This is a genomic window from Mesorhizobium sp. BH1-1-5 (genome assembly GCF_020165615.1).
Lineage (GTDB): Bacteria > Pseudomonadota > Alphaproteobacteria > Rhizobiales > Rhizobiaceae > Mesorhizobium.
The window spans coordinates 1-49,862 of the sequence record NZ_JAIUIM010000037.1 but is presented as its reverse complement, the minus strand read 5'-3'; the positions used below and the strand labels follow the sequence as shown (position 1 = coordinate 49,862).

The window sequence follows — 49,862 nt, the reverse complement described above, 5'->3', positions numbered from 1 at the left end:
GTCGCGCCGGTTGCTCCTGTCGCCCCGGGGGCGCCGGTCGCACCCGTTGCTCCAGTGTCACCAGTCGCGCCAGGATCCCCCGTTGCGCCTGTGGCTCCCGTATCGCCGGTCGCGCCCGTGGCCCCGGTATCGCCAGTCGCGCCGGTTGCTCCTGTCGCCCCGGTGGCGCCGGTCGCACCAGTCGCACCCGCGGCACCGGTTGCTCCGGTTACGCCAGTTGCTCCCGTAGCGCCAGTCGCGCCGCTCTGACCTGTCGCGCCCGTAGCACCTGTGGCTCCCGCATTACTGGCGGACGAAACACCCGTTAGCCTGAAGACGCCATTGGAATTGCTAGTGTCCGGAGTTCCCGGCACGATTGACCCGGCGCCCGAAACTACGACAGAGAGTGTTCCCGCATCTACGATGTTGTAGCCTGAATTATTGTCATCACTACTTGTTGGTACAAGCGCAACTATATTATAGATACCAGCCAACGGCACATCGACTATCATCTGCACCGAAGAAAAAGTGCTGTTCGATACAGCTCTTGATGGAAGAGTGAAGCTGTCGACGATAACACCAGAAGAATTCGTTACGTAATACTGAATGGGATATACGTTAGATACTCCCATGGAGGTATCAAGAGCGCCTGTAAGCGTTGCCTCGAGGCTTAGGACAGCCGCAAACCTTGCGGCTCCCGCTTCGGTCATCGGCGGGAGAACCTGCTCGCCTCCCGGTGCGAGATTCCACGTTCCATTCAGTGCTTTGGCACCGACAAGCCCCGTAGCAGCCCTCACCTCCGCTCCGGTCGCATCGCCCAAAGCCTCGATGAACGCTTCTCCTGCCAGCCCCTTGCCCGCCTCGCAACTCCACAGCCTGAAATCACCATTGGCGTTCAGCGCCCTGCCGATTGCGGCAAGGTCGCCGGCTGCACTTTCGAGAGAGCCGAGAGACCATGCCTCCGAACTGAAATGCACCCGTCCTGGCGAGCCGTGCGCGACGACATGCACCGCGTCCAATCCGGTGCGCCCTTCGAGCGCGCCGGCGATCTGGCGCGCCGCCGGCCGAAGGTTATCCAGCATGATCGCCTGGACTTCCGGTCGCAGGTTACCCAGGATCGTCCCGAGATCGGGCGCGGAGGAATCGACAAAGAGAATTTCGGAAACGCTGGCCATGGCAAGGTCCTTTTGACTCGAAGTCAGCTCACGGAAGAGACAAGGCCGGCACGGCCGGCACGGCGAAGGAATGAGGTGGGGCTATCTGCAATCATCTGCCGGAAGGCCCCAATGAACCGGCCGGCTTGGTCGGGGCATCCACGCTCAGAATGCTGGAGCGCTGGAAGTTGCCAGCACCATCGAATGTACCGATGGCAAGCGAGGCTGTTGCGTCCGGTACCTTGACCGCCATGGATACGGGCGTTGCTTTCGGCATGGCACCGGGCAACATGACTTGGCCGACAATGGCCTTCTGGTCTGTGTCGACGATGTAGTAGGTGATCGGTCCGGCCATATTTCCCACGGGCAAGGTCCCGGTGACCATCACTTCGGCGATCAGAATTCCTGCGTAGATTCCCATGCCCACCTCCGTCAGCGGCGGCTGCGCCTCGGCGCCTTCCGTCCGCAGGTTCAGTTCCCAAAATCCGCCACGCGCTCGCGCACCGACGTCGTGCGATGCTGCCGCGACCGGCCTGCCGGCCGCCCGCGACAGCGAAACGATGAAATCAGTTCCCTCTGGACCGCCCCCCGCCCGACAGCTCCACAACTGGAGAGTGCCCTGCCTATTGATCGAGCGGCCGATCATGGCGAGGTCACTGGCCTCATCGGCCAGTGTCTCGGACGACCATTCGCCGGCGGCAAACCCGATACGGCCAGGCGCACCATGCGCGATTACGTGGACAGCGTTCAGCTCGGAATGACCTTCGAGCGCAAAAGCCATCTGGCGGGCTGCCGGCCGCAGGCCATCGAGCACGATCGCCCCGACCTCAGGTCTCAGGTGATTCAAAATCGCACCGAGATCGGATGCCGCCGGATCAACGAACAGAATCTCGGAGGCCCCTTGGACAGCGAAGCAATCCGGGACGGCATTCACTTCAGCCCCAGCCGAAGCCGAACCCGTCGCGGTCCGGCGGACCTGACGCCCACACGCCGAAGCATTTAAGAGGTCAGTGTCCGACCGCTTCGCACCCCAACACTTGTCGAAGTCGACGGATGCAGTCCCCAACCTATCGTTTGATCTCCGATACAAAATCCACCCCCACGCCAGCGTCGTGAAGACGCCAGCGACAACTTGCGAGGGGCTCGACTAAACACGAGGACAACACGAGGACACCTGCTCGAACAGGCGCAGCTCTATAGCCGATGAAAATCACTTCACGCGATGACGCACAAAGCAATCTTGTTTCGAATACTGTCCAAACTTTTTTAGATTCCCACAGACTCAGCAATTTTATCGATCTGTGGCCACCTTCCCCACGGAAATATTATTAGGTTAGAAATAATCGAGTTGTAAATGGATGACTCTGCAATTGCACAATCACCGATGGTAGGCTGCGGTGGTCTGAAAATCCAATGAAAATCTGATACTTAGATGGCGCGCCCGATGACACCGTGAGTTTGACTACCTCTATTGTTTAGTCTCGCGCGATTTCTGGCAAATAAACTCATCCAAAAAGCGTACCCTCGTACGCCGACGCTATTGTTGGCTATCGCGGCCGAGCCCGGCATTTTCAAAGGCAGGCAGCTCTCCCTTACCTTGAGCTGATGCGCCGTCCGTTCCTGAATTTCGAGGTACGAGACGATTCTAACCTGGTTGGGGGATTGGTATGAGCACCATTGGCCTGTGCATGATCGTCAAAAACGAGGCGAAGGTCATCCTAAGATGCCTCGCCAGCGTACTCTCCCTCATCGACTATGTTCTTGTCGTGGACACCGGATCTGACGACGGGACACAGGAACTCATTCGCGGCTACCTTGCCGATCACAACCTCAAGGGCACAGTCATCGACGAGCCGTGGCGGAACTTCGCGTACAACCGCACCTTCGCACTTGAGCGGCTGCGCGAGTTGGAACCGGTAGACTACGCAATGATGATAGACGCGGACGATGTCCTTATCCCAGACCGCAACTTCGACGCAGCCGCGTTCAAGGCGCAGATGGATCAGGATCTATTCGACGTTGAGCTCGCACAAGGCGGCATTTCATATTACCGCCCGCAGATCTGCCGCAATCAACTGCCGTTCCGCTTCAAGGGCGTTCTGCACGAGTATCTCGAGTTCCCTCCCGGCCCGATCACGCGCCAGACTGCACAAGGGTTTCGTGTAGTGTCAGGACGCGAAGGGGCAAGGAGCCAAAATCCCCGAAAGTATCAGGACGATGCCGCGGTCCTGGAGAACGCGTTGGTGACTGAAACCGACCCGTTCCTGATATCGCGTTACACTTTCTACCTTGCCCAGAGCTACAAGGACTGCGGCGAACGTGACAAGGCGCTGGAGCATTATCTAAGACGATCCGAGCAGGGGTTTTGGGCCGAAGAGGTCTATGTATCCCTTTTCGAGGCGGGAAATCTGATGGCGGACCTTGACCGAGCGTTCGAAGAGGTCGTCGCCGTCTACGAACGCGCGACCCAATCGGTGCCCACGCGCGCAGAGGCGCTGCATGCCGCGAGCCGCTACTGTCGCAACCTCGGTCGATACGCTCAGGGGCAGGAATATGCGCGCCGTGGCTTGGGCATCAACAAGCCTGTGGGGCTTTTCGTTCAGCCTTGGGTCTATGACTACGGGCTGCTCGACGAGTTTTCGGTCAATGCATATTGGGCGGGCGCATATCAGGAGTCGCTCGATGCCTGCATGAAGTTGCTGGCGGTCGAGGGCCTGTCAGAAAATACAGTGAAGCGCGTGGCATCCAATGCGCAATTCGCCGTCGACAAGCTTCGGGTGCAAGATCGCCCCACATCGGGAAGCCCGATCGCCGAGAAAGCGCTCCAACGATACGGGCTAGGGCACCTCGCGAAAGTGAACTCGGACGAACGGAGTTCTATTTCGAACATAACCCCGTTGGTGCAGCCATTGTCTTCATGGACGCCTCCAGGACCGGCGGCGGGCACAGAGTTGATGATCAAGGGCCTTGAGGACCGCATCCCTGATGTGCTCGCACGAGTTCAGCTTCAGGTAAACTTGTTCCCAGACAACCCGTCGCGGGAAAAGCCGCTGGTTATGTGGATGCACCATGATTCAAACCAGAATGCCGTGCAGTGGTGCAGGAACCCCGCGCTTGTCGACCGGGTGACATGCTTCGTGTTTGTATCGCACTGGCAGCGTGAACGTTACCAGGCTGAGTTTGACATTGCTCCAAGCAAATGCGTCGTTTTGCGCAACGCGACAACGCTCTCTCGGCAACAGCGAAACTGGATGAAAACCGACCCACTGCGGTTCGCATATACCAGCATGCCATTCCGAGGTCTTTCTGTCCTGCTCGACGCATGGGAGCAATTGGACCTGGGCAATGCCGAACTTCACATTTGGTCCTCGATGAGGCTCTACGATCAAGACGATATGAAATATCAACCGTTATATGCCCGTGCTCAAGCATTAAATCGGGTAATCTATCATGGCATTTCTCCCAATTCGGAACTAAAAATTGCACTCCGTGATATTCACTTCTTAGCCTACCCTAGTACCTTTGCAGAAACGTCCTGCCTTGCCGTGATTGATGCAATGGCAGCGGGATGTCGTGTGATTGTGCCTGCCCGAGGCGCCCTGCCGGAGACGACATCGGGCTTCGCCCACGTTTACCCATGGAGCGCCGACCCGATCGAGCATGCCGCGCTGTTCGGTTCAGCGGTGGCCAAGGAAGTCGAATATCCCTGGTTCGACACTCCAGAGATGTCTCTGACACAGCAGAGCTACTGCGAGCAATTTTATGACTGGAACCAGCGCGTCAAGGAGTGGAAACGTCTTATCGAACGTTTGACCGAAGATGCGCCCAAGCGGCACTCTCCATACAACGAACAGATCCCAGCCTAGCTTCCTCGTGCCAATCCTAAGGGACTGCGTAGCGAAGATCGACTGATTTCAATGCGTCAGTCCTCCGCGACGTGCGCGTAGTCGAAGGGCGCGCAAGCGCGAGTCTGCGGCGATCACTAGGAATCGAAGTGCTGCGACGAGACTTTGTGAAGAATTTTATCGGTCTGACAGCCACAGTCCAAACCTTTTCAGCTACTGCGCGTTGGGTTGGTTTGGAGCGGACCCAGACCAACATGCCGAAGACACTGGCGACATATGCCTCACGTGCCGCGCTTTTATCCGTCCCGATTGAACTTGCCGGTGACTGGGGCCGCATGCTTCCTCGATCGGTAAAAAATGTGCTCGAGCGCATGCGGCTTGCATGTTTGGACCACTGCCGGCTTGTCTCTGACCGCCAACCGAGACGCCTGCGCATCGAGGAACATACCTCCGGCCCACCGGCTATTTGGCTGCATCCGGACAAGAGCGACATGGCATGGATCATCGTCGACATCGGCGAACGCGACTGGTCGAAGCTTGCCTATCAATTTGGCCATGAGCTCGGCCATGTGCTTGCCAACAGTTGGCAGGCCGCCGCCAAGCCAGCAGCACCTTGCCAATGGCTCGAGGAGTCCATGGTCGAAGCATTCTCGTTGCGCGGCCTTCAGCGCCTTGCGGCCGGTTGGAAGAAGAGCCCGCCCTTCGCCGGCGACAGCGCTTTCGGCGACGCTATTGCCGAATATCGCCAAAACATCATTCACCGCTACGCGGCCCTTGCCAACGGCCAGGGGCTTAACGGCGACGTCACTGCGTGGTTTGCCGACCAGCGCCGTGAAATCGAAATGCCCGGTCTCAACCCATTCGCGCAAGCGATGTGCCTGACAATCCTCGCTGAATACAATCAGGTTCCAGATTGCATCGAGGCGCTTGGCGCTCTCAACCGCTGGCCTGGCCGCAGCGGAATTCCTATCGGCGAATATCTAGAGAGGTGGAAAGAGAGCTGCGCCGAATTGCAAGCCTCTCAGCACTTGCCGCTCCGCCTAGGCGAACTTCTGGGGGTCGTTCCGCGTGGCAGGTGACACCGGCCTAAGATGACGTCCGCCAGTTTGTTGCCAACAGTGCGGCCTAAAGGTCGGCCGGGTCTTTTTCAAGTCGGGAGTAGCCACGCGCCAATCATGCTGCCTCCCCTACTCCTCGGTCATACGTTTGGATGAATTTTTGTTATATAATCAATGGCATATATCTCTACGTCACCGGCGCGCAGAATTAGAGGATCCTGCCGGTCAGGCCCGGCGCCGTTAGCCCCAACCCGACAGGCGCCGGGCCGCGCGCCCACTCCAGTAGGAAAGCCTGCGCAAGCGGCCCGACAGCCCTTTGAGGTACAATTAATCCGACCGTCGGGCCTGACCGGCCCCGTGGGTGGCGTTGCCGGCCGGAGCCGTTGGTAATATTAGCACATTTGAATTAAAAGCTGCTGGAGCTGTTTTCCCCGGCTTTGTGCCTCGGCGGTGAACTGCCTGTTCCGCAGCTGGCGATCACACGCAGTGCGGTCGATCGTCGTCCCCGGTAACGCAAAGTTCAGCAGGTTTGCCCATCGCTAATGTCGCCGCGCCATTCAAGCAAATCGAATTCACCCGCCGAAGTCACAGAAGTCCGAACCGATAGAGCGCGCTGACCGCCTTGGGTCGAAAGATCGCGCCGTAGCCAAGGCTCAGGGATTCGCCCCACTGGCGCTTGTACTCGCTCCCGCCACCCAGATCGAACCAGCGCAGGCCGACACTGGCAGACCACTGGATCGCCGAATCCATTGAACGTACGCCAACAGCGCAATGGTCGTATTCGGGGTCGCGGACAATGCACTGGCCGAGCACGACGCCGTCCTGACACATCAGAACGTTGCCGGCCGTGCGCCGATCGCCATCGAGCAGCTGCAAGGTGTGGAATTGGATCGGGCTGCCGGCGGTCTGCCACCTTATGAAGGCGCGCCAGAACCGCAGGCGATCCTCGGCGGCGACTGTTTCGTTGGCGTCGTTGCTTTCCCACATGCGGCCCCACTGGGCGCAGCTCCATTCCAGGTCGCCCTCGTCGTCGATGCGAAGCCGCATGAACTCGTCGCAGCGCTTGCGGGCCCGACGCACATTGTTGCGGTGTTTGCTGGTCCACACGGCTTCATAGTCGGACTGAAGATCGACTTGCCAGCGTTCTTGCGACCACAAGGTGCGCGGGCGAAGATCAGCCACGCCGGCTTTCAGTGCGCCTTCGATCCGGACCTCGACGCCCAAGGCGTGCAAGGCCCGGCCAAGGGCTGCGGGAGAGGACGCCGGGGCGATCACTCCCGGAAGCGCCTGATAGGCAACAGGTTCCCAGTAGCGGCGGCGGCGGCGCAGGGAGATGAGCGCGGTCGGCCGGCCGTTCTCCGTCGCCAGGGCGTGGCGCTTTTGGACGCTCGTGGGCTGGGTGAGCTCGCGATAAAGGTCGCGGGCGCAGCCGGGAATGGCCGGCAGGGCGTTCAGGGCCTCGTCCAGGGTCGAGTTCCAGGCGTCGAACCAGGCGATGTGGACGCCCCGTGTCGTCAAGCGTGTGGCGATGCGGGCAGCGGAGATCACGGCGGGCGCGGCGACCTGACCCAGCGCACGCTTGAGATCCGAGCCGGCAGCATTCGCGCCGGCGGAATCCATGCCATCAGAGTGACCCATCACCGATTCCCCTGCTATCTCTGCTTGCCGGCCATTCAGGCGATCGTTCGAAGAGGCGGCCGGTCCGCGCTTTGACCAAAAACCAGGCAGACCGCACGCCACGCCGACGGACCGCACTATTGATTTCCCTGTCTGCTTGGCTCGGCGCAGGTGCCTGTCTCTGCCCAGCGTCCTCGTCCAGGAAGCGGCGGATGAGGGCAAAGGGGCCGTGCAGGCGCGCAGGCGCCAGAGACTGGGCCCTACCAAGCAGATAGGCCAATTCAGCGGCGAAGGGATGACGGGTCCAGCCCATGGCCAGGAACCAGAAGACTGCGCCAAGTCCGCCGCCCAGGACCGCCTGCAAGGCCGATATGTTCATGTCGAGGCCGTTTAGCCCGATGACGACGAGCGGGCCTAGCGCCGTGGCGAAGGTGGCAACGGCGCTGGGAACCAGCGCGCGCAGATATTCACTGACGCTCAATTTCAGCCGGCGCATCAGGAACCAGAGGCCAACGCCCACTTGGATCGGCGTGGTGGCAAAGATCGAGAGCGCCAGGGCGAAGGGACCGTACTGAGCCGCCAGGATCATGATCAGGCTGGTGATCGGCAGGGAGATGATCCAGGCCTTGGCAGTGTCACGGATCCCGCCGGCGGCTACCAGGGCCGGGAACATCAGGGGGACGGGGAAGTAGAGCATGGTGGCAGCCGCCATCACCTGCACCAGCGGGATGGACGTGTCCCATTGCGATCCCAGTATGATGTGCACAAGCGGATGGGCGAAGAGGATGACCATCGCCAGGCCCGGCCAGTGAAACGCGGTCAGGCTGGCGGCGGCTTTGAGATATGGATCCTTGAGGGGACGCCCCGTGCGCGCATGGGCGGCGAACCCTGGCAGCGCCACCGCTGCGATGGCCGATACGACCAAGCGGCTGGGCATCTGTGTGACTTGTTGGGCTCGGCTATAGAGACCGACATCGGTGCTGCCGTTGGCCCGGCCTAGCACGAAGGTCGGGATGACGTCGCCGAGGGTGGTCAGAAGGCCGGTCGCGGTGTTGAAACCGCCGAAGGCCAGAATCTCGCGCCATTTGGTGAACTCGATCCGAAAGATGGAGAGGTCCGGCCGCATGAGGATGGCGAAGACGAAGGTGGAGAGCGGATAGCTCAGCGAGCCCCAAGCGAAGCTCATATAGCCGAAGCCCAGCATGACCAGGCCAGTGGTGGTGACGTTGCCGACCAGAGCCGAGCCCAGGTTGATGGCCGCGATGTTCCAGAACTTCAGGTCGCGGCGCAGCAGTGCCACGATCGGCGAACCGATGCTGGAGAACAGATAACCGAACGCGACGGTGCGGACAAAGTTCTCCAGACGCGGTTCGTGGGTGAAATCGGCGTAGAGGCCCGCCGTCGCGACGAAGGCGGTCGTAAGGACGATGGCGACCGCCAGCATCATAGTGAAGGAAGTGCGTATTTCTTGCTTCGAGAGCTTTTCGGCGTTGACGATGTAGTTGGTGACGCCGAAGTCCCGCATACCCTCGGCGAGCGCGACAAGGCTGGCGCCAAGGAAGGCAGCGCCGATTTCGCTAGGCGTCAAAAGCCGTGACGAAACGTATAGCGTCGCCAAATTGAGGATAAGGGTGGCGTACTTCTCGAAATAGACCGCGACCACCGCGCGCCGGACGCTCGCCATTCCTATCGCTCACTTTCGAACAGACCGGCCCCGATGCGGAACCGCCATCATATCTCGCCTGAACTCCAGAATTGGAGCCATGGGCTGTGGATTTAAAACCCGTGTGGCCTTGATCAGGGTCGAGGCGACCATCTGTTGATCCTCCTCAGTCATCTGGGGATAGAGGGGAAGAACGATGGCATGATCCTGGGCTGCCTCCGACTCTGGCAGGGACATACGCAGGGGCTGGGAGGCATAGACGTCCTCACGGTGGGCGCACATGATACCGCGGCGGGTGGCGATACTGGCATCCAGCATAGCCTGCATGACGGTACGCTGGTCGGCGGAGTCCGGCAGGCGGACGCAGAAGCTCTGCCAGTTGGTGCGCGCGTAGGACGGTTCGCGCACCAGGCCCAGCCATTGCGCCTCGCCGAGCAATTCGGCATAGCGGGCGGCCAGCGCGCGGCGGCGGGCCACGATGCCCGGCAAGCGCTTGAGTTGCTCGCGGCCGACGGCGGCCTGGATGTCGGTCATACGATAGTTGTAGCCGAGCACTGGGTGGGTCTCGAAAATCACTTGGGCCGAGCCGTGGCGTACAGTATCGGGCACGCTCATGCCATGCTGGCGCAACAGCTTGAATTTTGCGGCCCAGTCAGGGTGCTTGGTCGTCAGCATACCGCCGTCGCCGGTGCTCATGATCTTGCGCGGGTGGAAAGAGAAGCACGCCACGTCGCCGTGCACCTTGCCGACCTTCTCCCACCGGCCGTCCCAGAGGATCTCGCTGCCGCTGGCGCAGGCTGCGTCCTCGATCACAGGCAAGCCCTTAGCCTTGGCGACGTTGACCACCGCCGCCATGTCGCAGGGCAAGCCCATTTGATGGACGACCAGGATCGCACTGGTCTTGGCCGAAAGCGCGCACTCGATCAGGGCGGGGTTGATGTTGTAGGTGGCCGGATCGATGTCGACAAAGACCGGAACCGCGCCGCAATAGGCCACTGAATTGGCCGTGGCGATGTAGGAGTGGCTGACCGTAACCACCTCGTCGCCGGGCTTCACCCCGGCCGCCAGCAGGGCCAGGTGCAGGGCCGTGGTGCAGTTCGAGACCGCCGCTGCGTGCGGCGCGCCCGTGAAGGCGGAGAACTCCGCCTCGAAGGCTGCGACCTCGGGACCTTGCGTGACCCAGCCGGACAGTATGACGCGGCGCGCAGCCTCGGCCTCGGCCCCATCCATCGTGGGCTTGATGATCGGAATCATGTCGGAACCCCAGCCGAACGAAATTCATCTCTGCACGAGAAGCTGCATCGTCGTACCACGATAAGGCCGGGCGCTCACCTTCTCCTATTGTGGGATGTCGGCAACGACGACCGGCGCGCCGGTCGCGTTCAGACTAGGGGTGGCCGATAGTAAGGATACCGCTTTCGGTCAGCGGGCGGGTCGCCGAATCCTGTGTCAAGCAAGGTGCGGCCCGACACTTCGGCGGGGAATGCCAAGATGGGGCGAGCCTACCGGTAAGGTAGCTCTGTGTATGGCCAAAGAACCGGCCTTCCGAGAGTATCCGTTAACGCCAATATTACGGAATTTAGCAAGAGGGACCAGCTATGGGAGCCGGTCTATAGGACTCTGGCACCGATCCTGCATCCACCGAATTGATATGGCAACAAATTGAGGATCGTGCAAATGCGTCTAAACACTCAGCCAAGCCGAAGGGTAGGCATGTCTAAATGCATATTTAGTGCGCCGATTCAGGCCGGGAATGTGCAAATCAACGAAAATGGAGAAGTCACCATCTCCATAACGGCCGATGACATCTATACGAAGAACTCAAAGCAACGCTACGAGATAATCCTGACCGGTGAAGAAATCAGTATTCTTAGCGCCGCCTCTTAGTAAACCTTCGCCTGGAAGAGGCAAGTAACGTCCTATGAACTGGCCGCAAGAATGATCGAAATCAATCAGCGTTGTAAACACTCCAGAAGTGATCTCTAGCAAGCGTTGACTCAACGGTTAGTGGCAGGAAGAGTGGCGACTCCGACCTGGGTTGGGATAGTTGCCTGAGTGTCGGAGCCGCCCGCGGCCAATGCGGCACAAACCGCGCTGTTCCATTGTGAGACGGCGCGATCTACAATTACTTAAGTCTAATATGATGCATGACCGCCACGCAGCGGGCGCTCCGCGCCAGTTTAGCGTGCTCTAATTTGATCCTATCAATCGGACAAGACGCGCGCCGACGATCGCTCGCTGCAGAAGGACTCGCCACATCGAGTGGACCGTTCGGCGGCTGCCTAAAGAAGATTTTTCAGAATCTCGATCTGGCGTGACGCAGGCATGGATGGTCGCCCCCGGAGGCTACGCCTTCTGGTCGAATTGATGGGAGAGAGGGTTGGGCGCTTATAATCCAGAAAGCCTGACCGCCTTGGGGGTGGTCTCGGTTCCGGAGCATCGGCTCGAGTATTGATCTATGACTGCGATCGATCAGCGTGCGATTTTCGCCGTCCGACCGGCCCGGGCCGTCGGCCGGCCGGTGGAAGACCGTATCGCCGGCTTCGACGGCGTGCGGGCGATCGCCGTTCTGATGGTCTTCATCAGCCACAAGACGACATTGCCGCACCACGATTCCTATGGCTCCGTCGGCGTCTGGCTTTTTCTCGTGCTCAGCGGCATGCTCATCTCATCAATCCTCTCGGAGATGCGCGGAAAGGTCGAAGCCGGTACCCAGTCGAGTTGGCGGTCGATGGGTGACTTCTATCTGCGCCGCAGCCTGCGCATCTTCCCGCTTTATTACGCCTGTCTCGGCGTTTTCGCGCTGGGGTCGCTGTTCACCTCATTCGTCGGCTTCTCGCGCATCGAAGCGACGATCTACGCCTTCTATGGCACCAACATCTATTTCTGGATGACGCCGACTGGAGACCACGGCCATTTCGGTCACCTCTGGTCACTGTCGGCGGAGGAACAGTTCTACCTGCTTTTCGCACCGATCCTGCTGTTCACCCCGCGCAAATACCTGGCTCGGATTTGCATCGGCTTCATGCTCGCCGGCGCGGCCATGCTGGCTTGGCTAGTGTCGGTGAAGACCCACCCGAACGCCATCCACGTCGATCCGCTGATCGCGTTCGGCATGCTCGGCGTCGGTGGCTTTATCGCCTCCTTGAAGAACTTCAAGCCGCCCGCGTTGCTGGTTAGCGCGCAAGCCCAGGCAGCAGCTGGCCTGGCGCTGATCGCGATTCCGCTGATCTTCGGATACTTCCGGGACACATGGAACATCTGGGGACCGCTGACCTGCACGGTTGCCGGACTGTTTCTGTTCCAGATCGCCCGCAACCAGCAGACGCCGATCGTGGCTTTCCTAAACCTGTGGCCGCTGCGCTCGCTCGGCCGGGTGAGCTATGCCTTCTATGTACTGCACCAATTCGTCCATTACTACGACGTCCAGGCGGTGTTCCATAAGCTGCACGTCGACATCGACGCGCCGCTTATCGTGCAACCGGCCCTGGAGCTTTTCATCACCGTCGCGTTGGCGACGCTCTCCTGGCATTTCTTTGAGCGGCCGTTCCTGCGGCTGGGCGCGAGATTGACCGCACGGGAGGGCGCCGAGGCCAGCAGCGCGACCGCTGCCTTGACCCCGGCCGGCAAAGGGCGACGCGATAGATGCGGGCGGAGCTAGGGCCGATGCGACTCGACGACGAACGCCGCATCAAGGGTTTCGACGGCCTCCGCGCGATCGCCTTCATCTTCGTATTCATCAGCCACAAGTTTCATCAAGGGACGTATGGATCCCTTGGCGGCGACGGGGTAATGCTCTTCTTCGCGCTGAGCGGCCTCTTGATCACCCGTATCCTGGCTCGCACGCGGGTGGCGGTCGAGGCGGGCGAGACGACCACGCTTGCGGGTCTAGGGCGCTTCTATCTTCGGCGCTCGGCCAGGATATTCCCCATTTACTACGCGACGATAGGCTTCTTCCTGATTGCCTCGCTGTTCGTTCACTTCGATGGCTTCGAAGGCGGCGCGCCTCTGGCCATGCTGCTCTACGCCACGAACATCTATGTGTTCACGACCGACCACTGGGTGGGCCATTTCAACCACTTCTGGACGCTGGCGATCGAAGAGCAATTCTATCTGGTGTTTGCACCCTTGCTGCTGTTCACCCCCAGCAAGGCCGCCCGACACATCTGCGTTGCCTTCGTGGTTTTGGGTCTCGTCACTCAGGCGGGCCTCGGATGGGCCGGAGTATCGGCCAGGGTCATTGGCCTCGATCCCCTGACCGGCTTTGGTTATCTCGCCTTGGGTGGCCTAGCAGGACTGAGCCTCGACCGGCGGGCGCCGGCATGGCTGATCTCCATGCCGGCCCAGGCCATCGTCGCGCTCGCCCTTCTCATCGTGCCCCTCACTGTTCTCAAGGACGAGGTCGTCTGGCGCTTCTATGCGCCGGCAGTCGCGGCTACAGCCGCGTTTCTTGTCTTCGAGATCGCGGAGAACCAGACCTCGCGTTTCGTCGCCCTTCTGGAGGCCTGGCCCCTGCGCAACCTGGGACGCATTAGCTATGGCTGTTACATTTTCCACGAGTTCATTCATTTCTACAACGTCGAGGCAGCGGCCCGGAAGTTCGGCGTCGTGTTCGAAGCGCCGGATTGGATCTCGGCTCCCATCGAACTCGTGTTGACCATCGGCCTGGCGACCGTCTCCTGGCGATTCTTTGAACGACCAATCATGGCCTGGGCCCACCGGGCGCCGCAGAAAGCTGCGCCGGCCGCCGCCTGAGCCTCTCAGCCTGCCGGGGCGAACAGCTTTCGCAGCAGGCCAAGGTTGTGGTTCAGGCGCAGGTAATATTCGTGTTCCGGCCGATCGAGGATCTGGAGCGCGGCCAGCATCGGGATGGCGATGAGCATCTTGATCGCGCGCGCGACCTTCTGGCCCTGCGTTTTCAAGCCCCTCAGTTCCACCTCGCCTTCCTTGCGGGCGCGCTCCGCGAGCCATGCGCGCGTCAGACGGCCGGCATGGACCTTGTGGTCCACTACGAAAGCATCCGAGTACCAGCAGCGATAGCCGGCCCCAATCAGGTCGGTCATCATCTGGGCCTCTTCCCCGCTGGCCAGGTTCGAGCCGACCCGACCGGTCGTGACGTCGAACCCACCATGGGCTTCCAGCACGCTGCGGCGGAACAACATGTTGGCGCCGACGCCTATGGGGTGATCGGTGGTGTCCCGGAAGCCGTCCTCATCGACCACCGACAACAACAGGCGCGCGCGGGGCCCGAGCCGGCTCGGCGGTATTTCAAGGCTGCCGGCGTCGTCGGGCCAGCGCGGGATCACCCGCCCGGCCAAGATGGCGGTCTGGACGTCACAACGGGCCGCATGGGCGATCGCCGCCTCAACCCAGCCGAGGCGCGGCACAGCGTCGTCGTCCAACAGTGCAATCCATTCGCCCTTGCCGGCCTTGAAACCCGCGTTGCGCGCCCGGGCGACACCAGGCTCGTCGAGTCGGATGAGGCTCAGTCCCTCATGTCCCTTCAGATTCCTCAGCACCTCGGCGTGCGTTGGCGCCGAGGCGCTGTCGATGACGATGACTTCCACCGGCTCGCCAACGCATTGCGGCAGCAGGGCGTCGACGTTCTCCAGGACGTCGTGGCTGCGGTTGTGCGTGGCGATGACGATGCTGATGACCGGGGCACCGGGGCCAATCTTCGGCGCGTTCTTGGCGTCCTGCATGCCCATAAGATCCTTCAGGTTTACGCCTGTCAGTGCAGCGCCGCGTCCTTGGCGGCCGGCGGGCGGGCGCCGAGGCCGATTGACCAGAAGAACGCCGCGCGCAACGGCGTCGGCGCCACGAGATGCCGTACCGCCCGGAACGGAAACACCAGCAGCGCATGACGCACCGCGAACCGCACGCCCTTCGCATCCCCCTTGGCCGCCCGCTCCACCGCTGCATCGGCGAAATAGGTGTAGAATCCCAAGAGCGTGGCGAAATAGGAATGCAGCCACTCTTTCGGGGAGCGCCACTTGCGCCAGGCGGGCATGGCATGCCGCATGAACACCTTGCGCGTATAGGGAATCCGGCTCAGAACCAAGGCGTCGTAGGAGCCTGATGGACGCTGGCGGAACAAGACGCAAGGCACGGCCACATGCTCCATATGTGCCCCTCCGGCGACGCGCAAATGCCAATCCCAGTCCTGATCAGCCAGCAGGGTCTCGTCAAAATAACCGTAGGCATCGCGTACCCCGATACGCGCCATCGTGGCGCCGATCTGCGGGAAATAGCCGTCCAGCATCATCTTCAGATGGTCGCCGTCGGGGCGGACGTTATCGGGGATCGGTGACGCGATCGGCCGCAAATCAGGATCGGTCATCACCACCTGACCGAAGACCGCCTCGACCTCTGGCTGGCGGTCGAAGAGTAGCAAGTGCGACCGTACATGTTGCTCGGTCCAGACGTCGTCGTCGTCCAGAAAGGCCAGGAACTCCCCCGTGGCCGCCCGCATCGCCGCGTTGCGCGCGGCGCCGGCGCCCGCCGTCGTCACGATGAAGTGCTGCGCGCCGTGGGCCTGCGCCACTGTGCCGGTGGCGTCGTGGTTGGAACCGTTGTCGCCAACCAGAATCTCGAACGCCAAGTCCGCTCCTTCCAGTGCGCGGATGCTCGCCAGCGCCTGGTCCAAGAACTGCGGACGGTCGCGGGTCGGGACGACGACCGAAACGATGCGCGCCGGGCTCACCCCCACTCCTCCCACCGATCGAAGACGCCCGAGAGGGCCGCCGAAAATACACGCATGTTGTCGAAGCGCGTTATGAAGGTCCGCGCAATGGTGCCAGCCGAACGCGTCTCCTCGGCCTGGGCGTAGACCAGATCATAGCCTGCTGCCTTGGCCTCCCGCATGGCGACCGGCGTCCAGTTGGCTGACTGGCCGAGCGGGATTGCGAACGACGTCGGCGCAAAGCCGAGCCGGGCCTCGATCATGTAGCGCGAGCGGTCCAGTTCCTCGCGGGCGATGGGGCCGTCCAGCTGTCCAAAATCGGGATGGGTCGCGGAGTGGCTGCCTATTTCGGCGCCGTCAGCAGCCAGGCGCTCCAGATCGCGCCAGCCCAGAACCTCGTCGGTGGTCCAGGGCGAGGAGCCATCGCTCCAGTCGGTGACCACGAACAGGCTCCACGGCGCTGCGAAGTCCTTCAGGATCGGTGCGGCCTCGGTCATCACGCTGCGCAGGCCGTCGTCGAAGGTGATGGCGAGGTCCATCGGGTCGCCCCCCGTCCGCGCGATCTCCGAGGCCGGGACGAATCGGTAGCCCCGCGCCGCAGCCCATTCCAAGTGACGACGGAACAGCTTCGGCGGCACGTCGTTATGATCCATAAGCGGCTGGCCGACCGAATGATAGGCCAAGATCCGGCCCCCGGAACGGCGCACGCGTCGGCCCATAACGGCCATCCCTTCACGCTCAACGACCATGCGTGGGCCGACGAGATGACGCCTTTCGACACCGAATGCGCGGGCAGCCCGCATCAGAATACTCGGCGCTCGCCCAAGCATATCCAATTTCGCCCTCTGTTCTTTTACCAAAATCGAACAGCAAGCCTCATGCCAGCTATGATATTCAGCGCCAACGACACCATGTCGAGCCGCAGCGCCCGGTAGCCTTACCACGTCGAGCGAAAATTGTTCATTAGAATAAAAAGGTAAGCCTCTAAATCAAAAGGTGTAAAGCGCGATGGCTTGCCCGAACGGCGGCCCAATTCAAGCTGTCGTGCGTGCTCAGGGTGTCTGGTACCGGACAATGGCGGTGCTGGCCGCCTCTGAAGATCAATCTGTCTTGGGCCAAGGCGTCTCAGATGCGCCCATCACAGCACCCAAACAGGATGGCGATGATGAGGGCGAAGCTCACCCCTGAGCGGAGGGGACCACGCTGCGCTCCCTGACACCATGTAACAGGCTGTCGCGAACAGTCTCGGAACCTCCCCAGGCCGGACATGTTTCCACGCTGGAGCTTAACCGTTGAGGTCATCCCATGACGTTCCGTAACTTTGACATCGCAGCCGCAAAGACCAGCAGCGCGAGGGGGAAGATAGCTTTGCTGAGCTACGCGATCCTTGTCGTCATCGGCCGGATGGACGCTTCGGTCGACAGCATTGAGAAGGCACTTGCCGAGTTGGCCGAGACCAAGACAAGCAGCTGAACTTTTGGTCTGCGGTCATCGCCAGCCCTCTGGGGCCCGGGGATCGATGGCAATGACCAGTGTCCCGTGGACCGCTCGGACAGCGAAGCATTAGTTTCCGGTTTCAGGCGTTGACCGCCAGATAGATGGAGTACCCCCGGGTCGTACAGCGAAAGGGGCCCCCATGGTCGCACGGAGTACGTCGTTCGTGTGTGGCTGCCAGCCCTATGGCGATGTCGCGAGGAAATTACCTCTGAGAGACAATTAGCCGAGACATCACCGAGCGCTAAGGAGCAGTCGACGCGTTGTTTGACCTTCTGACCATTGGAGAGAAGCGTGCCGAGCTCCATAAGCTTGTGCGTCTTCGCTTTCGGATTATGCGGCGCCTTGATGAGGTCGACCGTTCGGCACATCTGGTCGAGATGGCAGCCGCTGATCTCATCGAGGCTGCCCAAGAGCCCGCCGATACGGCCGAGCAGACGCTTGGGTTCTGACGCCCCATGACGCGCCGGCCGGGCAACCCATGGTGTTGAAACCTCGTATCTAGCTGCTGCCGCCCTTCAGCGGGTTCACGAACCGGGGCAGCCATTCGGGCAGCAGGTTGCGGACTGCGTCCCATGGCCCGTCGAAAGTCCTGGTCCGCGCCAGGCGTCGCCATACCCGGAGCCGTTCCGGCAGCGACATCAGGCGCAGAGAACGCTTCAGGATAGCCTCGACGCTATCGAACTCGCCGAACACCTCGTTGAGCAGGATGTCCGGATAACCGTCATAGAATTCCTCGTCCGCGGGCGCACCTTTCTCGTGCAGCGGCGTGACTGGCGGGATCGCCAGGGCCCTCGCGTATAGCGCCTCCAGGCTTTCAAGCCAATTCGGCGTGGTGTGCAGCCGCTTGACGTTGGCCGCCGTCTCACAGCCCCGGCGCAGCAGGGTCTCGGGGTCGGCGAGCCAGTCCGACAGAATGCGGTTGTAGTCCGCCATCGAGGTGGCGAAGCCAATGGTCGGCGCCAGCCCGGGCATATCGGTGCTCATGACGTTCGCATCTGACAGATAGGGAAAAAGCGTCACGCAGGGCGCGCCCAGCCCGCCGGCTTCCAGCATCGAGGTAATCGATACGAAGGGGTAGGAGTCGAGATAGACGTCCGCCGCCTCGAAGGCGACCGAAGGATCGGGCGTCTCCGGCCGCCCCATGATCCGCCCGCCGGTCGCCGCTATGGCCTCTTGCCAGTCGGGAGGCTCCCCAGGCCCTACGACCAACAAACGCGCATCGGGACGGGCCAGAAGCGCCTCGACATGCATGTCGGCGAACGACACCCCGCCCATCGTGCGGTATTTCACGCCGCGGGCCACGGAAACCAGAAGCGGCCCGCCGGTCGGAAGGCCTAGCTTCTGACGCGCATCGGCCCGGCTGTGCCTGCGAATCGGCGGATCGATCTGGATCGGCAGGATGGCGTGACGTTCCGCCGGGATCCCGCGCCGTTCGACCACCAGCCGCTCGCCCGACGCGCGCGAACTGGCGATCAGGTCGCACACGGAGAGCCCGACCCAGAAGGCGTGGTCGGCGTGGTTGACCAGCACCACGGGCGGTCGGTTGCGCTCGTCAGCGAACGCTATGGCCGGCGTCGGCTCCTCGTTGCTGACGTGCAGGACGACTAAGTCGAAATCGAGCGACAACTTCCGGAGCGCGCTGGCCCATTCTACCGGTCCGCCGCGTGTCGCCCCGATCACATGGATCTGGCCGCTGCGAGCCTCCACAGCCCGGCGCACCGACGCCGGCGGCGCCCCGGGATGACGCAACAGGGCCAGGGAGTGATGACGCCCCTCGTCGGCGGCGATCCAGCGGCGCATCATCCGCGTCAAGCCACCGACCTCGTTCAGAGCGGTGGCAACGTGCAGCACACGGCTGATCTTCGTCCGCGCTGGTCGCGCGGCTTCAGTCCCCTTGACGAGCGTCCGTCGCGCGATCTCGACCAGTACGTGCTCAAGAGGTTCGGACCGATAGAAGCCACAGTGCCGCTTGCGTGCAAGCGTGGCCGCCGCCTCCACATAGGCCGCCGCGGAATTGAGGTCGCTAGCCTTGAGGCAGCGCTCAGCCTCACCTCGAAGGCTTTGAAACTCGTCGTAGTTGTGACGCATACGCGCCACCTCGGGCTCGGAGGGCTCGGTCTTAGATTGCATTGTCTACGGCATCCCTTCCCCAACCCAGCCTGCCCAAGCTTGTTATCCCGAGTGGCCAAGTCTTGCCAAGCGACGAGGCAAGTTACATAAAACTGTCGCCGAGCGCTGCCACCCAATCTTTCAGCATCGCGCCAAGGGTGGCGTCCTATTTGCAGGTGGCGCGGGACAGACAACTCCAGGGGAAAGCGATGCCGATTTCGGATAGTGTGGTGCTGCGTGGCGAGGTCGTGATCCACCACCCCAATCTGGTGAACCTTTATGGCTGCGAGGTCGGAAACGGCTCGCGTATCGGCGCCTTCGTGGAGATTCAGAAGAATTCCTACGTCGGCGAGCGCTGTAAGATCTCCTCGCATACCTTCATTTGCGAGGGCGTAACCATCGAGGACGAGGTCTTCATCGGCCACGGGGTGATGTTCACCAATGACCGCCTTCCCCGAGCCACCAACCTGGATGGAAGCGCACAGAGTGAAGCCGACTGGAAGGTCGAGCCGACCCTGGTCAAGAAGGGCGCCTCCATCGGTTCCAACGTTACTATCACTCCGGGCGTGACCATCGGCGAGCGGGCACTGATCGGCGCTGGCGCCGTCGTCACGCGTGATATCCCCGATTTTGCCATTGCTGCCGGCGTACCGGCTCGCGTGGTCGGAGACGCAAGATCCGCAAAGGCTGGCTGACCCCTAATCGTTTGAGGTAGGTTCCGGCGCCTGCCCTCGCCTGCTGGATGATCCTGGCTGGGTCTTGATGACCCAACGGCCATAGTGACCGCATGGCCGCGTCGCTTCAAACTGACAATCTGAAGAGGTCGAGACGGTACGACGTTGAGCGATCAACGGGCGCTTCCTTCTCAACCGCGACAGGCGTCCAACGGGGCCTCCAAGATTCCGGCGGGTGGGGTGCGGGTGAAGGGCAGGCCAAAATGATCAATATCGGTATCATCGGTTACGGCTACTGGGGGCCGAACCTCCTACGCAACTTCATGGAGCTTCCCCATGCCCGGGTCCGCATTGTCGCCGACCTGGACCCAAAGAAGCGCGAGTTGGTGGAGCGCCGCTATCCGGGTGTCCAAACCACCGGCGACGTCCAGGCCCTGTTCCAGGATCCCGAGATCGACGCAATTGCTGTGGCGACGCCAGTCAATAGCCACTTCGAACTGGGGATGGCAGCGCTGAAAGCCGGCAAACATCTCTGGCTCGAAAAGCCGATGACCGAAACCTCGCTGCAGGCCAGGATGCTGGTCAATGAGGCCGACAGGCGTGGATTGACCCTGATTGTCGATCATACCTTCATCTATACCGGCGCGGTCCGGAAGATGCGCGAGATCGTCGCTGCCGGCGACCTCGGCCAGATTTATTACTACGACGCCACTCGAGTGAACCTGGGCCTCTTCCAGAAGGACGTCAACGTCATCTCTGACTTGGCAGTCCACGACTTCGCGATCATCGATCACCTGTTCCACGAGCATCCGAACGCGGTTTCGGCCAGCGGTATCAATCATTTTCCCGGCACCCCGGAAAACCTTGCCTACATCTCGCTGTTTTACGACTCTGGAATGATTGCGCACATCAACGTCAGTTGGCTCGCTCCAGTGAAGGTGCGCAACATCCTGGTCGGCGGCTCCAACAAAATGATCACCTACGACGATCTGGAGCCCTCCGAGAAGGTCAAGGTCTACGACAAGGGCGTCTCCTTCACCGACGATCCTGCCAAGATCCACGAGATGCGCGTCGGCTACCGGACGGGCGACATGTGGGCGCCCAAGCTCGACTCCGCCGAGGCCCTGCGCATCGCCGGCCAGGAGTGGATCGACTGCATCATCGAAAGGAAGGTTCCGACCGCCGATGGGCGGCTTGGCTTGCGTGTGGTGGAGATCATCGAGGCCGCCACCAGTTCGATGCGCGGGCGTGGCGAAACCATTCACCTGCGACGCAAAGACGCTGCGTAACATGATCCCTTTCGTTGATCTGAAAACCCAGTACGCCTCGATCAAGCTCGAGGTAGATGCCGCCATTCAGCGCACCCTTGAGACCTGTCAGTTCACCTTGGGCGCCGACGTCGCTGATTTCGAAAAGGAATTCGCCGAATATTCGCAAGCGGCCTTCGGCATCGGCGTCAACACCGGTACCAGCGCCCTACACCTGGGCTTGCTGGCCGTCGGAATTGGGCCGGACGACGAGGTGATCACCTCCCCCTTCACCTTCGTTGCGACGGTGGCGGCCATTTACTACACAGGCGCGACACCCGTGCTGGTCGATATCGATCCTGCGACCTACACCATCGACCCGGCCCAGATCGAAGCCGCGGTCACGCCGGCTACGAAGGCGATCATCCCGATCCACCTCTACGGCCAGCCGGCTGATATGGACCCGATCATGGCCATCGCCCGGAAGTACGGCCTGATGGTGCTGGAGGACGCCTGCCAGGCGCACGGCGCGGAGTACAAAGGCAAGCGCGTCGGCGCCATCGGCGACATGGCAGCTTTCAGCTTCTATCCCGGCAAGAACCTCGGCGCCTATGGCGAAGGCGGGATGCTGACGACCGACAACGCCGATCACAACCGTGCGGTCCGCATGCTGCGCGATTGGGGCGCCGAACGGAAGTACCATCACGAGCTCAAGGGCTATAACTACCGCCTGGAAGGCCTTCAGGGCTCTGTCCTGCGCGTGAAGCTCAAGTATTTGGATCGGTGGACCGAACAGCGCCGTGTCGCGGCCGCCCGCTATGATGCCATGTTTGCCGGCACCGGCCTGCCGACTCCCTTCGTTCGCAACGATGTGCGCCACGTCTACCACATCTACGCCGTTCGCACGCCCGACCGCGCCGGCTGGCAGGAGGCGCTGAACGCTCAGGGGATCCAGTCGGGCATCCACTATCCGATTCCGGTGCATCTGCTGCCCGCCTACGCCGACCTCGGTTACAAGCAGGGTCAATTCCCGCACGCCGAAAGGGCCGCTGCCGAAGTTCTTTCCCTACCCATGTTCCCGGAGTTCACGGAGCAACAGCAGGACGTGGTCGTGGCTGCGGTCAAGGAATTACAAGCAAGCGTTTGACGAGCGACCCGCTCAACCGGAAACAAGCCTGCCAAGGCTAATCCAACCGATGACAGGGAAATACATGAAACTTGAAGGCTCTCGCATCCTGGTGACCGGCGGCTGCGGTCTGATCGGCTCGACCACAATCGACCTGCTGCTGAAGGAGCACGCGCCGGAAAAGATCGTGATCCTCGACAATTTGGTCCGCGGCAGCCTGCATAACGTCAAGAACGCCCTGCTGGACCCGCGCGTCGAACTCGTCGAAGGCGACATTCGCGACGTGAAGGCTGTCCACAAGGCCACCGATGGCATGGACGCCGTCATCCATATGGCAACCCTGAGGGTCATCGCTTGCGCGGCCGAACCTCGCGAAGCCCTCGGCGTCATGTGCGACGGCAGCTACAACGTCATTGAGGCCGCCCAGGCAAAGGGCGTGAAGAAAATCTGCGCGGCGTCCTCGGCCTCGATCTACGGCCTGGCCGACCACTTCCCGACCGAAGAGAGCCACCATCCGTACAACAACCGCACCTGGTACGGCGCCAGCAAGGTCATGCTGGAAGGCCTATTGCGCTCGTTCAACGACATGTACGGCCTGCCCTACGTGGCCCTGCGCTATTTCAACGTGTACGGCCCGCGCATGGACCTCCACGGTAAGTATACCGAAGTTCTGATCCGCTGGATGGACCGTATCACTTCCGGCCAACCGCCATTGATCCTCGGCGACGGGTCCACCACCATGGACTTCGTCTACATCGAGGACGTTGCCCGAGCTAACATTCTGTCCCTGCTGTCGGACGTGGAGGACGATGTGTTCAACGTCGCCAGCGGCGTAGAGACCAGCCTGAACGACCTCGCCGGCTCGCTCCTGCGCGTGATGGGCTCCAACCTCAAGCCGGAGTGCGGGCCCGAGCGCAAGGTGAACCCCGTCTCACGGCGCCTGGCTGACACGTCCAAGGCAGAGAAGATGTTGGGCTTCAAGGCAGCCATCGACCTCGACGAAGGCCTCACCCGCCTGGTCGAATGGTGGTGCGCCAATCGGGAGCAGATGTTCTCGGGCGGCGGGGACGAAGTGCTTACGGCGGCATTCGCAGCGAAGGTCGAGCGGCCTTCGACGCTGCCACGATAGCTAGGCATCGTGATTGACGACCCCCAAAACCGAAGTATGCGTCGGGCGGCAATTTTTCAGGCTGGGACGTTCGCGGGGCGAAGGCATGCATTGGCTGGAAACCTGCGGCGGGAGCCGTCGCGAAACAATCGTGGTAGTGCTGCGGAGGGAAGCTCGCTCCGGAAATATTACTTACGGCTATGCTCTGCTGCGCTTTCACGGTGACAATCGAGCCTCCGGCAACGACAGGACAAGAACGATAATTCATCGAGCCGAATATGAGGGCTTCGGGATGCGGGTCATGGGAGCGCTGGCGCCTCTTGTCGCCACTAGGCGCCGCGCTCAAATCAGTGGCTAAACTAGGGTCCAGACGCTGATAGCCGGGTCCGCCGATCAAGGGTGACACAGGATTTTGGTCGACCAGCTCGCCAGTAGGTGGTTTGGAAACAGCGCGTTGCAAGCGCGCTATCTCGCCAAGCCCCCTATCGGCTTGGTCATGCTCGCCGGCACGATCAGGAACAATTTTCCTGCAGCCGAGCCAAGCGCCGCCCGTCGGTCGGTCGATGGCGATCACTAGTTTTCCGCGACGCGACTCGAAGGTACGAAATTTCCGCTTCGCCGCGCAAACCGGACTGTGATTTTCCCGACGATCTGATCCCGATCGGCTCAAAAACCTTCATGTGCGCGGCGCGCATCTGCTGGGGTGATTTGCGAAATCGGAGCCGTGGATATCAGCTTTACTGAAGCGCTGAAACGATCTCACTGTTTGTGGCCGATTCGAGAGCATCCGGCGCAAGTATACCTTGAGCGCGAGCAAAGGCTTCGAACGCAACGCGTGCCACTTCCACGTCGGCGGTGCCGACAAGGGCGGACCGACATACTATCGATGAAACTGCATGAGCCGATGTGCGAGCGCCCGACCAGTCGTCCAGCACCTGACAGGCTTCCGCCACAGACGATATCTCGCATGGAAAGCCAAGCCCGACAAACACATGAACTGGATGGGAAAAGGATCTGACCTTCATCGCTTACCCTGTTGTCGTTGGCCTTCGTGGTAAGACACGTTCTGGCTAGCGTCCGTCAGCGGTGGCCGGCTGCATGGAAAGGCTATTTGGAAGGCCGGCAGTCGCGCCTGAGGACCATCGCTGACATCATGCTTCACCTTAAACCCACGCTTCAAGTCGGCCGTTTGGCTGTCTTAGACAACCGAACGAGGGCGGCTCTCCGACCGGTTCGCTACCCTATGAGGACCAAGCCATCGGGTAGAAGCGCAGTGGTCCTACGGCAACACCAAGGGATTTGTAGACTTCGCTTGGGATCCAATGCGTTATGGGTAGCGCTCGTTCCCACATTGTGGCGTCGGCCAACCGCTTGTATGCAAGATGATGATCTCGATTTCCCGCTTTGCGCTATCGTTCTGTTCGCGGCGATTACCTTTGCCACTCTGTCGCCTATCCAGATGCGGCCACATTTGGGAGAGGCGAACCTGGAACGTGCCTTGGCCTACGTCCTGTTCGGATTTGTCCTGGGCTTTGGCTTCCCGATACGGCTCGCCCGAACAATGTTGGTTGTCTGCACCACCGCCGGCATATTGGAGTTGCTTCAACTGATTGATCCAGGCCGGCATGCTCGTTTCAGGGATGCCTTGGTGAAAGCGGCGGCCGGTCTTGTTGGCATTGCCTTTGTACGATTGCTGCAGCGGGACATGATCGGAACGGCTTTGAGCCTGACGATGGCCGCTGTGGCGCTCTTGGCCCTTCTGCTGCCGGCGGTCGCTTGACCTCGCCTGCTCCTGGCTTCGTCCTAAGGGATGTGTAACAGAAACATTAGCAAGCGCGTATATTCATCGCTAGCCGTCGCCGCCCAACGAGCCCCGTCGGTTAGGCCCGGCTTACACTGGCGTCCCCCGTCCGTTGAGCCTGTAGTCCAGTCGAAACGAGATTGCGCCGCTAGGCATGACGCGAACATACATGCCGTCCCGGTCCGCAATTTTGTACATTTTCTCTCTTGGTTTCAGAGCCTTAAGGGCGGCATCTGTCAACATTCCAATTGCCTCCTGAAAAAGTACCGTCAGTACAGTTTCGGGCCTCGTGGCAGGAACTCTCCTTTATTCTCAATGCGTTACAGGCAAAAAAGTACCGTCACGAGCCTCATGGGGACAGACGGTACTTTGGAAAATCCGAGCGAGCAATACACGGAAGGGCCGTCAAGCGGTCCGCCACCGCGAATCTCTGCGCACCGATTGTCGCCGATTGACGCCGAACGGATTTATTTTTGTTTTCAGTACGTTACATCGCATGTTAGAGTATTTCCGGCGGCGTTGGAGTGGGTTTGAATCATTCCCACTCGATCGTGCCGGGCGGCTTCGACGTCACGTCGTAGACGACGCGGTTGATGCCCTTGACCTCGTTGATGATGCGGGTGGCGGCCGCGCCCAGGAAGTTCATGTCGTAGTGGTAGAAATCGGCCGTCATGCCGTCGACCGAGGTCACGGCGCGTAGCGCGCAGACGAATTCATAGGTGCGGCCGTCGCCCATCACGCCCACCGTCTGCACCGGCAGCAGCACCGCGAAGGCCTGCCAGATGGCGTCGTAGAGGCCGGCCTTGCGGATCTCGTCGAGGTAAATGGCGTCGGCCTCGCGCAGGATTTCCAGCTTCTCGCGGGTGATGCCGCCCGGGCAGCGGATGGCAAGGCCCGGGCCTGGGAAGGGATGGCGGCCGATGAAGCTTTCGGGCAGGCCGAGCTCCTTGCCGAGCGCCCTCACCTCGTCCTTGAACAGTTCGCGCAGCGGCTCGACCAGCTTCATGTTCATGCGCTCGGGCAGGCCGCCGACATTGTGGTGCGACTTGATCGTCACCGACGGGCCGCCGGAGAAGGAGACGCTTTCGATGACGTCGGGATAGAGCGTGCCCTGCGCCAGGAAATCGGCGCCGCCGAGCTTCTTCGCCTCATCCTCGAACACTTCGATGAACAGGCGGCCGATGGTCTTACGCTTCTTCTCGGGATCGGCCTCGCCTTCCAGCGCCGAGATGAAGCGATCGGAGGCGTCGACCAGGATCAGCGGCAGATTGTAGTGCTGGCGGAACATCTCCACCACGCCTTTGGCCTCGTCCTTGCGCATCAGGCCATGGTCGACGAGGATGCAGGTCAGCTGGTCGCCTATCGCTTCATGGATCAGCAGCGCTGCGACGGAGGAGTCCACGCCGCCCGAGAGCGCGCAGATGACCTTGCCCTTGCCGACCTGCTTGCGGATCGTTTCGACGGCGTGCTCGCGGTAGGCGCGCATCGTCCAGTCGCCCTCGATGCCGGCGATGTTGTGGACGAAGTTTCTCAAGAGCCTGGCGCCGTCCGGCGTATGCACCACTTCCGGATGGAACATGATGCCGTACATCTTACGCTCGATGTCGCCGAAGATGGCGAAGGGCGAACTTTCCGACTTGCCGAGCACCTTGAAGCCCGGCGGCAGTTCGATGACACGGTCGCCATGGCTCATCCACACCTGGTGGCGCTGGCCGGGCGCCCACAGTCCTTCGAACAGCGGGCTCTCCTTCTCGATCTCGACGAAGGCGCGGCCGAACTCGCGATGGTTGGAGCTTTCGGCGACGCCGCCCATCTGCACGCAGAGCGCCATCTGGCCGTAGCAGATGCCGAGCACCGGCACGCCGGCGTCGAAGACGATCTGCGGCGCGCGCGGGCTGCCTATGTCGGTGGTCGAGGCCGGGCCGCCCGACAGGATCACCGCTTTGGGGTTGATGCGCTTGAAGGCGGCTTCGGCCGATTGGAACGGCACGATCTCGGAAAAGACGCCGCTCTCGCGGATGCGGCGGGCGATGAGCTGCGTGAACTGGCTGCCGAAATCGATGATCAGGACAGTGTCGGGCAGAACGGCGCTGGGATGATTGGCTGTCGTCATGGCGAGCCTTTAGAGAAAGAAACGAGTCGGCGCAATGGGTCGCGAGGTCGCGCCGCTCACTTCGATTCCGAGGTTTCGTCCCGAGGACGGGCGGCCGTTTGCGGCTCGTCGCCCTGCCCTGCGTCGAGTGCGCGCAAGGCGTCCATAAGCGCCGCGAACCGCCGTTCGCCGATACGGACGATGTAACCGCGCTCGATCTCAAGCTTGATGCGGTCGCCGTCGCGCAAGGCATCCAGACCCTTTGACGTATAGCGCACGAGCTTGCCGCGCCCGTCCCGCGGGTCGGGAAGCCGCTCGATCACGCCTTCCGCCTCAAGTCCGTCGAGCAATTGCTGAACCGCCTGCTTGGAGGTGGCCGCGCGCTCGATCAATGCCGACTGACGCGTGCCGTTGCGAGGGATGTGGCCGAGCAGCCCGGCGCGCGCCTCGCTGAACCAGGCGTGGCCGGCTGCCCGCATGGCGGCGGCAAATTCCGCCTGCCAGGCACGGCTCGCCTGCCACAGCCGCCAACCGACGTGATCGGGCAACGCGACGGATTTTTCGTCAAGCTTCTTGACCATTTAATCCAAGCTCCATATAGTCAAGATACTTGACTACACCCATGCCGTCGAGGCTCTTTCGAAACGCGAACCATGGACAGGGACAATGACGATACTGAACAGGGACACGCTGGCCATTATCATGGTCGGAACCACGCATGTCATCGACATGGGCGGCAAGAACGCCTTCATCCACTATGAAGCTGACGACCGGGCGCACATGCTCTTGCCGGACGGCACACGCTTTCACGGGACCTGGACGCTGCTGGAAGACGGCTACAAGGTCGAATGGAAGGATGGCCCGACCGGCGCGTGGAAACTCGATCACACACCGGGAGCAATCGACTACATCGACGCGACAGGCGCCTCTCGTGGGCGCATTTCGCGCATCGATTTCGGCGATCCGCAGCGCCTGGCTGCTTGATCCGATCGGCGGTCAGCCACCAAGCAGGCCGCCGGCGATCGCCTGCTCCAGCGAGCCGATAGCCGCGGCGAGCTTCTCGTCGATGACGTGCAGATATTCGGTCCAGTCGTTGACGTGCCTGAGATCGGCCGCGCCGTCGGAAATGCCGCGGAGCCCGATCAGCGGCACGCCGAACAGTTGGCAGGCGCGCAGGCAGGCGAAGGTCTCCATGTCGACCATGTCGGCATCGATGGCGTCATAGGCGGTGCCGGAAATGATCGCGCCGCCGGTCGAGAGCGCAGCCGTCTTGATGCCCGGGATGACGAAAGGCAGCGGCACCGTCACCGGCAGGTCGAGGAACGGCGTCGCGCCCTTCTCGAAGCCGAGCGGCGAAGCATCCATGTCGCGATAGCTCACCGACACGGCCTGGTAGATCTCGGCCTGTTCCAGCTTGCGGCTGCCGGCCGATCCCAGCGAAACAATGAGGTCTGGAAGCGCCCCCTCGGCCTTCAACGCCGCAAGCTCGGCGCCCAGCCTGACACCCGCTTCGACCGGACCGACGCCGGTCATCAGCGGCGTGAACAGGTTTTTCAAGTGCGGGCCGTATTCAGCCTCGACCGCCATGACGAAGAGGACGGACTTGCCTGCGATCCGAACCGCATTGTTCATCGGATCACCCCTCGATCCCATCGCGGCCGACCACCGTCATCATGGTGCCGGTCATGGTGGCGATCAGCTTCGCCTCGCCATCGGCGGCGAAGGCGTAGGCCTGCCCGTCGGCGACGATGATGGTGCGGCCGGGCTTGGTCACCGAGCCGCGGAACAGGAAGCGCTCGCCCCGGCCCGGCGCGAGCAGGTTGACCTTGAACTCGATGGTCAGCACGCTGGAATTCTGCGGCATCAGCGAAAAGGCGGCATAGCCGCAGGCGGAGTCCAACGCGGTCGAGATGACGCCGGCATGCAGGAAGCCGTGCTGCTGGGTGAGAGAGGCGGCATAAGGCATCTCGATCTCGATGATGCCGGGCGTCACCAAGGTCAGTTCTGCGCCGATGGTGGCCATGGCTTTTTGCCGGGCAAAAGAGGTCCTGACGCGTTCCTCGAAGTCGGGAGCGGGTACGATCTTGGCTGCTGCCATGGCACTTCGCCTCATATTTGCTGGCGAAGCTTATTGCAGAGCCCGGCAAGACAGGCAATCTTTTATGTTGCAGCGCAGCAAAAGACCGACTGTCCTCAAGCGACCCTGCGCAAGGCATGAAAGTAGAAACCGTCGGTGCCGCTCAGCGACGGGGACAGCGAGATGCCGCCGCCCTCGCCGACACGTACAGCCGCCTGATGGTCGGGGAATCGGCCATCCCAGAGCTGGCGATGGTCGACCGGCGCAAAGCCTTGATGGCGCTCGCGGAAAGCCGCGACCTGCTCGCCGTTTTCGGCGTCGAACACCGAACAGGTGATGTAGACCAGCAAGCCACCGGGTTTGACGAAGGCCTGGGCCGTGTCGAGGATCGCCTGCTGCTCGCCCTTTCGGGCATCGAGCTGCCTTTCGGTCAGCCGCCATTTGGCGTCGGGCCGTCGCCGCCACGTGCCGCTCCCGGTGCAGGGCGCGTCGATCAGCACGATATCCATGTGGTTGGTGAGCGGCGCAAGCTCCGCGGGCTTGCTGACGACCTGGACGTTGCGGTTGTGCGAGCGGCGGATGCGCTCGAAGATCGGCGCCAGCCGCACCTTCTCCGCGTCATGGGCGAAGAGCTGGCCGCGATTGTCCATCTCGGCCGACAGCGCCAGCGTCTTGCCGCCGGCGCCGGCGCAATAGTCGAGCACCTGCATGCCGGGCTCGGCACCGGCAAGGGCAGCGGCAAGCTGCGAGCCCTCGTCCTGCACCTCGAACCAGCCTTTCTGGAAGGCGGGCTCCGCCTGCACGTTCGGGTGCCTGCCGTCGCCGTCGATCGGCGGGATGCGGATGCCGTGCGGCGCGATCGCTGCAGGCGCGGCACCCGTGCCCTGGAGTTCGGCCAGCACCTTGGCGCGATCCGCCTGGAGCGTGTTGACCCTGAGATCCAGCGGCGGACGCTGGGCGAGCGCCGCGCCTTCCTCGACCCAGGCGCCGCCATAGGCTTGCTCGAGCAAGGGCGCGCACCAGTCCGGGACATCCGCCCGCACAGCATCGGGGGCCTCGCCAAGCCGGCGCTCGGCCGCCGCCTTCAACTCGCCCGCGCTGAGCAGTGGCGGCGCGAATTTGTCGCCGTCCAGCGCATTGTTCAGCGAGTGCGCCGTCTGGCCCCATTCCAACAGCAGCGCGCCGAAGCCGATGGCGCGCGGGGTTTCCTCGCCGAACAGCCAGCCGGCCGAGCGTTTGCGGCGCAGCGCGTCATAGACGATGTTGCCGATCGCCGCGCGATCGCCGCCGCCGGCAAAGCGATGCGACAGACCCCAATCGCGCAAGGCGTCGGCCACCTGCCGGTGACGCCGGCCGATGTCTTCCAGAACTTCTATGGCCGCTGCCAGCCTTCCGCCCAATCGCATCCCGTTTTCCGTCTACACCACAAAATCGGCTCCAGCCCGCTCTTAAAGCGTTTCAGGCCTGGATTGAAAGAGTTCTGTTCGCGCTGGCTGTGAAACCACGTTTTCAAAACCGGGCGATTTCGCCGAACGGTTTTTCCATCGCGAGCGACGCAGCCAGAAAATAGGAACAATCGACCAGAATATGAAAGGTCTCTAATGTCTTTGACTGGCATGCACAAGCAAGCCTGCCGGCTTAACCTCTCGGCTTTCCAAGTGTTGTCCGCCGGAATACTCTTCCGGCAGTGATTCGCGGCGCGCAAAAGCGTGGTCTGGCGGATCCTATGAGGAGAGGGCAATGAAGACTTATCTGGCGGAAGTTCTCGGCACGTTTTTGTTGGTGTTCATCGGCACGGCCTCCGTGGTCACGGGCGGTTTCGGCGGCGCGCTGCCGCTCGGACAGGAAGGCATCGGCCTGGCGTTCGGCATCGGCCTGATCGCCGCGGCCTATGCGATCGGCCCGATCTCGGGCGCGCATCTCAACCCGGCGGTGACGCTCGGCGTGTTCCTGGCGGGGCGGATGCCGGCCAAGGATGTCGTCCCCTACTGGATCGCACAGGTCATCGGCGCCATCATCGCCTCGCTGGCGCTGTGGATCATCGTATCCGGCCAGGCCGGGGGTCATACCGGGGGCTTCGGCGCCAATGGCTGGGACGAAACGAAATGGGGCATGAGCTCGGCCTTCCTGTGGGAGCTGATCGGCACCTTCACCTTCGTCACCGTGATTCTCGGCGTCACCAACGCCAAGCACACCACCGCCTTTGCCGGCCTGGTCATCGGCCTCACGCTGGCGGGCATCCACTTCGCCATGATCCCGGTGACCGGAACCTCGGTCAATCCGGCGCGCTCGATCGGCCCGGCGCTGTTTTCAGGGGGTGCCGCGCTCAGCCAGCTCTGGCTGTTCATCGTCGCGCCGCTGATCGGCGGAGCGATTGCCGGTATCGTCGCCAAGGCCGGCATCTTCGAAAAAGACTGACCGCAGTTCGGCAAAAAGTAAAAAGGCGCGGGCATGACCCGCGCCTTTTCATTTGGAGGATACGACCTTACTTCGCGATGTCGAAGCGGTCGGCGTTCATCACCTTCGTCCATGCCTTGACGAAGTCCTTGACGAACTTCGCCTTGGCATCGCCTGAACCATAAACCTCGGAGAGCGCGCGCAATTGCGCGTGCGAGCCGAAGATCAGGTCGGCGCGGGTGCCGGTCCATTTCACCTGCTTGGTCTTGCGGTCGCGCGCCTCGTAGACTTCTTGCGAGCCGGGCTCGGAGCCGGCCGCCGGATCCCAGATCGCCGCCATCGAGAGCAGGTTGACGAAGAAGTCGTTGGTGAGCTGGCCCGGCCTGTCGGTGAAGACGCCGTGCTTCGAGCCGCCGGCATTGGCGCCGAGCACGCGCAGGCCGCCGACCAGCACGGCCAGTTCCGGCGCGGTCAGCGTCAGCAGCTGGGCCCGGTCGACCAGCATCGCTTCGACCGACATCGGCAACCTGCCGCGGGCATAGTTGCGGAAGCCGTCGACTTTCGGTTCCAGCGCAGCGAAGGAATCGACATCCGTCTGCTCCTGCGAGGCATCCATGCGGCCAGGCGTGAAGGGCACCTTGACCTCATTGCCGCCGTCCTTCGCCGCCTTCTCCACCGCGGCGGCGCCGCCAAGCACGATGAGGTCGGCGAGCGAGACCTTCTTGCCGCCGGCCTGGGCCGCGTTGAACTCCTTCTGGATCGCTTCCAGCTTGCCGAGCACCTTGGCGAGCTGAGCCGGCTGGTTGACCTCCCAATCCTTCTGGGGGCTGAGCCGGATACGGCCGCCATTGGCGCCGCCGCGCTTGTCCGAGCCGCGGAAGGTCGAGGCCGAAGCCCAGGCGGTCGACACCAGCTCCGAGACCGAGAGGCCGGAGGCGAGTATCTTCGCCTTGAGCGAAGCGATGTCGGCCTCGCTCACCAGCTCATGGTCGATGGCCGGGATCGGATCCTGCCAGATCAGCTCTTCCTTCGGCACGAGCGGGCCGAGATAGCGGACAGCCGGGCCCATGTCGCGGTGGGTGAGCTTGAACCAGGCGCGGGCGAAGGCGTCCGCGAACTGTTCAGGATGCTGGTGGAAGCGGCGCGAGATTTTCTCGTAGGCCGGATCGAAACGCAGCGCGAGGTCGGTGGTGAGCATGGCCGGCGCGTGGCGCTTCGAAGAGTTGTGCGCGTCCGGAACCGTGCCGGCGCCGGCGCCGGCCTTCGGCGTCCATTGATGCGCGCCTGCCGGGCTCTTCGTCAGCTCCCATTCGTAATTGAACAGGTTGTCGAAGAAATTGTTGCTCCATTTGGTCGGCGTCGTCGTCCAGGTCACTTCAAGGCCCGAGGTGATGGCGTCGCCGGCGATGCCGGACGCATATTTGCTCGACCAGCCGAGGCCCTGCGCCTCGATGCCGGCGCCTTCCGGCTCGGCGCCCACCAGCGAGGCATCGCCCGCGCCGTGCGTCTTGCCGAAAGTGTGGCCGCCGGCGATCAGCGCCACAGTCTCCTCGTCATTCATCGCCATGCGGGCGAAGGTCTCGCGGATGTCGCGCGCGGCGGCGATCGGGTCCGGCTTGCCGTTCGGGCCTTCCGGGTTGACGTAGATGAGGCCCATCTGCACGGCGCCGAGGTGGCCGCTCAGCTCGCGATCGCCCGAATAGCGCTCATCGCCAAGCCACTTGCTTTCGGAGCCCCAATCCACGTCCTGCTCCGGCTCCCACACATCGGCGCGGCCGCCGGCGAAGCCGAAGGTCTTGAAGCCCATCGATTCCAGCGCGACGTTGCCGGTGAGGATCAGAAGGTCGGCCCAGGAAATCCTGCGGCCGTATTTCTGCTTGACCGGCCACAACAGCCGGCGCGCCTTGTCTAGATTGGCATTGTCCGGCCAGCTGTTCAGCGGTGCGAAGCGCTGCTGACCGGCACCGGCGCCGCCGCGGCCGTCGCCGATGCGATAGGTGCCGGCGCTGTGCCAGGCCATGCGGATGAAGAGCGGCCCGTAGTGGCCGAAGTCGGCCGGCCACCAATCCTGCGAATCCGTCATCACCTTGTGCAGGTCCTTGACCACCGCATCGAGGTCGAGACTGGCGAACTCCTTGGCGTAGTTGAAATCTTCGCCCATCGGGTCCGACAGGTTCGACTGCTGATGCAGGACCGCAAGGTCGAGCTGGTTCGGCCACCAGTCACGGTTGGTCCGTCCGGCGGATCCATGCGCCACCGGGCATTTGCCAGCGCTGTTGTCGTCGGTTTTGGCGTCCATCTTAGTCTCCGATTCTGCCGAGGTTTTTTGCCGAAGTTGAATTTTGCCGAGGTTGATTTTCCCAGGATTTTCGGGGCCGGCCGCCGGCCGCGCCAACCTGGAATGATTCCAGACTAGGCTGCCCAACCGATAAAGACAAATTGCCTTTCCTGTTTCATTTGATAGGATTTTCTTATGATTGGCCTCACAGTCCGGCAGATGCAATATTTCGACGCGCTGGCGCAGACGCTGCATTTCGGCCGCGCCGCGAAGCTCGCCGGCGTCAGCCAGCCGGCCCTATCCGCGCAGATCGCCGAGATGGAAGAGCGGCTGAACTGCCCGTTGTTCGAGCGCGGCGGCAAGACGGTGCGCATGACCGACGAGGCGCTTACCCTGCAGCCGCGTATCGAGCGCATTCTGGCCGACATACGTGACGTCGAGACGACTGCCCGGCGCGGCCGCCCGACCATGGAGGGGCGCTTCCGGCTGGGCATCATCCCGACCGTCGCGCCCTACCTCCTGCCGCATGTGCTGCCGGAACTGAAAAAGCACTACCCTTCCCTCCAGCTCGAGCTGCGCGAGGCGGTGACCGCGTCCCTGGTCGAGGACGCGACGTCAGGCCGGCTCGACGCCTTCATCGCTGCCTTGCCGCTCGACCAGCCGGCGATCGTCACCGAAGGGCTTTTTCCCGACCGCTTCTTCCTCGCCGTTCCCGCCGGCGATCCGGCCTTCGCCTCGCCGCCGGTCCCGCCGGAAAGCCCGGCGCTGGAGCGGCTGATGCTGCTGGAGGAAGGCCATTGCCTGCGCGAGCAAGCCCTGGCCGTCTGCGGCAATGTGCGGCCGGTAGCGATGGCAAGCTATGGCGCGACCAGCCTCACCACGCTTTTGCAGATGGTGGCGCATGGGCTGGGTGTGACACTGGTTCCGGAAATGGCGGCAAGTGCCGCCGGCGTCATGCCGGACCTGAAGATCGTGCCGTTCCAGGAGCCGATGCCGCAGCGCATGATCTGCATGGCCTGGCGGAAGAACAAGGTGCGGCAGGACGAGTGCGTGGAACTGGCGCGGATCATTCGAGGATTGGATCAGGCGGTGCTGGCGGCGTGAAGCGCCTTTCGAGGCGGCTCTGCGCCTGATGGCCGGCCCGCAACAATTTCACGGCACGAAGATCAGAAACACATAGGTAAAAAACACCACAATATGGACCATTCCCGTCAGGAATGTCGTTCTTTCGGTGCTGAAGCTCACGCTGCATATGAAAAGGGCCAGGGCCAAAAGCACGGCATCGGACGCCGGAAGCCCCAGCGTCAGTCCCCGGCCCGTCAGCAGGCTGGCGGCCGCGACCGCCGGTATCGTCAAACCGATCGTGGCGCAGGCCGAGCCCATCGCGACGTTCAGACTGCGCTGCAGCTCATTCTTGAACGAGGCGCGGATCGCCGAGATGGCTTCCGGCATTAAAACCAGTGCCGCGATCAACGCCCCCACGATGCTGTCGGCCTGGGTCACCTGGTAGGCGGCGAGCGCATCCTCCACACTTGCGGCGACCTGCTCGGCGAGCAGGACAATTCCGATCAACCCACTCAGCAGCAACAGGGCGCTGACGGAAGTGCTTTCGGAGGAACCGGTTCGCATCGGAACGTCGTGCGCCTGTCCCTGGACGAAGTCCTCCCGGTGCCGGACGGTCTGGGCGAACACGAAGCTCGCATAGAGCAGCACCGAAAGGACGCTTACGAAACCAAGCTGAGCCGCCGAAAAAGTGCCGGGATCCGTAGCCCGGGTGTAGGTCGGAAGGATAAGCGTCATCACGGTCAGCGCGATCAGAACCGACAGATAGGCGCTGGTGCCTTGCCGGACGATAGCCTGCTTGCGATAGCGCCAGCCGCCAAGCGTGAGACAGATCCCGACAACGCCGGTGGAGGTGATCATCACCGTCGAGAAGACGGACTCGCGCGCCAGCGTCGGGTTGTTTTCTCCATGCAGCATCATGGAGACGATGATCGACACTTCGATCGCCGTCACCGCGAAAGTCAGCACCAAGGTTCCGTAGGGCTCCCCCACGCGCCGGGCGAGCGCCTCGGCATGGTCGAGCACCACGAAAATGGTGACGAACATGATGACGCTCGACAGCGCTCCAACGAGTATCCTGGCGTTCAGCGCCCCTTCGTCAACCGACAGGCCGCTGGCCCTGACCGCGAGCGCCATCGCCAGCGCGGCCAACGGCATCGTGTAGGAAGTGACCGACCGCCCGTAACCAGTCATCCAAGCCCCCTAGAGCGTTTCACCGTTTCACGGAAACGGCGAACCGCTCTATCTCTTCGTTTTTACGCAATTCCGGATGGAAAACCGCTCACACTTTTCCTGGAATTGCTCTAACGCCACGCGTTTTCGCGAACTTAGCGGAAAAGCGCGTGGGGAGCACCTCTCATTGGACATCCTTGGGGCATCGTTGCCCGCCAAGCGCATCATTCAAAACACGGTTGAGAACCGGGCGCCATTTCTGGCGTCGAATACCTCGATGGCCTCGCGAACCGCCCCACAGAATCTTTCCAGAAGCTCCGGCTCGTTCCCCAGTCGACGGCGCAGCGAGAAGGGCACTTCCAACTGTGCTCCTTTCCCCGTCACGCCTCGGTTGACGATGTTCGAATCCTGGATACCTGGAAACGGATGGTCATCCTTCTTCGTCTGGAAGCCGGTTTCCCGCAGACGCCAGTCTATCTCTGAAACCAGCGCGGCGTCCTTGCCGCCCAGATAGACTGTCGAGGGATCGTCCCGATCCTGACGGCCGTGGATCGTGACGACGGTGGACTTCGTCCGCAGCAGTTCCAGCGCGGTCGCCTCGTCGAAGTTCCTGGACGTTATGTGCAGCTCCCGGTTGCTTTCGGGCATGAGCCCTTCAAAGCAATACATATCGAGATCGCCCCCTGCTATCGTCTCGGTGATCAGGGAGGTGCGCGGCTCGATCTTGCCGCCATGCGGGGTCATGACGATCGCATTGCCGGTTCGCGCTCCACGCCGGACGACTATGCGATAATCTATGTTTTCGATTTTGGCGGCTCTCAGCGCCGCGAAATTTGGAAACTCGTTGTCCATAAATGCCGTTTCAAGCCGTCTTCTGCGCCACCAATCCCAATTCTTCCACCATCGCCTCGCGCATCAGGAATTTCTGCGGCTTGCCGGTCACCGTCATCGGCAGCTCGGTGCGGAAGCGGATATAGCGCGGCACCTTGTAATGCGCGATCTGGCCGGCACAGAAGGCCTTGATCTCCTCGGCGGTGGCGATCTGGCCGGGCTTCAGCACGATCCAGGCGCAGAGCTCCTCGCCATATTTGTCGTCCGGAATGCCGAAGACCTGCACTTCCTTGATCTTGGGATGGCGGTAGAGGAATTCCTCGACCTCGCGCGGATAGACGTTCTCGCCGCCGCGGATGACCATGTCCTTCACCCGGCCGACGATGTTGCAATAGCCCTCGGCGTCGATCGTGGCGAGATCGCCGGTGTGCATCCAACCGTCGGCGTCGATCGCCTCGCGCGTCTTGTCGGCGTCGTCCCAATAGCCCTTCATCACCGAATAGCCGCGCGTGCAGAGCTCGCCAGGCTCGCCGACGGCGACGATGGCGCCGTCGGCGCCAACCGCCTTGACCTCGACATGCGGGTGGATGCGGCCGACGGTGGAGACGCGTTTTTCCAGCGGATCGTCGACGCTGCTCTGAAAGGAGACGGGACTGGTCTCCGTCATGCCATAGGCGATGGTCACCTGCGACATGTGCATGAGCGACACCACCTTCTTCATCACCTCGATCGGGCATGGCGAGCCGGCCATGATGCCGGTGCGCAGGCTGGAGAGGTCGAAGCTGGAAAAATCCGCATGGTCGAGCATGGCGACGAACATGGTCGGCACGCCATAGAGCCCGGTGCAGCGCTCCTGCGCGACCGCTTTCAGCGTCGCGCCGGCATCGAAGCCTTCGCCCGGGAAAACCATGGTCGCGCCCTTGGAGACGCAGCCCATCGTGCCCATCGACATGCCGAAGCAGTGGTAGAGCGGCACCGGGATGCAGAGCCGGTCGTCAGCGGTGAGCCTGATCGCCGACGTGACGAAATTGCCGTTGTTGACGATGTTGGAATGCGTCAGCGTCGCGCCCTTCGGCGCGCCGGTCGTGCCTGAAGTGAACTGGATGTTGATGGCTTCGCCCGGCTTCAGGCCTTCGGAGATGCGGTCGAGGCTGTCATGCTCGTCGCGGCCGGCCATGGCGAGCACGTCACCTAAATTGAACATGCCGGGCGAGTTGTCGTCGCCCATACGGATGACGATCTTCAGCGAAGGCAGCTTTTTTGCCTTGAGCTTGCCGGGCTCCGCCTTGGCGATCTCCGGCGCCAACGTCTCGATCATGCCGAGATAGTCGGAGGTCTTGAACTGGGCTGCCGTGACCAGCGCCTTGCAGCCCACTTTGTTCAGCGCGTATTCCAACTCGGTCAGCCGGTAGGCCGGGTTGATGTTGACGAGGATCAGGCCGATGCGCGCGGTGGCGAACTGCGTCACCAGCCATTCCCAGCGGTTCGGCGACCAGATGCCGACGCGGTCGCCTTTTTCGAGCCCAAGCGCCAGGAAACCGGCGGCCAAGGCGTCGACCGCGTCCGACAGCTCGCTCCAGGTGAAGCGCTTGTCCTGACCGACGAAAACGGCGGCGTCGAGCGTGGCGTATCTGCTCACCGTGTCGGAAAAAAGTTCGGGAATGGTCTTGTCGAGCAGGGGCACCGAGCGGTCGCCCGATACATGCGCCTTGCCGCCCAGCGGAGCGATGAAGGTGCCGCTGGCGCCGCGCCGGCGCAGATTGGTGGCGTTCATGAGCTCGTCGAGTTTGATCGCCATCGCCGTTTCCTCCCGGGATGATTGAGCCTATCAGCCTGCAAAGGCGGTGGAAACCCGCCGAAGGTACTGCCCCTCACCAGCCTCCACTTCGCTCGGCAGACCTCTCCCCGGTGGGGAGGAGATTGTCGGCGTCGGCGCCAACCTCTTCTCCCCACCGGGGAGAGGTGGCCGCGCAGCGGTCGGATGAGGGGCAGCGCCGACGCTATCCCGTAATTGCTGACATCTTCGCGGCAATGTCGCGCAACTGCGCCTCATCGGCGGCATCTCGAGACTTTTTCGACGCTACCAGACAGGCCTGCGACTTCAGGATCGTACCGTCGCCCAGCACCTTGAGGTGGTTGGCGCGCAGCGTCGAGCCGGTGGTGGTGATGTCGACGATGACATCCGCCAGGCCGGCAGCCGGGGCGCCTTCGGTGGCGCCGAGGCTTTCGACGATGCGGTAGACCTGGATGCCATGCTTGAGCGAGAAGAACTGCTGCGTCAGCCGCCAGTATTTGGTGGCGATCCTGAGCCGGCGACCGTGGCGCTGGCGGAAATCGGCGGCGACGTCGTCAAGATCGGTCATATTGTCGACATCGAGCCAGATGTCGGGCACGGCGACCACGACATCGGCATGGCCGAAGCCGAGACGGGCGACGATCTCGGCGCGCGCTTCCCAGTCGGCGAGGTTCTCGCGCAAAAGGTCCTCGCCGGTGATGCCGAGATCGACCGCGCCCTGGCCGATCTCGCCGGCGATCTCGGACGCGGACAGAAAGGCCACCTCGACATTGTCGAGACCGCCGATACGGGCACGGTATTTGCGGTCGTCCTCAGGCAGCGTGACCGCCAGGCCGGCCTTGGCCAGCACGTCGAGCGACTGTTCCTTGAGACGGCCTTTCGAGGGGATCGCCAGCGTGATCATTGCGCGGCCTCCCGCAGGGCTTCGATGCGGTCGAGCCAGACCGAGAAGCCGACGCCTGGGATCGGCTTCTTCGCGCCAAGCAGCGTCAGCAGCCGATCGTAACGGCCGCCGCCGACCAGCGGGCGGTCGCCGTCGCCGGCGGCAATCTCGAAGACGAGGCCGGTGTAGTAATCGAGCGGGCGGCCGAAGGCGGCGTCGTAGCGGATCTGCGCCGAGGACAGGCCGTGCGCCTCGATCGCCCTGGCGCGGGCGGCGAAGTTCTCCAGCGCGGGTCCCAGCGACAGGCCGGCATCGGCGGCGAATTTTTCCAGCGCCGCGGTCGCGCTGTCGAGCGCGACGTCGATCTCGAGAAAACCCTTGAGCGCCGAAAAGGCGTCATCGGACAGCCGGACGCTGCGCAGTTGCGCTTTCTCGATCAGCCGGCGCGCAATGTCGGCCGGAGCACGGCCGGACGATGCCGACAGCCCCGCCTCCTCCATGCCTTCGGCAATATGCGCGGCAAGGCCTTCCGCATCGCCGTCGAGCGCCAGCAAGGCGACGGGGCCGGAGAGCTGGCTGTTGCGCGGCGGGTTGGCGAGGTCGGCAAGGGCTGCCTCCAGCATCGGCGCCGAGCCGAAGGCGCGCGCGAGCCGCATGCGCCAGCCGCGCGGCAGACCAAGGGCTGCCAGCACGGCCTCGAACAGGGTCTGGTCGCCGAGCGTGACGGCAAGCGTCTTGCCGGGCAGCACCAGCGACAGCAGCGCATGCGCATCAGCCAGCGAGCGGGCGTCGGCAGCGGCCGTGTCGCGGTCGCCCAGATCCTCGATGCCGGCCTGGAAGAACTCGTTGCCGCCGTCGCGGCGCTGGCGGAACACCTCGCCCAGATAAGAATAGCGGCGCGGCGTGCCGGCCTGGCTGGCGATGTGGTCGAGGCAGACCGGAATGGTGAATTCGGGCCGCAGGCACAGCGCCTTGCCGGTCTCGCTTTCGGTCAGGAAGATGCGGCGGCGCAGATCCTCGCCCGCCATATCGAGGAACGGATCGGCCGGCTGCAGCACGGCGACTTCGACCGCGTGGGTGTCGCGGGTGGCGAAGAGTTTGACGATGCCGGCGGCGATGGCGGGGCGGGTGGTCATTGATAGATTGGGCGCGAGGCACCCCCCTCTGGCCTGCCGGCCATCTCCCCCGCAAGGGGGAAGATCAGCAGCTTTGGGCTCGGCGCCCATTCTCCAACGCTGGAGATTGGCGAAAGCATGCGCGACATCCAATCTCCCCCCTTGCGGGGGAGATGGCCGGCAGGCCAGAGGGGGGTGTTCAAGCGCCACCTTTCGCGCGATCGGCTGCCTGCGCCGCGAGAATCTTCTTCACCTCGGCAACCAGTTCGCTCTCCGCCACCGTCACCTGCGCCGGCCTTGCGGCGCGCCATTCGGCGTTGTCGGTGATCTCGGCAGACATGCGGGCGCCTTCGATCAGATCCTTGATCTGCACCTCGCCCTTGGCGCGCTCGTCGCCACCCTGGATGATGGCGACCGGGCTGCCGCGGCGGTCGGCGTATTTCAGCTGCGCCTTCATGCCGGCGCCGCCGAGATACATTTCGGAGCGGATGCCGGCGGCGCGCAGGTCGGCGACCATCTTCTGGTAGCGGCCGAGGCTTTCGGTGTCCTTGTCCATGACCAGCACGACGACCGGGGCAATGACATCGGATGTGTCGAGCTTGCCGAGGTTCTTCAGCGCCGTCATCAGCCGGGAAACACCGATGGAGAACCCTGTCGCCGGCACCGATTCGCCGCGGAAGCGCGAGACCAGCCCGTCATAGCGGCCGCCGCCGCCGACCGAGCCGAAGCGCACGATCCGGCCTTCGTCGTTGGGAATCTCGGCCAGAAGCTCGGCCTCGAAGACCGGTCCGGTGTAATATTCAAGGCCGCGCACGACGGAGCGGTCGATGAAAATCCTATCCGCGCCATAACCCGCTGCTTTGACCAGCGCTTCAATCTCACTAAGTTCCGTCACCCCGGCCAGAGCGGTTGCATTGCCGGCATAGGCCTGCTCAAGACTGCCAAGCTTAGCCCTATTCACGCTCATGATGGTCCTGGCGTTCAAATCTCCCGGGAGAACTGCGTTCAGAACGAACTGAACCGACTCTTCGTCAAGCCCCGCGCCTTTGGTAAAATCGCCACTTTCGTCTTTGCGCCCCTGCCCAAGCAGAAGCGCCACGCCTTCCGGCCCAAGCTTGTCCAGCTTGTCGATGGCGCGCAGCACCGTCAGCCGGCGACCCGCGTTCTCGTCGCCACCAAGCCCGATCGCTTCCAGCACGCCGTCCAGCACTTTGCGGTTGTTGACACGGATGACGTACTGGCCGCGCTTGATGCCGAGCGCCTCCATCACGTCGGCCATCATCATCGCCATCTCGGCGTCGGCGGCGACGCCGGGCGTGCCGATCGTGTCGGCGTCGAACTGCATGAACTGGCGGAAACGGCCGGGGCCGGGCTTCTCGTTGCGGAACACCCAGCCGGAGCGATAGCTGCGATAGGGTTTTGGCAGTTTGTCGAAGTTCTCAGCGACGAAACGGGCCGTCGGCGCGGTCAGGTCGTAGCGCAGCGACAGCCACTGGTCGTCGTCGTCCTGGAAGGAAAACACGCCTTCGTTGGGCCGGTCCTGGTCGGGCAGGAACTTGCCCAGCGCATCGGTGTACTCGATCATCGGCTGGTCGACCGGCTCGAAGCCGTACAGCTCATAGACCGAGCGGATGGTCGCCATCATCTTCTCGACGGCGCGGATGTCTTCGGCGCTGCGGTCGGCAAAACCGCGCGGCAGCCGCGCTTTCGTCTTTTCCGATTTGTCGGCCATGGAGGTTTCCAGTCAGTGGTGACTTACTTCGAGCGCGCGTTTCCTAAACGATGCCGGTTAGGCGGGCAAGGGTTGGCGCCTTCCCTTCTCCCATTGCGGGAGAAGGTGGATCGGCGCGCTGCGCCGAGACGGATGAGGGGTGTTCCAGCGGAGTGAGACGCCGGCGTTCCCTGGAACACCCCTCATCCGGCCGCTTCGCGGCCACCTTCTCCCACAAGGGGAAAAGGAAGAACTGAAACAAAACCACACCAAAAACGAAACAATTCCGCCACCGGCGCGGCATGCTGCCGACACAATCGACGACCATAAAGCGCGCCGAAACAAGGGGTTCGGGGCCATGACGACGGCTAACGACATCATCGAGGGCGGCAGATCGGCCAGGCTGCGGCCTGCCGGCGGCGGCGGCGTCAAGCAGGCCCAGCAGCCTGCCGGGCCATTCGACGTTCCGACGCAGACACGTAAGCCGACGGCGCGCGACGCGCTGGTGACCGGCCTGCTGGTGATCTACCCGGCCTTCGCGGCCGTGGCGGCCATCATTGCCGGGCTGTTCCTGACCGGCGCCGGCAGCCTCTGACTTCACTCAACGATCGGGGGATCATCATGCAGCTGCAATTTGCGTGCGCGCTTGCCGGCGCGCTGGCCATTGGCGCGACCGGCGCGGCCAACGCCTGCCAGCCGGGCGATGCCCGTCTTGCCGGCCATTATTACTTGAACGGCGTCATGGAGGTCGGTTCCGAACTGCTGTTGAAGAAAGACGGCAGTTTCGAATTCGCGCTCGCCTATGGCGCCAACGACCAGTACGGCAAGGGCTGCTGGGTGCGGAAAGGCTCGACCGTCGAGGTCATCCCGGCCGGCCGCAGTTCCGCCTCCACGCATCACACGCCCGACGATAGCGGCTTCAGCGGGCTGGTGCTGACGGTGTCCGGTTCCAGCCTGGTCTGGGACATCAACGGCAGCGGCCACAAGGGCCGGTTCGAGAAGTAGCGCCTTCTTCCTTCTCCCCTTGTGGGAGAAGGAAAGAGCGCATCTACTTCGGCCGCTTCAGTTTCTTGCGCTCCTTCTCCACCTCGGCGCGGCAGTAGCAGCCTTCGAGGTGGTCGTTGACCAGGCCCATCGCCTGCATGAAGGCGTAGACCGTGGTCGGGCCGACAAAGCTCCAGCCGCGCTTCTTCAGTTCCTTCGATATCCTGACCGACACCGCCGTCGTCGGATTGGCGCGCAGATGCGCCAGGTCGACGATTTCGGGGCGCTCCTGCGGACCCGGCTCGAACTTCCAGAACCAGGCGGCCAGGGAACCGAACTCGTCGGCCATCTCGCGGGCGCGTTTTGCGTTGTTGATGGTCGAAACGATCTTGCCGCGATGGCGGATGATGCCGGCATTGCCAAGCAGGCGCTCGACATCCGCGTCGGTGAACGACGCCACCTTATCGAAATCGAAGCCGGCGAAGGCCTCGCGGAAATTCTCGCGCTTGCGCAGGATGGTCAGCCACGACAGGCCCGACTGAAAACCTTCCAGGCAGATCTTTTCGAACAGCCGGCGATCATCCGTTACCGGCCGGCCCCATTCATGGTCGTGATAGTGGAGATAGTCCGGCAGGTTGCCGTGCCAGAAGCAGCGCGCCTTGCCGTCGGGGCCGTCGAGAATACCGGCATTTTCAGTCGCCATCGCTCGCAAATCCATTCGTTAATGCGCTTCAGCGCCGTTTTACCGTGGCTTTACCAGATTCCTGAACCGGCCGGTAACCACACCAAAAGGTTTACTGACAAAGCGGCATTTTACGCATTCCGATTCATGTTTTGCTTGCCGCTCCGCGCCAAGGATCGCGAAACCGAGGGCACCCTCTCCGCCCCGGATCAGTTCGATCAAGGTGCGTTCCGATGAAGACAGCGTTTTGTTCCCTGCTAGGTGCCGCGGCGATCCTTGCCGCCGGCGCCACGACCTCCCTTGCCAATGACCGTTACGCCGACCGGCCGCCGGTGATGGTGAGTCCCGACCTTTCGGCGCCCTGGGTGCTGCAGCTTGGCCATGCGCCGGGCATCGTGCGCCCGACCCCGCAGGCAACGCAGCAGCCGCTGCGCCGTCTGTTCCAGGCCCAGCCCGACCGGCAGAGGACGGCGGCCGTCCAGCAGCCGGCCAAGCGCATGGTGATGCGGCCGCAGATCAACCCGGTCTACCTGCCGCAGGAAGTCGCCTATGACGGCCCGGCGAAACCCGGCACCATCGTCATCGACACCCACCAGAATTTCCTCTTCCTGGTCGAGAAGAACGGCAAGGCGCGGCGCTACGGCGTCGGCACCGGCAAGCCGGGCTTCGAATGGTCGGGCACGCACAAGATCACCAACAAGCGGGAGTGGCCGGATTGGCGCCCGCCGGCGGAGATGATCAAGCGCGAGGCGGCCAAGGGCCGCTATCTGCCGACCTACCTGGCCGGCGGCATGGAAAACCCGCTCGGCGCGCGCGCGCTCTATCTCGGCACCACCGAATACCGCATCCACGGCACCAACCAGCCCTGGACGATAGGCGGCGCGGTGTCCTCCGGCTGCATCCGCATGCGCAACGAGGATGTCGTCGACCTTTACGAACGCGTGAATGTCGGAACCACGGTCGAGGTGATTTAGTCGCAGCGAATCAGCCGGTTAGACGGGGCAGCAAATTTAGTCTCAAGCTGTTGCCGCCAAGTCATAGTGCGATCCTGCGGGATGTGCTTAAACCGGTGTCGGAGTTTACGGGGGACGGGCCGTGTGGGGATACGGCCGGTCACGAAAAGGGCAGCGCGGGCAACCGCGCGGCCCTTTTCACTTTGAGCTTCTTTTGATGCATGGCGCGGCAAGTCGCCCCGAAGGCACCAGGTTTCGCTTTCGGGGCTGATTTCCCGGCGATCCTCTGCTATTGCACCGCACAAAATCTCAGTTGTTACGCAATTCCGGACAGAAAGCCGCTCCCGCGCCTGTTCCCGAATTGCTCCAGAAGGCAAAAGGTGCCAGCCATGACCCGGACCGACGACAGCCGCTACCTGAAAGGCGGGCCGGTCGCCCAGCGCATCATCGCCTCGGTGCGCGAGGATGCAGCGATCGCCACGGCCGAAGGCTTTCCGCCGAAGCTGGTCTCGATCACCGTCGGCGATACCGCGGCGGTCGACGTCTATGTGCGCAACCAACGCGCCAAGGCTGCCCTTGCCGGCATCGGCTTCGAGGAGCGGCGCTTCGCCGCCGACATCACCGCCGGTGAACTGGAAGCGGCGATCCACGGCCTCAACGCCGATCCGCGCGTCACCGGCATCATCATCCAGCGGCCGGTGCCGGCGCATATCCCGATCAAGACGCTGCAGGGCGCCGTGCATCCGCTGAAGGACGTCGAAGGCATGCATCCGGCCTCGATCGGCAACATCGTCTACAACCAGCTCGACCTGGCGCCCTGCACGGCGGCGGCTTCGGTCGAACTGCTGAAGGAGACCGGGCTCGAGCTCAAGGGGCTCGAGGTGGTGGTCGTCGGCCATTCCGAGATCGTCGGCAAGCCGATCGCCTTTCTGTTGATGAGCGAAGGCGCGACGGTGACGGTGTGCCACCACATGACGCGCTCGCTGGCTGCCCATGCGCGGCGCGCCGACGCGCTGTTCGTCGCCGTCGGCAAGCCGCGGCTGATCAAGGCGGACATGGTGAAGCCGGGCGCTGCCGTCATCGACATCGGCATCAATTCCGAGGTCGGACCGGACGGCGAAACCCGCATAGTCGGCGACGTCGACACCGACAGCGTCAAGGAAGTGGCATCCTGGATCACGCCGGTGCCCGGCGGCGTCGGCCCGCTCACGGTCGCGATCCTTTTGCGCAACACCATGGTGGCGCTCAACCGCCAGCGCGCGCTCTACCGCGCGACCTATGGCGTGCCGGACCAGCTCGCGGCGGAGTAGGCCGGCACACACCCTCACCCAGCCTCCGCTTCGCTCGGCTGACCTCTCCCCGAGGGGAGACGAGATTGTCGACGCCGGCGCAAACCTCTTCTCCCCACCGGGGAGAAGGTGGCCGCGAAGCGGCCGGATGAGGGGGCGCCGGCGACGAGGATCACTCTGCCGCCACAAGCCCTCGCTCGGAAACACCCTCAGGCTTCGGGCCGCCATAGGCCCAGTCGAGCAGCTTGATCGTGTGCACCACCGGCAGCCTGGCGGCGGACGCGATCTGGGTGATGCAGCCGATATTGCCGGTGGCGACAACCGAGGCGCCTGTCGCCTCGATGTTCTTCACCTTGCGGTCGCGCAGCTTGGCCGAGATGTCGGGCTGCAGGATGTTATAGGTGCCGGCCGAGCCGCAGCACAGATGACCCTCGCGCGGCTCGCGGACGACGAAGCCGGCCTTGGCGAGAAGCTCCTTCGGCTGGCGGGTGATCTTCTGTCCATGCTGCATCGAGCAGGCAGAGTGATAGGCGACGATCGTGCCCGGCTTGCGCGCCGGCTCGGGCAGGCCGAGAGCGGCGAGATACTCGGTGACGTCCTTGGCCAGCGCCGAGACATGCGCGGCCTTTTCGGCATAGGCCGGATCGAGGCGCAGCATGAAGCCGTAATCCTTGATCGTCGTGCCGCAGCCGGAGGCGGTGATGATGATGGCGTCCAACCCGCCCTGGTCAATGGCGCGCGTCCAGGCGTCGACATTCTGCCTTGCCGAGGCAAGTGCCGCCGCCTCGCGGCCCATGTGATGGACGAGCGCGCCGCAGCAGCCCTCGCCTTCCGGCACCACGACCTCGACGCCCAGCCTGGTCAGCAGCGAGATGGTGGTGTCATTGATGGCAGGATCGAGCACCGATTGCGCGCAGCCTGTGAGGATCGCGACGCGGCCACGCTTCGCGCCCTGCCCGGCATGTGTGCCTGGTTTCGCCATTGGCGATGCCGACGGGATCGCGGACGGCGCAAGCTTCAGCATGGCGGCGACCGGCTTCAGCGCCGGCAGCTTCTCGAACAGGCCGATGAACGGCCGGCCAAGCCCGGCGAGCTTCAGCGCGGCGCGGAAGCGACGCGGGTAAGGCAGCACGGCAGCCAGCATGGCGCGCGTCAGCCGGTCGAGCAGCGGGCGCTTGTAGGTCTCCTGGATATGGGCACGGGCGTGGTCGACCAGATGCATGTAGTTCACGCCCGAGGGACAGGTCGTCATGCAGGCCAGGCAGGACAGGCAGCGGTCGATATGGGTGACGATCTCCTTGTCCGCCGGCCGGCCGTTCTCCAACATGTCCTTGATGAGGTAGATGCGGCCGCGCGGCGAATCCAACTCATTGCCGAGAGTGACATAGGTCGGGCAGGTGGCGGTGCAGAAGCCGCAATGCACGCATTTGCGCAGGATCTTTTCCGATTCCGCGACGTGCGGATCGGCGAGTTGCGCGGCTGAGAAATTGGTCTGCATCTCTTTTAAGTCCTACGCCATGCGGCCGGGATTGAGGATGGCCTTCGGATCGAACTCGGCCTTGAGCCGCGCCGACAGCGCCGCCAGATGCGACGGCTGCGGCTCGAAAACCGGCAGCGCCGCGCGATGCGAGGGCGAGACGCGCACCAGCGTCGCGTGACCGCCGCCATGCTTACGGATCAGCCCGCGCAGCAAATCAGCCTCCGGATCGTCCTCGCGCATCGACAGCCAGACCAGCCCACCCTGCCAGTCGTAGAAGGCATCGACCGCAACCTGCATGCGCAGCGCCATCACCATGTGATGCGCCTGCGACGGCGCCATCGACACGCGCCAGACCGGCCGCGCGCCGCCATCGGCGAAAGGCAAACAATCGCGAATGTCGCGCCAGATGGTCTTCGACGCCTCACCGGCGATCTCTTCGAGCGGACCAGCCTTGCCGAGCAGCTTTCGCAGCGCCTCGATACGATAGACGACCGACGGGCCAAAACCCTCGACGCGCAGCAGCGTGGCGGCGTCGCTGCCATGCTTGCCGCCGGCAACCTTAGCGGCAATGCGCTCCGGCAGATGCGCCGCGCTCGATACTTCGGCGCTGGAGCCAAGCGCCAGCGCCATGGCGGCGACCGCGGCATCGTCGAGCAGGCCACGGATGGCCAGGGTCACTTCCGTCTCTGCCGCGGGCAGAACCTTGAAGGTGACGTCGGTCAGCACGGCGAGCGTGCCCCAGCTGTTGGCCATCAGCTTGGAAAGATCATAGCCGGTGACGTTCTTGACGACGCGCCCGCCCGACTTGAAAGCCTCGCCACGACCCGAGATGGCGGCGACGCCAAGGATGTGGTCACGCGCGGCACCCGCCTTGAGACGGCGCGGGCCGGACAGGTTCGTGGCGAGCACGCCACCGATGGTGCCGTTCTTGCTCCCTTGGCCCGGCTCGCCGCTGAGCAGCGGGCCGTAATCCATAGGCTCGAAGGCGAATTGCTGGCCGTTCTCGGTCAGCAATTGCTCGATCTCGACGAGCGGCGTGCCTGCCTTGGCCGACAGCACCAGCTCGGCGGGCTCGTAGAGGGTGACGCCGGTGAGGCGCGAGAGGTCGAGCGTGTGCTCGGTCTGCAGCGGACGGCCGATGCCGCGCTTGGAGCCGTGGCCGAGGAGCTCAAGGGGTGTTTCTTCCGCCGCTGCCCATTGGACGGTGGAGAGGGTTTCGGCGGAAGTGGCGGGAGTGAAGGTGGTCATGGCTTGGCCTGGTTCCTCGCCCTCGCAAGGCCAGGGCAATCGCATACGGCAGCGCTGCCCCCTCTCCGTCCGCTACGCGGGCACCTCTCCCCCATTTCATGGGGGCGAGGAAACGCCAACCGCCGACGTCGCGACCTTGAAAAGTTTGGGTTCCTCGCCCCCGCAAAGCGGGGGAGAGGAACTTTTGTCCCACGTCCCCATCAAAACCTCGGAATATCCGGAAACGCCACCTGTCCCCGATGCACATGCATC

The 49,862-nt window shown here is 62.9% G+C and carries 42 protein-coding genes and 1 pseudogene; 17 read left to right on the top strand and 26 right to left on the bottom strand.

Going from position 1 to position 49,862, the window contains the following annotated elements; genetic code table 11:
• Both LB572_RS31725 and LB572_RS31720 read right to left on the bottom strand, forming a co-directional pair.
• Positions 1-1,154: DUF4347 domain-containing protein (locus tag LB572_RS31725; protein WP_224670563.1), on the bottom strand; the 1,154-nt coding region annotated here is incomplete at its 3' end.
• Positions 1,155-1,245: 91 nt separating this feature from the next.
• Positions 1,246-2,067: a DUF4347 domain-containing protein gene (locus LB572_RS31720; protein ID WP_224670562.1), complete on the bottom strand. Its 822-nt coding sequence runs from the start codon at positions 2,065-2,067 to the stop codon at positions 1,246-1,248.
• 733 nt (positions 2,068-2,800) lie between these two features.
• Here LB572_RS31720 and LB572_RS31715 point away from each other — a divergent pair.
• Together LB572_RS31715 and LB572_RS31710 are read left to right on the top strand one after the other, a co-directional pair.
• Positions 2,801-4,999 carry a glycosyltransferase gene (locus tag LB572_RS31715; RefSeq protein ID WP_224670561.1) on the top strand — a complete coding sequence of 733 codons (2,199 nt, stop codon included), beginning with the start codon at positions 2,801-2,803 and terminating at the stop codon, positions 4,997-4,999.
• Positions 5,000-5,145: 146 nt separating this feature from the next.
• Positions 5,146-6,057 (top strand): hypothetical protein, encoded by a 912-nt coding sequence (locus tag LB572_RS31710; protein ID WP_224670560.1) that lies wholly within the window; start codon positions 5,146-5,148, stop codon positions 6,055-6,057.
• Between the two features lie 564 nt (positions 6,058-6,621).
• On the opposite strand, the gene LB572_RS31705 is transcribed toward LB572_RS31710, so the two are convergent.
• Genes LB572_RS31705 through LB572_RS31695 form a run of 3 tightly spaced genes read right to left on the bottom strand, consistent with a single transcriptional unit; the run spans position 6,622 to position 10,570 of the window.
• Positions 6,622-7,674 (bottom strand): GNAT family N-acetyltransferase, encoded by a 1,053-nt coding sequence (locus tag LB572_RS31705; protein WP_224670559.1) that lies wholly within the window; start codon positions 7,672-7,674, stop codon positions 6,622-6,624.
• Positions 7,661-9,337 carry a lipopolysaccharide biosynthesis protein gene (locus LB572_RS31700; protein WP_224670558.1) on the bottom strand — a complete coding sequence of 559 codons (1,677 nt, stop codon included), beginning with the start codon at positions 9,335-9,337 and terminating at the stop codon, positions 7,661-7,663. Before LB572_RS31700 ends, LB572_RS31705 begins: the two co-directional genes overlap by 14 nt.
• 9 nt (positions 9,338-9,346) lie before the next feature.
• Positions 9,347-10,570, bottom strand: coding sequence for a DegT/DnrJ/EryC1/StrS family aminotransferase (locus LB572_RS31695; RefSeq protein WP_224670557.1), 1,224 nt, complete (start codon positions 10,568-10,570; stop codon positions 9,347-9,349).
• 1,204 nt (positions 10,571-11,774) lie between these two features.
• Between LB572_RS31695 and LB572_RS31690 the strand changes: the two genes are divergently transcribed.
• Together LB572_RS31690 and LB572_RS31685 are read left to right on the top strand one after the other, a co-directional pair.
• Entirely contained in the window at positions 11,775-12,977 is a 1,203-nt protein-coding gene (locus LB572_RS31690; RefSeq protein ID WP_224670556.1) for an acyltransferase family protein, read from the top strand.
• Between the two features lie 5 nt (positions 12,978-12,982).
• Positions 12,983-14,071: an acyltransferase family protein gene (locus LB572_RS31685; RefSeq protein ID WP_224670555.1), complete on the top strand. Its 1,089-nt coding sequence runs from the start codon at positions 12,983-12,985 to the stop codon at positions 14,069-14,071.
• Between the two features lie 5 nt (positions 14,072-14,076).
• On the opposite strand, the gene LB572_RS31680 is transcribed toward LB572_RS31685, so the two are convergent.
• From LB572_RS31680 to LB572_RS31670, 3 genes are read right to left on the bottom strand one after another with little or no spacing between them, the layout of a single operon-like run.
• Complete coding sequence (locus LB572_RS31680; RefSeq protein WP_224670554.1) at positions 14,077-15,018, bottom strand: glycosyltransferase family 2 protein; 942 nt, start codon at positions 15,016-15,018, stop codon at positions 14,077-14,079.
• A gap of 29 nt (positions 15,019-15,047) precedes the next feature.
• The gene (locus LB572_RS31675) at positions 15,048-16,019 is read right to left on the bottom strand and encodes a glycosyltransferase family 2 protein (RefSeq protein WP_224670553.1); all 972 of its coding nucleotides are present in this window, start codon (positions 16,017-16,019) and stop codon (positions 15,048-15,050) included.
• Complete coding sequence (locus LB572_RS31670) at positions 16,016-16,681, bottom strand: polysaccharide deacetylase family protein (RefSeq protein WP_224670552.1); 666 nt, start codon at positions 16,679-16,681, stop codon at positions 16,016-16,018. The genes LB572_RS31675 and LB572_RS31670 overlap by 4 nt, the downstream gene beginning before the upstream one ends.
• Before the next feature lie 1,074 nt (positions 16,682-17,755).
• Between LB572_RS31670 and LB572_RS31665 the strand changes: the two genes are divergently transcribed.
• On the top strand, positions 17,756-17,944 hold the full coding sequence (locus LB572_RS31665; RefSeq protein ID WP_224670551.1) for a hypothetical protein: 189 nt from the start codon (positions 17,756-17,758) through the stop codon (positions 17,942-17,944).
• A 49-nt stretch (positions 17,945-17,993) separates the two neighbouring features.
• Here LB572_RS31665 and LB572_RS31660 read toward each other — a convergent pair whose 3' ends face one another.
• Positions 17,994-19,625: a glycosyl transferase family 1 gene (locus tag LB572_RS31660; protein ID WP_224670550.1), complete on the bottom strand. Its 1,632-nt coding sequence runs from the start codon at positions 19,623-19,625 to the stop codon at positions 17,994-17,996.
• Positions 19,626-19,813: 188 nt separating this feature from the next.
• On the opposite strand from LB572_RS31660, the gene LB572_RS31655 reads away from it, so the two are divergent.
• From LB572_RS31655 to LB572_RS31640, 4 genes are all read left to right on the top strand, one after another.
• On the top strand, positions 19,814-20,299 hold the full coding sequence (locus LB572_RS31655) for an acyltransferase (protein ID WP_224670549.1): 486 nt from the start codon (positions 19,814-19,816) through the stop codon (positions 20,297-20,299).
• A 242-nt stretch (positions 20,300-20,541) separates the two neighbouring features.
• Positions 20,542-21,567, top strand: coding sequence for a Gfo/Idh/MocA family protein (locus LB572_RS31650; protein ID WP_224670548.1), 1,026 nt, complete (start codon positions 20,542-20,544; stop codon positions 21,565-21,567).
• A 1-nt stretch (position 21,568) separates the two neighbouring features.
• Positions 21,569-22,672 (top strand): DegT/DnrJ/EryC1/StrS family aminotransferase, encoded by a 1,104-nt coding sequence (locus LB572_RS31645; protein ID WP_224670564.1) that lies wholly within the window; start codon positions 21,569-21,571, stop codon positions 22,670-22,672.
• A 64-nt stretch (positions 22,673-22,736) separates the two neighbouring features.
• Positions 22,737-23,780 carry an NAD-dependent epimerase/dehydratase family protein gene (locus LB572_RS31640; protein ID WP_224670547.1) on the top strand — a complete coding sequence of 348 codons (1,044 nt, stop codon included), beginning with the start codon at positions 22,737-22,739 and terminating at the stop codon, positions 23,778-23,780.
• Between the two features lie 716 nt (positions 23,781-24,496).
• Here the strand turns inward: LB572_RS31640 and LB572_RS34775 are convergent.
• Positions 24,497-24,784: a DUF982 domain-containing protein gene (locus tag LB572_RS34775; RefSeq protein WP_224670546.1), complete on the bottom strand. Its 288-nt coding sequence runs from the start codon at positions 24,782-24,784 to the stop codon at positions 24,497-24,499.
• A 350-nt stretch (positions 24,785-25,134) separates the two neighbouring features.
• Between LB572_RS34775 and LB572_RS31630 the strand changes: the two genes are divergently transcribed.
• The gene (locus LB572_RS31630; RefSeq protein ID WP_224670545.1) at positions 25,135-25,539 is read left to right on the top strand and encodes a VanZ family protein; all 405 of its coding nucleotides are present in this window, start codon (positions 25,135-25,137) and stop codon (positions 25,537-25,539) included.
• Between the two features lie 126 nt (positions 25,540-25,665).
• Here the strand turns inward: LB572_RS31630 and LB572_RS31625 are convergent.
• From LB572_RS31625 to LB572_RS31615, 3 genes and pseudogenes are all read right to left on the bottom strand, one after another.
• Positions 25,666-25,803 (bottom strand): annotated as a pseudogene (locus tag LB572_RS31625) (Arm DNA-binding domain-containing protein); the annotation flags it as partial.
• A gap of 292 nt (positions 25,804-26,095) precedes the next feature.
• Positions 26,096-27,673 carry a glutamine-hydrolyzing GMP synthase gene (gene guaA / locus LB572_RS31620; protein ID WP_140807647.1) on the bottom strand — a complete coding sequence of 526 codons (1,578 nt, stop codon included), beginning with the start codon at positions 27,671-27,673 and terminating at the stop codon, positions 26,096-26,098.
• A 56-nt stretch (positions 27,674-27,729) separates the two neighbouring features.
• The gene (locus tag LB572_RS31615; protein WP_224670544.1) at positions 27,730-28,233 is read right to left on the bottom strand and encodes a MarR family winged helix-turn-helix transcriptional regulator; all 504 of its coding nucleotides are present in this window, start codon (positions 28,231-28,233) and stop codon (positions 27,730-27,732) included.
• Positions 28,234-28,318: 85 nt separating this feature from the next.
• Here LB572_RS31615 and LB572_RS31610 point away from each other — a divergent pair, with 85 nt between their 5' ends.
• The gene (locus LB572_RS31610; RefSeq protein WP_224670543.1) at positions 28,319-28,636 is read left to right on the top strand and encodes a hypothetical protein; all 318 of its coding nucleotides are present in this window, start codon (positions 28,319-28,321) and stop codon (positions 28,634-28,636) included.
• Between the two features lie 12 nt (positions 28,637-28,648).
• On the opposite strand, the gene LB572_RS31605 is transcribed toward LB572_RS31610, so the two are convergent.
• The 3 genes from LB572_RS31605 to LB572_RS31595 form a co-directional block, all read right to left on the bottom strand.
• Positions 28,649-29,284: a 5'-methylthioadenosine/S-adenosylhomocysteine nucleosidase gene (locus tag LB572_RS31605; RefSeq protein ID WP_140807650.1), complete on the bottom strand. Its 636-nt coding sequence runs from the start codon at positions 29,282-29,284 to the stop codon at positions 28,649-28,651.
• 4 nt (positions 29,285-29,288) lie between these two features.
• A complete protein-coding gene (locus LB572_RS31600) occupies positions 29,289-29,750 on the bottom strand; it encodes a PaaI family thioesterase (RefSeq protein WP_224670542.1) in 462 nt (153 codons plus the stop codon).
• 95 nt (positions 29,751-29,845) lie between these two features.
• Positions 29,846-31,135 (bottom strand): RsmB/NOP family class I SAM-dependent RNA methyltransferase, encoded by a 1,290-nt coding sequence (locus tag LB572_RS31595; RefSeq protein ID WP_224670541.1) that lies wholly within the window; start codon positions 31,133-31,135, stop codon positions 29,846-29,848.
• Between the two features lie 334 nt (positions 31,136-31,469).
• Between LB572_RS31595 and LB572_RS31590 the strand changes: the two genes are divergently transcribed.
• Complete coding sequence (locus LB572_RS31590; protein ID WP_224670540.1) at positions 31,470-32,147, top strand: MIP family channel protein; 678 nt, start codon at positions 31,470-31,472, stop codon at positions 32,145-32,147.
• Between the two features lie 67 nt (positions 32,148-32,214).
• Here LB572_RS31590 and katG read toward each other — a convergent pair whose 3' ends face one another.
• Positions 32,215-34,425, bottom strand: a complete 2,211-nt coding sequence (gene katG / locus LB572_RS31585) for a catalase/peroxidase HPI (protein ID WP_224670539.1) — start codon at positions 34,423-34,425, stop codon at positions 32,215-32,217.
• Positions 34,426-34,599: 174 nt separating this feature from the next.
• On the opposite strand from katG, the gene LB572_RS31580 reads away from it, so the two are divergent.
• Positions 34,600-35,508: a hydrogen peroxide-inducible genes activator gene (locus LB572_RS31580; protein ID WP_224670538.1), complete on the top strand. Its 909-nt coding sequence runs from the start codon at positions 34,600-34,602 to the stop codon at positions 35,506-35,508.
• A gap of 48 nt (positions 35,509-35,556) precedes the next feature.
• Here LB572_RS31580 and LB572_RS31575 read toward each other — a convergent pair whose 3' ends face one another.
• The 6 genes from LB572_RS31575 to hisS form a co-directional block, all read right to left on the bottom strand.
• Positions 35,557-36,660, bottom strand: a complete 1,104-nt coding sequence (locus tag LB572_RS31575) for a calcium:proton antiporter (protein ID WP_140807655.1) — start codon at positions 36,658-36,660, stop codon at positions 35,557-35,559.
• 207 nt (positions 36,661-36,867) lie between these two features.
• Complete coding sequence (locus LB572_RS31570; RefSeq protein ID WP_224670537.1) at positions 36,868-37,491, bottom strand: poly-gamma-glutamate hydrolase family protein; 624 nt, start codon at positions 37,489-37,491, stop codon at positions 36,868-36,870.
• Between the two features lie 10 nt (positions 37,492-37,501).
• Complete coding sequence (locus LB572_RS31565) at positions 37,502-39,268, bottom strand: AMP-binding protein (protein ID WP_224670536.1); 1,767 nt, start codon at positions 39,266-39,268, stop codon at positions 37,502-37,504.
• Between the two features lie 202 nt (positions 39,269-39,470).
• A complete protein-coding gene (gene hisG / locus LB572_RS31560; protein ID WP_224670535.1) occupies positions 39,471-40,169 on the bottom strand; it encodes an ATP phosphoribosyltransferase in 699 nt (232 codons plus the stop codon).
• Positions 40,166-41,284, bottom strand: a complete 1,119-nt coding sequence (locus LB572_RS31555) for an ATP phosphoribosyltransferase regulatory subunit (RefSeq protein ID WP_224670534.1) — start codon at positions 41,282-41,284, stop codon at positions 40,166-40,168. The genes hisG and LB572_RS31555 overlap by 4 nt, the downstream gene beginning before the upstream one ends.
• Before the next feature lie 178 nt (positions 41,285-41,462).
• A complete protein-coding gene (gene hisS / locus LB572_RS31550; RefSeq protein ID WP_224670533.1) occupies positions 41,463-42,995 on the bottom strand; it encodes a histidine--tRNA ligase in 1,533 nt (510 codons plus the stop codon).
• 337 nt (positions 42,996-43,332) lie between these two features.
• On the opposite strand from hisS, the gene LB572_RS31545 reads away from it, so the two are divergent.
• Positions 43,333-43,569 carry a hypothetical protein gene (locus LB572_RS31545; RefSeq protein WP_224670532.1) on the top strand — a complete coding sequence of 79 codons (237 nt, stop codon included), beginning with the start codon at positions 43,333-43,335 and terminating at the stop codon, positions 43,567-43,569.
• A gap of 26 nt (positions 43,570-43,595) precedes the next feature.
• On the top strand, positions 43,596-43,979 hold the full coding sequence (locus LB572_RS31540; protein WP_224670531.1) for a hypothetical protein: 384 nt from the start codon (positions 43,596-43,598) through the stop codon (positions 43,977-43,979).
• Positions 43,980-44,022: 43 nt separating this feature from the next.
• On the opposite strand, the gene LB572_RS31535 is transcribed toward LB572_RS31540, so the two are convergent.
• Entirely contained in the window at positions 44,023-44,661 is a 639-nt protein-coding gene (locus LB572_RS31535; RefSeq protein WP_140802178.1) for a DNA-3-methyladenine glycosylase I, read from the bottom strand.
• 212 nt (positions 44,662-44,873) lie between these two features.
• On the opposite strand from LB572_RS31535, the gene LB572_RS31530 reads away from it, so the two are divergent.
• Positions 44,874-45,614 (top strand): L,D-transpeptidase, encoded by a 741-nt coding sequence (locus LB572_RS31530; protein WP_224670530.1) that lies wholly within the window; start codon positions 44,874-44,876, stop codon positions 45,612-45,614.
• A gap of 368 nt (positions 45,615-45,982) precedes the next feature.
• Positions 45,983-46,903, top strand: coding sequence for a bifunctional 5,10-methylenetetrahydrofolate dehydrogenase/5,10-methenyltetrahydrofolate cyclohydrolase (locus LB572_RS31525; protein ID WP_140802180.1), 921 nt, complete (start codon positions 45,983-45,985; stop codon positions 46,901-46,903).
• Positions 46,904-47,054: 151 nt separating this feature from the next.
• Here LB572_RS31525 and glcF read toward each other — a convergent pair whose 3' ends face one another.
• Positions 47,055-48,380 (bottom strand): glycolate oxidase subunit GlcF, encoded by a 1,326-nt coding sequence (glcF, locus tag LB572_RS31520; protein ID WP_224670529.1) that lies wholly within the window; start codon positions 48,378-48,380, stop codon positions 47,055-47,057.
• A 12-nt stretch (positions 48,381-48,392) separates the two neighbouring features.
• Complete coding sequence (locus LB572_RS31515; protein WP_224670528.1) at positions 48,393-49,610, bottom strand: FAD-binding protein; 1,218 nt, start codon at positions 49,608-49,610, stop codon at positions 48,393-48,395.
• Positions 49,611-49,862 lie beyond the last annotated feature (252 nt).

Bases quoted from the DNA above. Each gene is read 5' to 3' on its own strand.
- LB572_RS31655 (WP_224670549.1), top strand. From the start codon at position 19,814: ATGCCGATTTCGGATAGTGTGGTGCTGCGTGGCGAGGTCGTGATCCAC.
- LB572_RS31600 (WP_224670542.1), bottom strand. From the start codon at position 29,750: ATGGCAGCAGCCAAGATCGTACCCGCTCCCGACTTCGAGGAACGCGTC.
- LB572_RS31575 (WP_140807655.1), bottom strand. From the start codon at position 36,660: ATGACTGGTTACGGGCGGTCGGTCACTTCCTACACGATGCCGTTGGCC.
- LB572_RS31570 (WP_224670537.1), bottom strand. From the start codon at position 37,491: ATGGACAACGAGTTTCCAAATTTCGCGGCGCTGAGAGCCGCCAAAATC.
- LB572_RS34775 (WP_224670546.1), bottom strand. From the start codon at position 24,784: ATGAAGGTCAGATCCTTTTCCCATCCAGTTCATGTGTTTGTCGGGCTT.
- LB572_RS31645 (WP_224670564.1), top strand. From the start codon at position 21,569: ATGATCCCTTTCGTTGATCTGAAAACCCAGTACGCCTCGATCAAGCTC.
- guaA (WP_140807647.1), bottom strand. From the start codon at position 27,673: ATGACGACAGCCAATCATCCCAGCGCCGTTCTGCCCGACACTGTCCTG.
- glcF (WP_224670529.1), bottom strand. From the start codon at position 48,380: ATGCAGACCAATTTCTCAGCCGCGCAACTCGCCGATCCGCACGTCGCG.
- LB572_RS31555 (WP_224670534.1), bottom strand. From the start codon at position 41,284: ATGACCACCCGCCCCGCCATCGCCGCCGGCATCGTCAAACTCTTCGCC.
- LB572_RS31650 (WP_224670548.1), top strand. From the start codon at position 20,542: ATGATCAATATCGGTATCATCGGTTACGGCTACTGGGGGCCGAACCTC.
- LB572_RS31515 (WP_224670528.1), bottom strand. From the start codon at position 49,610: ATGACCACCTTCACTCCCGCCACTTCCGCCGAAACCCTCTCCACCGTC.
- LB572_RS31530 (WP_224670530.1), top strand. From the start codon at position 44,874: ATGAAGACAGCGTTTTGTTCCCTGCTAGGTGCCGCGGCGATCCTTGCC.
- LB572_RS31705 (WP_224670559.1), bottom strand. From the start codon at position 7,674: ATGGGTCACTCTGATGGCATGGATTCCGCCGGCGCGAATGCTGCCGGC.
- LB572_RS31630 (WP_224670545.1), top strand. From the start codon at position 25,135: ATGCAAGATGATGATCTCGATTTCCCGCTTTGCGCTATCGTTCTGTTC.
- LB572_RS31535 (WP_140802178.1), bottom strand. From the start codon at position 44,661: ATGGCGACTGAAAATGCCGGTATTCTCGACGGCCCCGACGGCAAGGCG.
- LB572_RS31565 (WP_224670536.1), bottom strand. From the start codon at position 39,268: ATGGCGATCAAACTCGACGAGCTCATGAACGCCACCAATCTGCGCCGG.
- LB572_RS31610 (WP_224670543.1), top strand. From the start codon at position 28,319: ATGACGATACTGAACAGGGACACGCTGGCCATTATCATGGTCGGAACC.
- LB572_RS31590 (WP_224670540.1), top strand. From the start codon at position 31,470: ATGAAGACTTATCTGGCGGAAGTTCTCGGCACGTTTTTGTTGGTGTTC.
- LB572_RS31685 (WP_224670555.1), top strand. From the start codon at position 12,983: ATGCGACTCGACGACGAACGCCGCATCAAGGGTTTCGACGGCCTCCGC.
- LB572_RS31615 (WP_224670544.1), bottom strand. From the start codon at position 28,233: ATGGTCAAGAAGCTTGACGAAAAATCCGTCGCGTTGCCCGATCACGTC.
- hisS (WP_224670533.1), bottom strand. From the start codon at position 42,995: ATGGCCGACAAATCGGAAAAGACGAAAGCGCGGCTGCCGCGCGGTTTT.
- LB572_RS31525 (WP_140802180.1), top strand. From the start codon at position 45,983: ATGACCCGGACCGACGACAGCCGCTACCTGAAAGGCGGGCCGGTCGCC.
- LB572_RS31700 (WP_224670558.1), bottom strand. From the start codon at position 9,337: ATGGCGAGCGTCCGGCGCGCGGTGGTCGCGGTCTATTTCGAGAAGTAC.
- LB572_RS31595 (WP_224670541.1), bottom strand. From the start codon at position 31,135: ATGCGATTGGGCGGAAGGCTGGCAGCGGCCATAGAAGTTCTGGAAGAC.
- hisG (WP_224670535.1), bottom strand. From the start codon at position 40,169: ATGATCACGCTGGCGATCCCCTCGAAAGGCCGTCTCAAGGAACAGTCG.
- LB572_RS31660 (WP_224670550.1), bottom strand. From the start codon at position 19,625: ATGCAATCTAAGACCGAGCCCTCCGAGCCCGAGGTGGCGCGTATGCGT.
- katG (WP_224670539.1), bottom strand. From the start codon at position 34,425: ATGGACGCCAAAACCGACGACAACAGCGCTGGCAAATGCCCGGTGGCG.
- LB572_RS31545 (WP_224670532.1), top strand. From the start codon at position 43,333: ATGACGACGGCTAACGACATCATCGAGGGCGGCAGATCGGCCAGGCTG.
- LB572_RS31540 (WP_224670531.1), top strand. From the start codon at position 43,596: ATGCAGCTGCAATTTGCGTGCGCGCTTGCCGGCGCGCTGGCCATTGGC.
- LB572_RS31715 (WP_224670561.1), top strand. From the start codon at position 2,801: ATGAGCACCATTGGCCTGTGCATGATCGTCAAAAACGAGGCGAAGGTC.
- LB572_RS31690 (WP_224670556.1), top strand. From the start codon at position 11,775: ATGACTGCGATCGATCAGCGTGCGATTTTCGCCGTCCGACCGGCCCGG.
- LB572_RS31640 (WP_224670547.1), top strand. From the start codon at position 22,737: ATGAAACTTGAAGGCTCTCGCATCCTGGTGACCGGCGGCTGCGGTCTG.
- LB572_RS31605 (WP_140807650.1), bottom strand. From the start codon at position 29,284: ATGAACAATGCGGTTCGGATCGCAGGCAAGTCCGTCCTCTTCGTCATG.
- LB572_RS31695 (WP_224670557.1), bottom strand. From the start codon at position 10,570: ATGATTCCGATCATCAAGCCCACGATGGATGGGGCCGAGGCCGAGGCT.
- LB572_RS31680 (WP_224670554.1), bottom strand. From the start codon at position 15,018: ATGCAGGACGCCAAGAACGCGCCGAAGATTGGCCCCGGTGCCCCGGTC.
- LB572_RS31580 (WP_224670538.1), top strand. From the start codon at position 34,600: ATGATTGGCCTCACAGTCCGGCAGATGCAATATTTCGACGCGCTGGCG.